Source organism: Vibrio genomosp. F10 str. ZF-129, assembly GCF_000287055.2.
GTDB lineage: Bacteria > Pseudomonadota > Gammaproteobacteria > Enterobacterales > Vibrionaceae > Vibrio.
Genome location: NZ_AJYQ02000137.1, coordinates 17875 through 60479 on the forward strand (window position 1 = coordinate 17875; position 42605 = coordinate 60479).

Here is a 42605-nt window from a genome sequence, read left to right on the forward strand (position 1 = left end):
AGCTTCCGTTTCCACTTCACTGGTTAACGGCCCAGATAACCAGCGCGAGACTAGGCTGGGGAGTTTGTGCTCTTGTTGCCAGCGTTCGACAACTTCATGATTGGAAAGCGCTTGTGCTTTGTCGCGATTGATATGCACCACCAGATGATAATGGTTACTCATAATTGCGTAAGCACAAATATCGATACAGTAGACTTGAGAAAGTGCGTATATTTTGTTCTTTATCCACTCGCGGCGATGCTCAAAGCTTTGCTGTGTTAGCGGGTCAATTCCACATAAGAAGCTGCGCCTAACACAACGTGAAACACAGTGATAATACGGTGTGGCGTCCACGGATATCTGTTGTTTTCTGGCTGTCGTCATCATCGACCTGAAGTGGTGGTTAACCCACTCAGAATATAAGACCAAACAACAACAGCAACACCAATCACCCAGACTTCCAACGAGTCTATCGCCAAACCATACTTTGCTTACTTAGAGTGTGTGTCCCTTTTAAATCGCAAGAACGAGTCATTAACTTGCCTGAGTCTGATGATGATGCCTTTCTCACCAGCTTCAAAGCTGAGTTAACGAAAGATGAGTTTATCGAGATCAATAACATGTTAGATAACTGGCTGTTTAACAAACTACGTGAAAGACAAGCGTTTGATGGTCGAAGTTACGATGAGGTGAAGCCCTATAGATTTGGTTTTATGGGAGCGCAGGGTGAGTTTCATGGGCAGATGCCACCAATATCGAATTTAGTCTAGCGGAATATTAGTGATGAAAGCGATTAAAGTCAGTGAAGTAGGGCAGCTGTAACCGTTCGATAGATAAAACAAGGCCTCGCGATTGCGAGGCCTTTTTGTGTTCCGACTAAAACTAGATATTAATCGAGCCTAGCGAAAGCTTGGGATAATCGCCGGAATCCCCGGTAGAAGGCCAACCAATGCCATCACACCACTTAGCACAATAAACATAATGCCAGGCAACACCCAACGGCTCATTTTACTCAGTTCACTGCTGCGTTCTTTACAACCGACTAACCCTAAGTTATCCAACAGCATGGTGAGAGCCCAGCCAAATGCAGGGTTAACGAGCGCTGAAGAAAATACGACAATCGCGGCAGACTGTGTGGTTTTCCCTTCACGCGTCATTTCCATGCCAGCTTCTAGTAATGGCACAAATACCCCAACAATGAGCGCAACACACAGTACCGGTTGCCAGATAGCTAAATCCATTGGGTAACCCCAAACTGCGGCGATGATACAAAACAGAGCCGTCAGCAAAGCGCCAGCAGGAATAGGGCGTTTAGCAATCGCCGCCGGTACGATATAAGTACCCCATGAAGACGTAAAGTTAGTACCACCGAGCAGAGAACCGAACGTTTGACGAATTGAAGCCGTGGTCATGGTGTCGTCAATGTTCATGTGTACTTTTTCGGTACGTTCTGGGTAGCTGATTTTTTGAAACACTTGGTGCCCTAAGAAATCTGGCGACCACATAGCCACGGCTAAAATAGCAAACGGCAATACCACCATGAAATGTTCAATTGTCGGTAAGCCTAGCATCCAGCCTGTGTTTTCTCCCCACCAATACATAGGGTTCATGTTGGGTAAACCTGGCTCGGTTTGAAAAGAAAACGGGGCACCCATGGCAAATGCTAACGTACCACCCAGCAGGCAACTAAGCGGTACGGCTAGCCAACGCTTACGAAAATGTTCCAATAAAGCGTATAAAATAATGGTGCAAAAGATCACGACAAAAGCAATATGGCTCATGCCTATTCCCTCGGCCCACGCGAACAGCTTCTTAACTTGTGAAGCGGTTCCAACAAAGCCGAGGTAGAGCAGTAAACCGCCACATACGCCTTTACTGGTGAGGTTGGCCAACATGCTGCCACCTTTACTGATGGCTAAAATTAAGCCAAAAGCGCCAATCAACAACCCAAAGGCCATAGGGTGTCCGCCTGCTGCAACGACAATCGGAATTAAAGGAATGAGTGGGCCGTGTGTACCTGCGAGGTTCGCGGTCGGCAATAAAAAGCCAGAGAAAAGAATGATGAAAACAGAGGCGATGAGTAGTTCATAACGGACATTTTCTAAAATGAAGCCTTCATTTAACCCTAGCGCCCCGGCAAAGGTGGCTGCAATGGCACCCACCATCACAATCTTACCAATGGTCGCCGCCATCGCTGGGATGGTATCTTCTATTTCGAATCGATAATCTTTAAACGGCAAATTGGGACGCCAGCGTTTAGGCGACATGATTTGTAATTCGTGTTCTAAATACTGTTCGCGGGAATCAAATTCCGATCTTGGTTTATGTTGCTGTTCATAAGTGAGTTCATCCTCATTGGCTTGAGGCTTATCTGTTTGTATATGTACGGACTCTAAAGTACTGCTCATTTTGATTCCTTTCGTTCACACTCTAAGGCGTGTTATTCCAACAAACGTTATTGACTCACGCAGAAGCGCAAACAATGCGTCAACTTATAATTAAAAATTCATTAACATTTAGTTGCTAGTACCTTATATCAAACCCAAAAAAACAAATAGTCTCAGGCAGTTAGACATTAGTCGTAGAGTACGATGACTGGCGATAAACAGGGGGGGAGGGCTTGCCTGTTACCTAGTAAAAAGGTGGTCTAGTTTTTAGCTAGGCCACATTTGTTTAGAGAGGTAAGGTGAACAGGTTGCTAATCAAATTTTGTGGCGAGTACGAAAAGGCAAGACTTCGTCTGCAGCATTAACTTGTGTATTGTTAATGTGGAATCAAATGATTCGTGTACAAATCAATTTCTGGCATTTTCGGTCTATTTAGTTCATTAAACACTCTAATGAGTTTAAATACTTATTAATATATTCGCTAAGGAAAATACTGTTTTGGGGTGTGTTTTATTCCACTTTAATTTAAGAGATTGATTTATTTCGCTTTTGTTTGGTGGCGAATATTTTTTTTGTTAGCTGCTTATGGATTATCTCTCTTTTTTACCGAACGCAAGCCCTTGATTTCCACCCGTTGATTGCTTAGAGTACTAACTGTTTTGGCTTAGGTGACCATTTGTAAGCGTAAATAATAGTTAGATAACTAAGAAAGGATTAGATTACATGGATCCCATACTAGAAGTTAAGGGACTGTACAAGGTGTTTGGTGAAGACACCGACCGTGCTTTTACAATGATTAATGAAGGCGCGGACAAAGATAAAGTTTTCGAAGAAACAGGTCTAACGATCGGCGTTAACGATGTTTCTCTTAGCATCAAAGAAGGCGAGATTTTCGTCATAATGGGACTGTCAGGATCTGGCAAATCAACCCTAGTACGCCTTCTTAACCGCTTGATTGAACCTACCCAAGGTAATGTGCTTCTTCGAGGAAAAGACATTGCCCACATCTCAGAAGAGGAACTCCGCGAAGTTCGCCGCAACAACATCTCCATGGTTTTTCAAAACTTCGCTTTAATGCCACACATGACGGTTATCGAGAACGCAGCGTTCGGTCTTGAGCTCGCCGGTGTCGAAGTTGAAGAACGGAAGCAATCAGCGTTTGAAGCGTTGGAGCGAGTCGGTCTTGGCCCGTATGCAGAATCTTACCCTGATGAACTGTCTGGTGGTATGAAGCAACGTGTTGGTTTGGCTCGTGCTCTAGCTTGTGACCCAGATATATTGCTGATGGATGAAGCCTTTTCTGCGCTTGATCCTTTGATTCGTACTGAAATGCAAGACGAACTCATTCGTCTTCAAAATGACGACAAACGAACGGTTGTTTTTATCTCACATGATTTGGATGAAGCGATGAGAATCGGTGACCGTATTGCCATCATGCAAAATGGTGAAGTGGTTCAAGTCGGTACCCCAGACGAAATTCTTAACAACCCAGCGAACGATTATGTCGAAGCTTTCTTCCGCAGTGTTAATGTAGCCAGTGTTCTTACTGTGAAAGACATTGCGCGTAAGAAACCCGCTGCGGTATTTAAAAAATCAGAACACGACGGCCCAGCGTCTGCTCTACAAATTTTGATGGATAACGACCGTGAATACGGCATCGTTGTTGATAAGAGCAGTCTTTATTCCGGCATTGTTTCTATCGACTCCCTTCGCAAAGCTCACAAAGAGAACAAATCACTCGTCAGCGCGCAGCTCGATGATGGATTGACTCTCAACCCTGATTTACCAATCAATGATGTGCTTGGTTTAGTTGGTGGTGTTCCTTACTCAGTTCCTGTTGTGGATGAGCAAGGTAATTACTTTGGCGTGGTAACTAAGTCACGACTGTTACAAACATTGGATAAGGGGTAGATCATGTCGTCTGAACAAACAAACAATGATCCATGGTCGCAGTCTGCACCTGCCGCTCAGCCATCAAGTGATCCTTGGGGGCAAGCGGCTGATACCTCTTCATCAGCGGGTTGGCTAAGCAGTGAAACGGTAGAAGCTACACCTTTCGATCCACTTAACCCTTTTGCTGAAGCAGTGCTGCCCGTCGACACATGGGTTGAATCTGGTTTGAATTGGTTAGTTGAACACGGGCGACCGTTGTTTCAGGCAATTCGCATCCCTATAGATTTAATTTTAAGTTCATTTGAAACTGCCTTAGTGTCTACGCCAGCCCCGTTCATGTTGATCATTTTATTTTTGGTCGCATGGCAGTTTTCAAACCTCAAGTTGGGTGTGGTTACAGCCGTTTCCATGACTTTCATCGGCTTAATTGGCGCTTGGTCTGAAGCGATGACCACACTTTCGCTGGTTATGACATCGGTATTCTTCTGTTTATTGATAGGTTTACCTATGGGGATCTGGCTCGCCCGAAGTCATACTGCCGCCAAATTTGTGCGTCCAATTCTGGATGCCATGCAAACTACGCCTGCTTTTGTTTATCTCGTACCAATCGTTATGTTGTTTGGTATTGGTAACGTACCGGGTGTGGTAGTTACCATCATATTCGCACTTCCGCCAGTGGTACGTTTAACCATCTTAGGTATTCAGCAAGTCCCGGAAGAGTTGATCGAAGCGGGTCATTCATTCGGTGCAAACAAAAAGCAGATGCTATACCGAATCCAGTTACCACTTGCACTACCAACCATAATGGCAGGTGTGAATCAAACACTGATGTTGTCGCTGTCTATGGTGGTTATCGCATCAATGATCGCAGTGGGTGGTTTAGGTCAAATGGTCCTGAGAGGTATCGGCCGTTTAGATATGGGACTGGCCGCTGTGGGTGGTTTAGGTATCGTTATTCTAGCAATCTTGCTTGACCGCATTACCCAAGTGCTAGGGGTAAATGCAGGTAATACAAAATTACGGTGGTATCGCATGGGGCCTGTTTCTCTTGTGCTTAATGCGATTAATCGCGGTAAAAAATCAGAACTACAATTGAGGAAAAACACCAATGAATAATTCATGGAAGAGCAAACTTGCAGTTAGCATCGTTTCTACATTAGCAGTATCGACTAACGTGTGGGCAGCAAGCTTACCGGGTGAAGGTGTATCTGTTCAGCCCGTTCAATCGTCTGTAGCGGAAGAAACATTCCAAACGTTGATTGTCAATCGTGCTCTAGAGGCGCTAGGCTACGATGTGAAATCAACCCAAGAAGTGGACTATAACGTAGGTTACACCTCTATCGCAAAAGGTGACGCGACCTTCCTAACAGTAGGTTGGTTCCCGCTTCATGCTGATAAATACACAATGGCGGGCGGCGATGACAAATTCTACCGTGAAGGCCAATATGTCAGTGGTGCCGCTCAAGGTTACCTTATCGATAAGAAAACGGCTGAAAAATACAACATCACTAACATTGGTCAACTGACTGATCCAAAAATCGCTAAGCTGTTTGATGCTGACGGCGATGGCAAAGCAGATCTGACGGGCTGTAACCCTGGTTGGGGTTGTGAGATGGTCATCGAACACCAAATTTCGGCATTCAAATTGGACGATACGGTGACTCATAATCAAGGTAATTATGCAGCGATCATCGCAGATACTATTTCACGTTATAAGAAGGGTGAATCAATCCTTTACTACACTTGGACGCCTTACTGGGTGAGTGGTGTCTTGGTTCCTAACGAAGATGTAGTATGGCTAGAAGTGCCATTTTCTTCACTTCCAGGTGAGCGTTCGGACGTAGATACTACTTTGTCTAATGGTAAAAACTACGGCTTTGAAATGAACTCAATGCGTATTATTGCCAACAAAGAGTTTGCTAAGAACAATCCTGCAGCAGCTAAGCTTTTCGAAATCATCAAACTTAACATCAACGATGTTAGTGCTCAGAACATGATGATGAGCAAAGGGAAAAACAGCTCTGCTGATATCGAAGCACACGTTAATGGTTGGATTAAAGCAAACCAAAACACGTTTGATGCTTGGATTGCAGAAGCGAAGAAAGCCGCACTGTAGGTTTGATTTTTTCAGGCCTAGCTAACACTCTAATTGGAAATGATGAGCATGTTTAGCGGAGTTACTGAATCACCTTTAAATCAAGTGACATAGCGGTAACAATACTCATAAAAAAGCCAGTAGTCCTAATTGGGTTACTGGCTTAATGTATTCCTTTCCTTTCCTTTACTTTCTTTGTACCTCTCATAAATATCCCAGTCATCAGCGTTACACTCTTTTCTTGGATGAACACTTTTCTTGGATAAACAGGAGCAGATCTTGCTTTGCCAAACACTATTTTTGTCATGCAAACGAGAAGTGATAATTTCAATTCAGATTTTGGGGCGTACGCATTTTAGGATAAAAAATGTTTCAAGTTGAGCGAGTAACTGTTTGGAAATGGCACAGAACTACCGCCTTTAGCCACTCAATTTCTGCTACGTTCAGCCTCCTGATAGTGTTAGAATCTGCGCATCAGAATTATCGAGAAACTAGGTATTTATAAACAATGTTTATCCATCACGTTAACGGCATCGACTGGCTGGTGATTACCGCTTTTGAAGAACTGAAAACGATGTTTATCGAAGATGCTGGTCCAATCCCATCTTACTTCTCTACCGCCAGCGAATTGAGCCTGATTGATCAAGCCAAGCGCAGCTATGGATTTTTGCCTACATTCCGCGGTGTGATCACTGATACCGGCACGTATCAAAGTAAAGATCTTGAAGAAGATTTGAACCCACAGCTTGCGTGTATCGTTGAAGGGCGTGGTCGGGTGTTTATCTATCATGGCGACTATGTGGCTTTTGTGGATGACGATCACACCGTTATTACCCGAATGGACTGAACTATTCAGTAAGTTGAAATTGGCGTAAGAATGAACAGGGCCTCGCGTTTGCGGGGCTTTTTGTATGTGGGAGAAAGTGATGGGCAGTGTTGTGGCTATAGGAGATTTGCGCGGTAAAAACGGACAATTGGGTACCTGACTCACCCTAAGTTTATCGCGGTGCTGCACGAATGGCTTTCTACGTAATTTCCAGATAAAAGCTCAATAATCCCCAACTAATCTCCGCTTGATTTAGGCCAATGATGACAATGATCCCTGTATATTCACGGAGCGTTGAAGCTTTTTTATCGCGTCTGTATCAGCGACGTGCTGGTGGCGGCATCCACAGTCAGTATGAAAGTGATTTGACGATGGTAATGAGCAAGTCGGGTTCAACATTGCTGATCCAGCAAATACTGATTAGCCAAACGCTATTGGCGATTGGAGTGAGATGGGCGAACGAACGGTTATAGGTGAAGGCGCATCTGTTGCGGATGCGGAAACGGTCTTAACTTTCGCCTTAGTTTTACGCATTGTGCTGTAGATGTTTTTCATTGCTTTCCAAGATACCTTGTCGCTCCCTCCACTCTATAGTTTTTGCTGAAAGTGCTATTTCTCTAATCTGTAAATCTAATTTTTCACACTATAGTTATTGGCATATGCCAATAATAAGGAATATACTGAATGCCTGATCACCAATAACACGGAGTTACCATGTTATACGCAGTACCTTGTCTTAATCTTCATGTCGGCAACCATTTTGCTCGTTCACCACAAATAGCGATTGTGGATGACCAACGACAAATAAAGCAGGTTGTTCCTTTGGTTGAATCCGACTCGTCTTGTAATAAAAAGAAGCAATGGATTTCAGTGATCCACTCTTACGGCGTGCAAACCGTTGTCGTCCGCCACATAGGAAAAAGGATGCTGGCGCACTTGTTTAAAAACGATATTAAAGTGTTAGCCTCGACAGGAAAGGTTGAAATTGGAGCATTAGATTTTGATCACCTACAAGAAGTGACCGATTTGGATTACGGTCGAGAGCCTCGCAATCATGGGTGCGGTAAGAAAGAGCGTAGGAGAGACGGCGCGATTTTCATGTCACAGCCCAATAAGTTAGGGGCTATTCGAGGGTTCCGTAAATGACATTCCTACTAACATTATTGGGCTTTGTTGGAATCGTTGCGTTGATGGCGATCGGTGTGATTTTTTCACGCCAGCCAATCATAGGCAGCTGCGGCGGGCTAGCGCAGATAGATATTGAGCGTGAATGCAATTGCAAAGATGTGTGTGAGGAACATAGCCGTAAGCTGTATCAGATCTCAGAACCCTCAAGCTAGAGATCTCAAACAAGCCGCCATATAGCGAAGTGAATAGCTAAATAACTAAATAACTAACTAAATAAATAACTAAGTAGATAAATAGCTAAATCAGATAGTTCAATCTCTCAATGGCTAGCTCGGTATCTAGCAGTGAGAGTGATCTCTAGAGTTAAGGCTAGGGTGTCAGTTAAGAGTTTTGAATGACTAACGCGTGGCCGTTGACGATGCATTTAGCAACCTTGGCTCGTGCACGTTTAATGATGTTACCGAACGTTTGGCGAGACACCTGCATCTGCTCGGCGGCTTCAAGCTGGCTTAGGCCTTCTTGATCAGCCAAGCGCAGAGCTTCCAACTCTTCTAATAGCAGATCTTCTTGATGAAGCTCGTCCATAGGAACGCCATTAGGCTTGAAACAAGAGTAAGCAGCACGGGTACACAACTGTCGGTGTTTTTTAGGTCGAGCCATATCAATCTCTAGGAATCTAAGGGTAAAAGGGATAAGGGTAAGTATGAAAGTTTTCATTCCTCACAACCATAGGCGCTGCAAAGTATGCAGCCAAGGCTTCTTTTCAGACAGCCCGATTTGTTTTGAAGCTGTTAGCGAGCACGAGACCTTAGTCAAGCATGAAGCCTTAACTAAGCATGAAGCCTTAGCTAAGATTGTACCAACAGATAAAGCTGAGGGCTATGATGGCATTATGCAGGGCGGCATTGTTACCGCGTTACATGATGCAACCATGCTGCATTGTTTGTTCCAAAATAATATCACTGCCATGACGGTCAGCATAACGTCTCGTTTCCACCATCCAATTTTGATCGGTCAAGAGTTAGAGATCCGTGCTCAATGGGTCAAAAGCAGCCGTAACATTTACTTCTTAGAAAGCCAAATTACTCAATGCGGTAAGTTATGTTCATCGGCAAAAAGTCAGTTTATGTCATCGCACTGATTCTTCAATCTAAAGAAATCGTCCTACTTCATTTGAGTGGGATCTAGAGAAGGAGGCTGAACGGTTCAACTCAAGCAGTTAAGCCCGTTAAGTAGGGGGGGGCTCAGTAGAAGGCGAATTTCTAAAGACACAAAACTCTCGACAACTCTGGTTAAAGCGTTGCAGAAGGTGAGATAGGTTTGTGTAGCATTGGGGGGCTTTTTACAATCTGAAACTTGTTGATTATTAAAGGGTTAGTAATGAAATAAGTGCCCTAGTGTTTGGGTTGTTTTGTCCTTAATTTGAGAATTCTCTGAACAAACTTCAAAAAAATCCCACCCAAACATAATGGTCATTAATGTTCTTGTTTATCCATATTTTGGTTGTTTCTGCTTTAAAGTTTGTTTTTGTTTTATTTTTTGGGTTTTTATTTTGAATGATGTGTTTATTGATTCTATTTATATTTATTGATAGTTCCATACACTTAGAAAAAAGTTGGCGAAAATCAGAAGCTTGGCATACACTTTCCAAGGTAAAGCCGATATGTTGTTGATTGGCTAGGCAAAATGCTTTGGCGCTGCCATCTGGCAGTAATGTTAAACATAGCTTTAAGGGGAGTTTTATGGCGCTCACAAAGGCCGATCTGGCTGAGAACCTGTTTGAAAAACTTGGATACAGTAAACGGGATGCCAAGGAAACGGTTGAAGTATTTTTCGAAGAAATTCGAAAATCACTTGAAAGTGGCGAGCAGGTAAAGCTGTCTGGTTTTGGTAACTTTGACCTTCGAGAGAAAAGCGAACGCCCAGGTCGAAACCCTAAAACTGGCGAAGACATTCCTATCTCTGCTCGACGTGTTGTTACATTCCGCCCGGGACAAAAACTAAAAGCCCGCGTAGAGAATATCAAAGTTGACAAATAGCTGATCGATTGAGACCACGCCTAGCGTGGTCTTTTTATATCTGGCTTACGGCAACGAACAAAGATCCTTTAGGCTCCATCAATCGATGAAGTTGCAAGCACTCATGCTCGTTGAACTTTCAAGTCTTTTGGCTTTTTCTCTCTTCTTATCTTCTTATCTTCTTTTTTTCGCTTATAGCATCATTCAAGCGTGAACGTTTATACATTGTGATTCTTTAAATCGATTAGCGGAAAAGGTACGGGAACAGTTGCTGTTTTTCTTCCTGCGATAAAGACTCAACACGAGCAATATTGTTATCGGGTATGGCTTCAGGATCTGGATAGTGTTTGAGCACCTTTTCCATCGACTCTTCACGGATTAAATGAATGGTTGGGTAAGGAGAGCGATTAGTCAGATTCTCGGTATCGTCGGGTTGGGTCCCGTGAAAGTAATAGTCTGGATGAAATGTCGCGACTTGGTAAATTCCTTCATAGTCTTGCTGTTTGATTAGCCCATCAACCCAGTCGAGAAAAAAGTTGTAATCCATGAAATCCTGAAGCATATCTGGAATTACAACCAAGGTTGTTTCAAGCTCTTTGGCATCTTTACTGTCGAGAATCTGAAATTCTTCCAAGATACATTCTAGCAGTGCTTCTTCCGTCGTGGCGTCGGTGACTGCAATTTTAATCTGCTTATTCTTGTTCGGCTTGTGTGCGAAAGGACACAGGTTAAGACCAACGATGACGTCTTCTAACCATTGCTGAGTCTGTTTTTCTGCGAGTTGATAGTTGTCCATAGGGTTATCTTTACTTAAACCGTTTCTGCGGGAGTCAGCACAGTGCCTCTCCAGATAATAGAACGAGTAGAATACCAGAAATGACGCTTTGAATGAGTAAAATTGGTGATTGTTTTATTTCTCAAAATCGCTTCTTCCATTACTCATTTAACGGCTGTTCGACTGGCAGATTAAGTAGCGTTTATCTGTGAGTTGGGTGAGGGTCAGCTAACGTCCGAGACGGTACCGTTTGTCGATAGAGTGCATAGCAAAGAGCAAACAAACCAATATAGAGAACCATGCCACCCATGGTGACACTCAACCATCCCCCGTGTTGCCAGCAATAGATTAGAAAGAAACCCCCTAGACTTCCACCCACATAGTAGTGAACAAGGTACAGTGCGGTTGCCGTTGCTTTCGCGCGTACGGCCTTTTGGCTAATCCATGAATACGCTAAGGTATGGGTAAAAAAAGCACCAAAACTCACCAGCAATAACCCAATGACCATCATGGGTAAGCGATCAACCAGTGCCACCCACATCCCCAGCATGCTGATGATGCTTCCTGTTACCATCCCAGAAATAGGCTGTTTATGTTGAGCCCATTTCCCGGTTAATTTCGAGCTAAGAGTTCCGGCCAAGTAACACAGAAAAATCAAAGAGGCAGCGCCAATCGGTAGGTAATGTGGGGCACTGACTAAGCGAAAGCCCATGACGGAATACAGATTCACAAAAAGCGCGAAATTAATGCCACCAATGAGCATGGCAAACCACAACGTCTTGTTTTTGATATGTTTAACCAACGCTCGATTATGGTGGAAAAAAAGACCACGCTGGGGCGTAAAGTTGTCCTGGTTTGGTAGAAGCAACCCAACAATCACAGCGCCTATGAACGTCAAGATGGCCATGGTTGCAACGGCAGCTTGCCAGCTGAACATTTCGGTAAGCGTACCGCCGAGTATGCGGCCACTAATGCCACCGAGAGAATTGGCGGCAATGTATCCCCCAATCGCCTGGCCGAATGCCTTAGGGCTTAGCTCTTCAACCATGTAGGCAACGGCCACGGAAGCAAACGCGGCCAACGCCACCCCCATTAATCCTCGGGTCAGGAGCAGCAGCCAAAAGCTGTCGCTAAGAAGCATCAATAAGCCAATCAAAGGCATAGAAAAAATGCCTCCTAGCATGACTTTTTTGCGGCCAAAGGATTCCGAGCAAATGGCCCAAGGTACGAGGAAAATAGAAAGCGCAAACGTCGACGCAGCAAACAGACCGTTAATCTGAGTTTCTGATACCGCAAATTCTTTGGCGAGCAATGGAAGGATTGGCTGAAATAGGTAAAGGTTGCAGAACACCAAAAATGAGCCCAGTGCCAAGCTTAACGTGATTTTTTTATAACGGGTGCTGCCAAACTCAGCCATTTTGTTGTCCTGAACGTCAATAAATTGCGAGGTAATGTGATGAAATTAGCAGTGAAATTGTGATTAATAAAATATATTAAAACTATCAACTCGATATATTAAGTTAATGCCATGGAAACTCGTCATCTAAAACACTTCGTCAAAGTCGCTGAGCTTGGTCATTTTACTATGGCAGCGAAGGCGTTACATATTGCTCAACCCGCCTTAAGTATCTCGATAAAAAAATTTGAACAGCAACTTGGCGTGGTGCTCTTTAAAAGGCAAGACAGAAAAGTAGAGCTAACCCATGAAGGGAAAGTGTTACTCGAACATGCAAAACGTATTTTGCAACAGTTAGATGATGCCAAGCTTGCCATGGATGAACTGATTGGATTGGAAAAAGGAGAAGTCCGCTTAGGGGCTCCTAGTATGATGGGGTCTTACTTTTTTCCTGAAATCTTGATGGCTTTTAAATCCCATTACCCAAATTTGAAACTGACACTGGTCGATGCGGGAACGCAGTCGATTCGGAAAATGCTATTGGATGGAGAACTGGATATTGGCGTTATTGTGAATAACGATATACCGGAAGATCTTGATACCGATTACCTAGTGACCGGCGAGATGGTTGCCGTGGTGTCTGAAACTCATCCTTTGGCACAAAATAGATCAGTAAAATATTCCGAGTTTTTTGAACATGAATTGGTGATGTTTAAGCCGGGCTATTTTCACCGAGAGTTTATTGATCGTGTGTCTATCGAAAATCAGTTTACTCCGCAGTTCTCTTTTGAAACCAACTTGATCCCAATGATACTGACGATTGTAAAACGAGAATTTGCCATTACTGCGTTATTGAAGCTCGTCACCGATAATGAACAGGGTGTGGTGGGGATTCCATTTGAGGAGCCGGTAAAGCTAGATCTGGCTTTGGCATGGCGAAAAGACGGGTATCAGTCTAAAGCCGATAGAACATTCATCGACTTTGTTAAGCAGTATGTCTAGAGAAAGACGTGTATTTGATTACGAGCGGTACATTCTATCAAACGTTTTTTGGTCCCAACCTACCATCACCTGATCACCAATTTTAAGCACAGGGATCGAGCGCGCTCCCATCGCCTGTAGCTCTTTTCTGCCTCTTTGCATTTTGGCATTGGTGAGGCGATATTTGAGACCTTTTGAATCAAGATAACGTTGAGCATCTTTGCAATGAGGGCATTTATCGGCGACATACAGGACTAAACGTTTCATATAAGACTCTTAATTAGTGACCACTAAGGGCGAAAATTCAAGCGCGGAGTTTAGCTGAAATTACACACTGAGAAAAGTCACACTGACAAAATCAATGAATCGTTAAGCCAAATCCGATAAACTTAGCGGCCAACAGCCACGGTCGTTATCTTAACTATGCATCCATCACTTCGTTATGTTCAGGGCTATCCAGATCATATAGTTTCCCAGGTCGAACAATTGGTTTCAGCCAATAAACTGGTCACTTGGTTTGAATCACGCTACCCACAAAACCATACGATTAAGAGCGAGAAAGCCCTTTTTGATTATACGATGGCGATTAAAAATCGTTATATGAAGAAAACCGCGCCGCTGAGCAAAGTCATTTACGACAGTAAGATACACCTTATCAACAATGCACTTGGTCTTCATACCTATGTCAGTAAAGTGCATGGCAGCAAGATAAAGTCCAAGAATGAAATTCGAATTGCGAGTATTTTTAGAACGGCGCCAGAACCGTTACTGCGTATGTTAGTGGTTCATGAGCTTGCTCATATTAAAGAAAAGAACCACGATAAGGCCTTTTATCAGCTGTGCTGTCATATGGAAGCGGACTATCATCAGCTTGAACTGGATGCACGTCTATTTATGATTTATCAAGACCTTAAAGATAAGTAATGTCGATATGAAACCAAGCAAAAAAAACAATAGAGCGATCGGTCATTTAAAAACGATGGTTCAGTCAAAAACGATGGCTCAGTCATCAGCAATGAATGTGCACACCGTGACTAACCAAGCCGGTCTACATAACAAAAATAAGCACCATGGTCGCTATGATTTTGTAGCCTTGATGGTTGCTCTACCTGAATTGAAGCCATGCGTAATTAACAACCCACGTGGTGAGAAAAGCATTAATTTTTCAGATCCGTTGGCGGTCAAACTGTTGAATAAAGCGTTACTAGCGCATCACTATAAAGTGACAGAGTGGGACATTCCTAAAGGGTATCTTTGCCCACCGATTCCCGGCCGAGCGGACTACATTCATCGCGCTGCCGAGCTGTTATCGAACGAGAGTAAATCAATCAAGCACACGTTGGTCAGAGCGCTTGATATTGGTGTTGGGGCAAATTGTATCTACCCAATTATTGGCGTGTGCGACTACGGCTGGCAATATGTGGCGAGTGACATTGATGAAGTGTCTGTGGAAAACGCTAATAAGATCGCAGCGAATAATGAACGGCTACAGCGTCATATCGAGTGTCGTCTTCAACACAATGGTCGGCACTTTTTTGAAGGGGTAATAAAGGCCGGAGAATTTTATGACATTACCACCTGTAACCCGCCTTTTCATAAGTCGTTGCAAGAGGCAGAGCAGGGCAGTCAGCGAAAAATCAACAACCTGAATGCAAATAAAGCGAAAAAGGGTACGTTAAAAAATACGTTAAATCGAGCAGCAGAACCGTCAAAAACCAGCGCTCCAACCCTCAATTTTGGTGGCCAAAAAGCGGAACTTTGGTGTGACGGTGGCGAAGCTGAATTTATCAAAAACATGGCCCTTGAAAGCAAACAGTTTGGCAATCAGGTGTTATGGTTTACCACGCTGATCTCTAAAAAAGAGAACGTTAAGTGGATGCAAAAAACGTTAGAAAAGATAGGCGCAGTGGAAATGAAAATCGTAGAAATGAGCCAAGGGCAAAAGATCAGCCGTTTTGTCGCATGGACGTTTAAAACGGCACCACAGCGACAAAAGTGGCTAAAGCTGAAAAGTTAGTTCACTTAAGACTGTTGCGCTATCAGGTCATTAAGTTGGCGCTGGTATTTTTTTTCTAACGCGGTATTGCCAGCTTGTTTTTCTAGCTCGACCAACAAGGTTAACGATGATGCCCGCAGTCCAAAACGTTGATGGAAATGCATTAGACGTATTCTTGCATCGGTAAACTCTTGCTGTTCTATTTCGATTTTCGCTAATTGTAAGATTGAACGGGCGCGATTAGGGTCATGATCCAATGCTCGTTTGAAATACGTTTTTGCCTGAACGGTATTGCCAGCTTTTAAGGCACATAAAGCCGCGTTCTCGTAGCTGCCTGAAATGAGATAGTAATAGGGTTGATTGACTGCGCGATTGAAGAAATCATCCGCTTGCTTGACGTTTCCTTGCTTACACAGAAATGTACCGTAGTTGTTGAGCACATTGCCGTTTTTAGGGTGTTGACGAAGCGCCGTCTTGTAGATGTTTTCAGCCGATTTAGGCTCGCCTACCGCCTCATAATAATGGGCCATGCTAAGCTGAGTTCGATAGTAGTTAGGGGCATGTTTGAGTGCTTTTTCCAAATTCTCTCTTGCTCTGATCATGTTGCCTTTTTCAAGGTACCCAAGCCCTAGTGCTAAACGAGTTTCCGCCATATCGATGGACGATGCTTTTGTTGGTGTCTCGTCGCCGTCTGTTACCGTCACACAACCTGTTATGCTCATTACTGTGCTGATCACTACGCTCATAGCGATGTTTATCGCTATAGTCTTTGATGGCATAACTGAGATCGGTGACGACATAGCAAAAAGTGTCTTTTTCATAAGGGCTCCTTGTTAGCAGATTCATCATATTCTGAATGTTACGGTTAGAGATACCGAGCAAGGAACAATGCGAGCAAGTTAGCAATCATAAAAAAACGGTCATATTAATGACCGTTTTTCTTGTTTATTATTAACTAAAGAGTAAATAAGGTGTTGATTATTAATCATCTTTCGTAAAGTGGGCTTCACTGAACTTATCAAGGTCGTAAGGGGTTTGTTGATAAACGCAGTAATTGAGCCAGTTAGAGAACAGCAAGTGTCCGTGACTACGCCAACTGGCACACGGTTTGTTATCCGCGTTGTTATTTGGGTAGTAATTAATCGGCATTGCTGGCTCCATGCCTTCGCCTAAATCACGAATGTATTCATGATGCAATGTGAGCGCGTCGTACTCAGGGTGGCCTGTTACAAAAACGTTTCGTTTGTCTTTCGTTGCTGCTAGGTAAACGCCAGCGACATCTGAACTGGCTAAAATATCCAGCTCAGTATGCGCTTCTAGGAATTCAGTAGAAAAATCTGCATAGCGAGAATGGGGGGCCAAAAACGTATCGTCAAAACCTCGTAAAACGGGGTGGAACGGTTGGTGAATTTTATGATGGTACACGCCAGAGAGCTTTTCTTTTCGAGTGCGTTTTGGCAGGTCGTAAAGGAGTTTCAACCCCGCCTGAGCCGCCCAGCATACGTACAATGTCGATGTCACATGACTTTTGGCCCAGTTCATGATGCTTTGTAGATGATCCCAGTAAATCACATCTTCAAACTGCACAAGACCAAGAGGGGCGCCGGTAATAATCAAGCCATCGAAGTTGCGGTTTTTCACCATTTCAAATTGACGATAAAAATTATCAAGATGCTCTGTAGGGGTATTCTTACTTGGGCGATCATCAATGCGCAGCAATTCAACATCCACCTGTAGTGGGCTGTTAGAAAGCAATCGTAAGAATTGAGTTTCCGTCTCAATTTTTTTTGGCATAAGATTTAAGATCAACACCTTGAGCGGACGAATCTCCTGAGTTGAGGCGCGAGACTCGGGCATGATAAATATGTTTTCTTCGCGCAACACATCGGATGCAGGCAGTTGATCGGGGATCTTAATTGGCACAGCTCTTCTCCCTAAGCTATTTATTTTGGACGTCTATACATCCAAACTTAACGTAATCAGTATAAGATGTCGATAGGAAAATGAATCTAAATCGCGTTACTATGCAACTTCTATAATGACTTCTATAAGTAATCCTATAGTAATGAACAAAGTATGAGCAAACCGTTATGACACAAACGTTCACCTTGATTCGTGGCCTGCCTGGGTCAGGAAAATCGACACTTGCACAGACGATGAATGCGGCTCATTTTGAAGCCGATATGTATTTTATTACTGCTCAAGGGGAATACCATTACGATGCTGGCTTAATCCAGTGTGCCCATGAGTGGTGTTATAAGCAGACGGAACAGGCACTCTTTAACGGTGAGAGTGTTGTTGTGTCCAATACCTTTGTGCGTCGTTGGGAGATCCTGCCGTATTACCATCTTGCGCGTCAGTTTGGCTTAACACTGGACGTCATAGAGTGCACGGGCAGTTATGCCAATATTCATGACGTTGACAAAAAAACAATCACTAAAATGAAGAAACGGTGGCAGCAATGGCAAAACGATCGCCAGTCATAGATATATCGTCATACGGTATATACACAACATGGGATTCACGAGCGAAAGACTTACCCAAAATTCAAGAGTTTACGACTAATGTTCCGGCAGAGGTCGATGTAGAGTTTGGTCTTATCATCAACATTAAAAAAGCCAAAGGCGAGAAGTTTACTTTTTGCATTGACCATCCTGGTATATTGAGTAAAAAAGGTGAGCCCTTAGAACCATTCACCGGTGAAGAGTATATAAACAGTAACGACTTTGATTTCTACTTAGGTGACACAGTGTGGGAGCCGGTAGAAGATAAGTTGGGTAAATGGACAATGACCATTGAGTTACAGGGTCGCGTTGTCGCTGAAAAAACCTTCCATTTAATTGGAAAGAATGAGCAGCAATTTTGGAAGCACCGAGGCTTTTAACCGTTACGTTGACGTCTCCGGTGTTTTTCAAGGTAACTGTTTATCAAAAAGACAAAAAACAGGAGCCGTAAAGGCGCCTGTTTTTATTGATGTAAACAATGCGTTATGAATTACTGAACAGCCGCGTCGGGTTTGGTTCTTAACTTATTAATGAATCCAATCACTATTGGGCTAATCAATACCAAGGCCGCGATGACAGTAAAGGTCAGCGTAATCGGACGTTCCCATAAGAAGCTCAGTTCTCCATCACTGATCATCAATGCTCGGCGTAAGTTCTCTTCCATTAATCCACCAAGGATGAACCCAAGCAAGAGTGGGGCTAGTGGGAAGTTAGCAAGCCGCAAAGCTATCGCAGCCATGGCCACAATCAACATGATGAACACATCCATGGTGTTAAATGAAACGAGATACACCCCCGTAATTGAGAAGAACAAAATCATCGGAAGAAGTACTGTCCTTGGCACGGCCAATAACTTTGAAATGTAAGGGATTAATGGGAGGTTAAGAATAACCAGTACGATGTTACCAAAGTACATAGAAATGATGACCGACCAAAATACATCTGGGTGCTCTACAAACAAACGTGGACCAGGTTGAATACCGTAAGCTATCAAAGCACCAAGCATGATGGCTGTTGTACCCGAACCGGGGATTCCCAATGTCAAAAGAGGAACAAAGGATCCGCTTGATGCTGCGTTGTTTGCTGATTCTGGGGCAACCAAACCACGAATGCTGCCCTTACCAAACTCTTTTTTCTTGTCTTTTGGCGCCAGGCTTCGTTCCATTCCGTAGCTAAGAAACGCGGCAATAGTTGCGCCAGCGCCAGGAAGAACGCCAGTAAAGAAACCAAGAATAGACGATCGAATCGAGACCGGAGCCACTTCTTTGAATTCTTCCTTTGTGACCTTCATGCTACCAATATTGGCCATAATTTGATTTTCTTCGCCACTGGTGTCTTTCTCTGGCTTCAATATTCCCATCAGCGTTTCGCCAAGCGCAAATGTCGCCATAGCAAGCAGTAAGAAGCTAAAGCCATCCATAAGGTCAGTTAGGCCAAAAGTAAAACGTTCAACACCGACACCTTTGTCTATTCCCACGGTAGACAGCATTAAGCCTAGAATCGTCATCATCCATGCTTTCACGACTTGCCCTGGGCCGGCAAAGGCCGCAACGGCTGATAGGCCTAAGATCATGAGCGCAAAGTAGTCAGAAGATTGGAAGCTCAACGAAACGCTAGCAAGTGCGGGCGCTGCGATAAGTAGCATAATTGCAGATAAGGTACCGCCAGTGAACGATGAGTAGGCCGCCAGCGCAAGGGCTTTACCCGCTTGGCCTTTTTGTGCCATTGGGTAACCATCAAATGCTGTCACCACCGTCGAAGAACAGCCTGGTGCGTTAATCAAAATTGACGAGGTCGAACCGCCAAATACCGCGCCGTAATAAACACCCGCCATCAAGATAAGGCCAGAAGAAGGGTCTAATCCATAAGTGATTGGGATCATCAAAGCAATCGCTGAAATTGGCCCTAGGCCAGGCAGCATGCCGATAAAAGTCCCCACAAAACAACCAACAACTACCATCATGATGTTCATTGGCATCACTGCGGTAGAGAGTCCTTGTAAAATTCCGTCTAACATATTGTGAGTCCTAATTACCAGAGAGTGAAGATCAGACCAGGCTCAAGATAAATATCTAAACCTTGTGTCAGGAGCAAATAAAAAATGATAACAAAAGGGAATGACGCGCCCAGCAGTACGGATCTTCTGCGTTCTCCGAGTAAGTAGAAGCCAGCAAGAAGAAACAGACTGGTTGCTATCACGAAACCTAAGTAGGTTAATCCAAGTCCGTACAATGCCATCAAGCACAAAAATGCGATAAGCAACTTCCAGTCAAAGTCAGTAACGGCACCACTGTCTACATCTTTTTTGCCAGTCACTAATAAAAGAAGGGAAAGGCCGATACCAGCAAAGGTGAGTAGGGTAGGCAAGGTTCTTGCCGTAAACGGTTCATATTCATCGCCAGGGAACAAAGGAATAAGAGTGCTTTGGTAGCCATAACATAAACAGACTAAAAGGAAGATAAACGCCCCGACTCTATCGCGACACAGTAAGTTTTCTTTAGTGAAAAAATTGGTTGGCGAATCCGACATATCCAACTCCAATTGCTGAGGAAATAAAAGGCCGTATACGAGCGAGTTAATGAGCCGCTATCTTCTATTGTGAAGAGCTAAGCGCTAACCAAAAAGTAAGCTAAATTACTGCTAGTCAATTGGGCTTACCTGCTTAAGTACATAAAATATGCAATAAACAAAGGAGTTTTGAGGGTAAACTCGTATACGGCAAAACGGTTTATATCTAGGGCTTCAACGGCATATAACTGCCCAGAAGCCCTATATTGATGTGTTACTAATGGTGTTACTTAAGGAAACCAAGCTCACGCATTAGATCGCCCATTTGCTTTTCTTGATCTTCAAGGAATGAATAGAAGTCTTTGTCTGCTTTGTAGTTGTCGATCCAACCGTTACGGTCACGAACCACTTCCCACTGCTCTGTTTTGTACATCTTCGTCAGTGCTTGGTTCCATGAGTCCACTTTTTCTTGGCTAACGCCTGGTGCTGCAAAGAAACCGCGCCAGTTAGCAAAGACGGTCTCATTGCCATACTCAACCAGTGTTGGAATGTTTGGAGCCGCTTCAAGACGCTCAGGTGCCGTGATGGCAATAACTTTTACTTGACCTGATTTAGACATTTCTAACACTTCGCCTAAACCCGTTGATAGAAGTTGTGTTTCGCCTGATAGCAATGCTGCCATTGCTTTACCACCCGCATCGTAGGCAATATAGCGAACTTTCTTCGCATCAAACCCTTCACCTTTAAACGCTGCCGCAACAACAAGGTGGTCCATACTGCCACGCGCCGATCCGCCAGCAATTTTTACTTTACGAGGGTTCGATTCGAACTCTTTAACCACGTCTTCCCATGTATTGTAAGGAGAATCAGCAGAGGCAACGATTGCACCGTAGTCCGCGATAGTTGCTGCAACAGGCGTTAAATCACGGAAAGATTGAGGGAAAATACCGGTTAGTGAGCGAACAACAATCGGTGTTGAGTTTACCATTAGGGTGTCTTCTTGACGCTCAGCCGTTTCTATAAGGTGTGCAATGGCTTTACCGCCGCCGCCACCAGAAAGGTTTTGGAATGACACATTTTCAACAATATCAGATTTAACCAGAACATCCCCTGTACCACGAGCGGTCATATCCCAACCACCACCAGCGCCACCTGGAATAATAAAGTGGATTTTCTCTAGATCCGCTGCAAAAGCGCTGAAAGAAAATGATGCTGCGATAATAGACGCTGCAAGTGTTGGTTTTAATACCTTAAACATGTTTCACGTTCCTTATGTAGGTGCACGATCTGAATAGACGAGTGCTTATCATTATGTTTGTCTGCATAGACAAGCGAACCGACTATGCAGAGTCATTTGAGGTTACGTGGATGTTAATTTTTTGTCTTTAATGTGTGGATAAAAAGAATATTGGTCATTTAGGAGATTTAGTTCATAAAGTTCACGGTATGAACATCAAGGTGCCAGTTAGCTTGCTATGCTGACAATTGAATAAAAAATTGAGTTAAATAGAGCGTAAAAACGCCAATGTCATTCGGTCACACTATGGAGGGTGGGAATGAAAGATTCAAAAAGGAAGACTAGAAAGTACTCGATCCGTTTTACTGTCGGGAGTTTATTCATCCTCGCTACAATGCTCACTTCTCTTTTTACCATTTCTATCCAATATCACTTTTCAAGAGAGATGTCAGAAGATTTGGTGCTGTCTAAACTGTCGTTTACCTCAACTAAAGTCAGTGAGCATATAGAGGATATAGAGGCCAATGCTTCGAATGTTGCAAGGTTATTGAAGCATATTTCTGTGGTAACCGAGTATCAATTTAGTCAACGTGAAGTGAAGACTATTTTTACTCAGACACTGTTAGATAACCCCATGTTTTATAGTATTTATTGGGGCAATAACAATGAAGATTTTTACCAAATAATTAACCTTGATTCATCGCCGATTGTCCGAGAGAAACTTAACGCTGCGGTTAATGATCGATGGGTCGTGATACAGGTTAATGGGCCTAAAGAGAACAGGGTAAGAGAGACACACTATTATACCGAAAATTATACGCTGACCAAAAAAACGACGGAAGAGAGTAACTTCTACCCAACTCAGCGGCCTTGGTATGCTCAAGCAACAAAAGAACACGTGCTCAAAACGGACCCCTATTTATTTCAACATCTTAAAATAACTGGGCAAACGTACGCAGTGAGAACCAATCATGAAGTGATAGGGATAGATATTGTCCTGTCTTCAGTCAGCTCTCTGATCTCGCCAAAAGCTTTGGGGTTAGGTGGGGAGTTAGGCGTTGAGTCTTTCATTTTTAATAACAGAGGCGAAATTATTGCGTCTAGCCATAGCCAACAAAAAGAGATCCAACGAACAATTATTCCTCCATCTAACGTGCTGACCTTTAATGCAGAGCAAAAACGGTTTTTAGAAGACTCAAGATCATTACTGGTTTCTAACCAAAATGATTGGGGCCCTTTAGACTATTCATTGGCAGGCGAACCAAGAGGTTATTCCGTCGATCTTCTTTCCATCGTGAGTGAAATGACGGGGTTAAAGTTTGAGTTTGTTAATGGATTCACCTGGCAAGAGCTGTCCGATAAATTCAATCGAGGTGAATTAGATCTCTTGCAATCCAGCGTAGGCCCTGAATCGTCTAGTGAGGTAGACACGGTCGATAGTGTCGCTTTGTATTCTATGCCCCTCGGCATCGCAACACACTTGAGCGATGCTGACAAAACGCAAGACCAGCTGATGTCCCTTCCTATTGCTTTAGTTAAAGGCCGTTTAACGGAGACGCTGCTAGAAAAAGGAAAAGAAAGAACGCTCCTATTTGCAAACAGCATTGATGAAGCGATGCAATGGCTCAGTACTGGGAAAGTCACGTCGGTGGTTGATGCATTACCAGTATTAAACAGTTATAGAGATACCACCTATTCCAGTGACCTTAATATTAGCCCCTTACAGCGCAATAAACCCGTCGAATATTACTTATCAATGAAGACGGATGACCAAAGGTTAATGGATGCGATAGCTTTAGCGATAGCTAACGTGACTGATAAGCAATGGCAAGCACTGAATAAAAAATGGCTAAACCAAAAGTTGAAGCACGAAGCCTTGGTACCGTATGCAGAACTGATGGCGTTAACTGAACAGCCGGCTCTTCAAAATCAAATGATAGAGCAAGACATCAACGGATCAGCCCATTATCTCTACCTAGCACCGATGGGCGATCCTACGAGTGCAACCGAGTACTTTGCCGTTATTGTCCCTCATCAAGTTGTGATTGATAAGGTGATCCCCAAGGTACTAACATCGATGGGATTGAGCTTCATGATTTTGTTTCTCTTGTTGCCTGTTGCCTGGGTATTTGGTAACCCGATCGTCAGACCCGTGGATCTACTGACAAAAGAAACGTATAAAATTTCTCTGCGTCAGTTTGACGATGTTCATCATGTTCAATCACGTATTAAAGAAGTGTCTGAGCTGTCTGATTCTATGATGGATATGGTGGAAGAGATTAAGCGCTATCAAAAGTCGCAAGAAGAATTTGTCGAGTCGTTTATTCGTTTAATTGCTCAAGCGATCGATGAAAAATCCCCTTATACTGCTGGGCATTGTAACCGAGTGCCTGAAATAGGGATGTTGCTGGCGGATGCTGTGGAAAGTGTGCAAGAGGGTAAGTTTAAAGATTTTAAGTTTGCTAATGATAAAGAGAGAAAGGAGTTTCAGATCGCAGCTTGGCTTCACGATTGTGGAAAGATAACGACCCCAGAGCACATCGTAGACAAGGGCAGTAAACTGGAAGCCAATTATAATCGAATCCATGAAATTAGAACACGCTTTGAAGTGCTATGGCGTGATGCTGAAATTCACTACCTCAAGCAATTACGCGATGGAGAGGACAACAAGCAAACTACAAATAGCGAGCAAACCGACAAACAGACAGAACAAGCATTGATGGAAGAATGGCTGGCTCGCCAGGAGCAGTTAAAAAGTGATTTCGAATTTATCTCGACATCCAATGTAGGCAGTGAATTCATGGGCGAAGAGCAAGTGAAACGAATCCATCAGATAGGGCAACAAACCTGGCAACGCTATTTTGATGATGCTTTGGGGCTTTCACCGTTTGAAGAACTCTCCAAAAAACGCAGTGACCAACCATTGCCGGTGACTGAAACGCTGCTGAGCAATAAACCAGAGCATATTATTAAAAGAATACGGCCGTTAGAGTTTGATCCTAAATTTGGTATTAATATTGAGGTACCGGAACATCAATACAATCTGGGTGAACTTTATAATCTATCCATTAGAAGTGGAACGTTAACCAAAGAAGACCGTTTTAAAATCAATGAGCATATGATCAGCGGAATTAAAATGCTCAATAATCTGCCATTCCCGCCAGAGCTAAGTCGTGTGCCTCGTTACGCTTCAACGCATCATGAAACATTAAAAGGAACGGGTTACCCTCGTAAACTTACTCGTGATGATCTTTCGATTCCAGAGCGAATACTCGTGATTGCTGACATTTTTGAAGCATTAACTGCCGCCGACAGACCTTACAAGAAGGCCAAACCCGTCAGTGTCGCTATTGATATCATGCATAAAATGGCGTTGGATGATCATTTAGATATCGACTTGTTTATGCTTTTCTTAGAAAGCGGTGTGTACAAAGAATACGCGACTCGCTTTTTACCTGAAGCCCAGGTCGATGAAGTCGATATTGAAAAGTTTCGCTCGTAAAGCTAGCCGTTTTTGAGTGAAAATCACGCAATAGAGAGTCAAACACTCTCTGTTGCGCCTCTTCCCCTAAATAGAGAATATTGTCGACACAATGTCATCGGTCTCACATCTCTTATCATTCTTGTCGTTATCTGTATTTTAATCTTAATTCATTGAAAATCAGGCTTAATGTTCAATATTTCGAACCAATATCTCGCATCTTATCTAAAATCAAACACCTATACCTTAGTCTAAAGTGTCGACAATTTACTTGATTGTCGACACTTTAATGGTCTATTTTATAAACACAGCAGCAGATTGTTGACACGAATCGGGTTAGCTCAAGTAACTTATTAACCCCAGTAATTTATTCATCCCAGTAACTTATTCATCCCAGTAACAGGTCAACCAAGATAATGTGAGTGCATGAACATGAACAGTACCATTTCAGAATTGAGTCTCTCTTACGAAGCCAAAACTCGTGCGCCTGAAAAAGAAAACACCAAATCAGAAAGCTTAACGGAATATCTGATTGAGGCGATTGTTGGCGGTGATATCCCACCGGGAAGCAAAATATCTGAGCCTGAACTGGCGAAACGATTTGAAGTCAGTCGTGGGCCGCTTAGAGAAGCGATTATGCGCGTTGAAGGGCTGGGTTTAATCGAGCGCATCCCACATGTTGGCGCAAGGGTGATTACCTTTTCCCAAGAAAAACTCATAGAGCTGTATTCCGTTAGGGAAGCGTTAGAAGGGATGGCCGCCCGACTTGCGGCAAGACACATTACACCAGACGAGTTAATCAAGTTAGAACAAGTATTGGCAACCCATTCTAAACATATCGATCAAGTTGAGGGGGCGTCTTACTTTCATCAACATGGCGATTTTGATTTCCATTATCGAATCATTAAAGCCAGCCGAAATAGCAAATTGGTCTCCCTATTATGTGGAGAGCTTTACCACTTGCTGCGTATGTATCGTTATCAATCGCCTCGGGCGCAATCAAGGCCAACAGAAGCGCTGGAGGAGCACAAATTTATTCTACAAGCGATACGCAATCGTGATGAAGAGTTGGCTGAAATGCTCATGAGACGACATATTTCTGGTAGCCGAAGACTCATAGAAAAACAGATTCAACAAGATGACACCTAGTTGTTTTCTTGGTCTGGTCAGCGACGTTCTAGCCACTGTAGGTCTAGCAAGTAATACAAGACAGAACAATGAAAATGAATAGTAATAAAAATGCATAGTAATAAAAATGAATAACAACTATCGACTGAGTTAAAGGGAGTTTAACCATGAAAATATCACCGGGGGCCAAATTTAGGCTTGCTGTCGAACACAATAATCCACTGCAAATTGTTGGTACGGTCAACCCATACTGCGCAATGATGGCGAAAAACATCGGCCACCAAGCAATTTATTTATCGGGCGGGGGCATCGCGAATGCGTCGTATGGGCTACCCGATTTAGGGATTACAACACTCAATGATGTGCTCGTGGATGTTGAGCGAGTCACCAACGCTTGCGATTTACCATTGTTGGTGGACATCGACACAGGATTTGGTGGTGCGTTTAACATTGCCAGAACGATCAAGTCGATTGAAAAAGCAGGCGCGGCGGCGGTGCATATGGAAGATCAGGTTGCACAAAAACGGTGTGGTCATCGACCAAACAAGGCCATTGTCAGTGCGCAAGAAATGGTTGACCGAATCAAAGCCGCAGTGGATGCACGAAACGATGAAAACTTTGTCATCATGGCGCGAACCGATGCATTGGCGGTAGAAGGGATTGATAGCGCGATTGAACGAGCGATCGCCTGTGTTGAAGCTGGGGCGGATATGATTTTCCCAGAAGCGATGAATCAACTGGATCAGTATGTGAAATTCTCGGCCGCCTTACAATCTGCGACGGGTAAGCATGTCCCGATTCTTGCCAATATCACCGAATTTGGTCAAACCCCTCTCTATAGCTGTGAAGATTTAGCCAAATCGAGTGTGGATATGGTGCTTTATCCATTGAGTGCATTTAGAGCGATGAATAAAGCCGCTGAAAATGTCTATCGACACTTGCTGGTGGAAGGCAATCAGGAAGCGGTAGTTGAATCGATGCAAACGCGCAAAGAGCTCTATGAACACCTCAATTACCATGATTACGAAGATAAGCTGGATCAGCTATTTTCTGGAAAATAGACCACATTAACTTAATCCAATAACGTGAAATCGTTAACTTATAAAAGTGCCGAAGAGCAACGACGAAGAATACAGTCACATAAGTTAGCACAGAAAAGGAGTTCATTATGTCTTCATCAGTTTCATCAGAAAGCGAAAAGGTAGCAAAGAAAAACGTAATTGGCGGCGCGGGCTTACGCGGACAAAGTGCTGGCACAACCTCACTGTGCACTGTAGGCCAAACAGGAACGGGCCTGACTTACCGAGGTTATGACATTACCGACTTAGCGAACAACGCCGAGTTTGAAGAAGTCGCTTATTTGCTGTTACAGGGGCATCTTCCCAACCGGGCTCAATTGGATGAATACAAAACGCGGTTGATCGGATTGCGAGGCCTACCATCCGCGCTTAAGCAAGCACTAGAATTAATACCCTCAACAGCTCATCCAATGGATGTCATGAGAACGGGCTGTTCTGTTCTGGGCAATCTAGAGCAAGAAATGGATTTTGCACAGCAACAGCAAGCAACAGAGCGAATGTTGGCACTCTTTCCTGCGATCATTTGTTACTGGTATCGGTTTAGCCACGATGGCGTGCGAATCGATACTCAAGACACGTCAGAGTCATGCATCGGTGGGTATTTTCTGAAAATGCTGACGGACAAATCTCCCAGTGAACTGCATAAAAAAGTCATGCATTGCTCGCTTATCTTATACGCCGAGCACGAGTTTAATGCATCCACATTTGCAGGCCGAGTGTGCGCTTCAACGTTGTCAGACATTCATTCTTGTATCACTGCTGCGATTGGCACATTACGTGGGCCTTTGCATGGCGGTGCAAACGAAGCTGCGATGGACATGATCCAAGATTGGCAAACCGCTGATGAAGCAGAAGAGAACATCATGGCAATGCTGGCAAACAAAGACAAAATCATGGGCTTTGGTCATGCGGTATACCGAGAAAGCGATCCTCGTAATGCATTGATAAAACGCTGGTCAAAAGAGTTGTCACTAGCGGTAGGGGACACACAATTGTATGCCGTTTCGGAGCGAGTGGAATCGGTGATGAAGCGTGAAAAAGACCTATTCTGTAACGCCGATTTCTTCCATGCATCCGCGTATCACTTTATGGATATCCCAACCAAACTGTTTACGCCTATCTTCGTTATGAGCCGTTTAACGGGGTGGGCGGCGCATATTTATGAGCAGCGTGCCAACAATCGAATTATCCGTCCAAGTGCTGACTACGATGGGCCTGAGCATCAAGATTGGTTACCGATTGATAAAAGGCAATAGGCCAACGAAATAGTCAAACAAACGAGTCAAAGACATTGCCTTTCAATAGCGCAACAAAACCAAGCAAACTGTGCAGATCAAGCAGAACAAGCCGATCCAGTACAGTAGGTAATGATTTAAAAAGCAGGGCGAACGATGCCTTGCTTGACCAAGATGAACCGATTCATGGACGGATGCTATGCCAAATTTCAGCGTAAATCAGCGATACCGAAAATCGCTGCCAGAGACACAATTAGACTATTTTGATGCGCGTGAAGCGATCAACCGTATTTCACCGGGTTCGTATGAAACACTGCCCTATACGTCAAGAATATTGGCAGAGCAGCTTGTTAGGCGATGTGACCCTAGCCAGCTGACCGATAGCCTAAAACAAATTATCGATAGAAAAAGCGACCTTGATTTTCCATGGTATCCAGCTCGTGTGGTCTGTCACGATATCCTTGGCCAAACCGCTCTGGTTGACCTAGCCGGGCTTCGAGATGCCATAGCAAAAGAAGGCGGCGACCCTGCCAGTGTGAATCCTGTTGTTGAAACACAGCTGATCGTTGACCACTCATTAGCTGTTGAACATGCAGGTTTTCAAAAGGACGCGTTTGATAAAAATAGAGCGATTGAAGAACGCCGAAATGAAGATCGCTTTCATTTTATTGAGTGGTGTAAAACCGCGTTTAAAAACGTCAGCGTGATTCCCGCTGGTAATGGGATCATGCACCAGATTAATCTGGAAAAAATGTCTCCAGTCGTTCAATCGCAGAACGGAATTGCCTTTCCTGATACGTGTGTGGGCACCGACAGCCATACGCCCCATGTTGATGCTCTGGGCGTGTTAGCCATTGGAGTGGGAGGATTGGAAGCAGAGACGGTGATGCTCGGTCGTCCATCAATGATGCGCTTGCCAGATATTGTCGGTGTTAAGCTTGTAGGAAAGCGCCAAGCCGGTATTACAGCAACCGATATTGTTTTAGCCATTACAGAGCTTTTGAGAAACGAACGAGTCGTTTCCAGCTACTTAGAATTCTTTGGGGAGGGGGTACGAGACCTGACGATAGGTGATCGTGCCACCATCGCCAATATGACACCAGAGTACGGCGCAACCGCTGGGATGTTTTACATCGATGAGCAGACCATCAATTACCTTACACTCACAGGCAGAGAAGCTGACCAAGTTGAGCTGGTTGAACGCTATGCGAAGCAAACCGGTTTGTGGGCCGATGACCTAGAGAGTGCGGTTTATGAACGTGTCATCGAGTTTGATTTATCGACGGTGCAACGGAACCTTGCTGGTCCTTCTAACCCGCACCGACGTTTACCGACAGCGGAACTTACCGAGCGAGGCATCGCCGGAAAATGGACTGATAATGGCAATCAAATGCCTGATGGCGCAGTGATCATTGCAGCTATAACCTCGTGCACTAACACCAGTAATCCAAGAAATGTCGTGGCGGCAGCGCTGGTTGCGAAAAAAGCCAATGAGCTTGGCTTAGTGCGTAAACCATGGGTGAAGACGTCGTTTGCTCCTGGTTCTAAAGTCGCCAAATTGTATCTGGAAGAGGCTGGGTTATTGCCAGAAATGGAAAAACTCGGTTTTGGTATCGTGGGATATGCTTGCACAACGTGTAACGGCATGAGTGGCGCGCTTTCACCAGACATTCAAAATGAAATCATTGAGCGTGACCTCTACACCACCGCAGTTCTGTCGGGTAATCGTAATTTTGATGGTCGAATTCACCCTTACGCAAAACAGGCATTTTTGGCATCGCCACCGCTTGTTGTTGTTTACGCCATAGCAGGAACCATTCGTTTTGATATCGAAAAGGACAGCTTAGGATTCGACAGCAGTGGCAATCCTATCTACCTCAATGACTTATGGCCGAGTGACGAGGAAATTGATTCTGTCGTAAATCGCCATGTTAAACCAGAGCAGTTCAATCAAATTTACATAAAAATGTTCAAACTGGATGAAAGCGAAACCAACCTCAACCCTTTGTACGATTGGCGTGAAAAAAGCACTTATATTCGCAAACCACCTTATTGGGAAGGAGCGCTTGCGGGTGAACGAAGCCTCAAAAATATGCGCCCGTTGGCGTTGCTTGGTGACAACATCACCACCGATCACCTCTCGCCTTCAAACGCTATTTTGGCATCAAGTGCGGCGGGTGAATATCTCACTAAGATGGACGTTCCAGAAGAAGACTTTAATTCCTATGCGACCCATCGGGGCGATCACTTAACCGCTCAGCGTGCCACATTCGCAAACCCAAAGCTGTTTAATGAAATGGTGAAAGAGAATGGTGAAGTGGTGCAGGGATCGCTTGCACGAGTAGAGCCAGAAGGAAAGGTTATGCGAATGTGGGAAGCTATTGAAACCTATATGGACCGCAAACAACCACTGATCATCGTTGCTGGTGGGGATTATGGGCAAGGTTCGTCACGAGACTGGGCAGCAAAAGGCGTTCGATTAGCGGGGGTAGAAGTGATCGTCGCAGAAGGGTTTGAACGCATTCACCGAACTAATTTAGTGGGTATGGGTGTGCTGCCGCTTGAGTTTAAATCGGGTCAAAATCGTCATACCTTCAACCTTGATGGCTCGGAAATTTACGATGTGCTCGGTGATATAAGACCGGGGGGGGATTTAGTGCTATCGATAACTCGAACCGATGGTGAGCAGTTTAACGTAGACGTTACTTGCCGTTTAGATACTGAAGATGAGGTAAATGTGTATAACGCTGGCGGCGTGTTACAACGTTTTGCTCAAGACTTTTTGTCTCAGTCTCTGTCTCAGTTGCCTTTGCAGTCTCAATATAACTTTCATTCTCACTCTCAAGCGGGGCCGGTATGAAACAGAGTAAAATTGTTGCCACCTACATGCGCGGCGGCACCAGCAAAGGTGTTTTCTTCAAATTAGAGGATTTACCTGCATCGGCTCAAGTACCTGGAAAGTCGCGAGATGAATTGCTACTTCGAGTCATCGGCAGTCCTGATCCTTATGGCAAACAAACGGATGGCATGGGCGGGGCGACGTCAAGCACAAGTAAAGCCGTTATTGTATCGAAAAGTCACCAAGGTGATCACGACGTTGATTACCTCTTTGGACAAGTCGCGATAGACAAACCCTTTGTTGATTGGAGTGGCAATTGCGGAAACTTATCTGCCGCGGTAGGGCCATTTGCAGTGGAAAGAGGGCTCATTGATCCATCACGTATTCCTCAAAACGGTGTCGTGGAAGTCAAAATATGGCAGGTCAATATTGCTAAAACCATTGTTGCTCATGTACCGATTGTTGATGGAGAAGTGCAAGAATTTGGGGACTTCGAACTCGATGGGGTGACTTTCCCAGCCGCCGAAATTCGGGTGGATTTTTTGAATCCATCAGACGGGAGTGGATCGATGTTTCCAACCGGAAACCTAATTGATGAACTTGTCGTGCCCGACGTTGGGACATTTAATGCGACGTTCATAAACGCGGGTATCCCGACAATTTTTGTTGATGCAGAATCACTCGGTTACACCGGAACAGAAAGCCAAGAAGTGATCAATGGCGATGAAAAGGCATTGGCGATGTTTGAATCCATAAGAGCGCATGGTGCACTAAGAATGGGGTTGATTCACGATATTGAAGAAGCGAAATCAAGACAACACACTCCCAAAGTGGCGTTTGTCAGCCCAGCCAAAACCTACCTCAGTTCGAGCGGAAAAACCGTCGATTGCGATGATATTGATGTGGTTGTGCGTGCGCTTTCTATGGGAAAACTCCATCACGCTATGATGGGAACAGCAGCGGTGGCCATCGCTTCGGCTGCTTGTGTGCAAGGTACGTTGGTTAATCTTGCGGCTGGAGGAAACAAGAGAGAATCCGTTACATTTGGTCACCCATCTGGCGTATTAAAGGTAGGCGCGAAAGCAAGCCATGGGCGACAAGGGTGGAGGGTTGATAGGGCGACCATGAGTCGAAGTGCCCGCGTATTGATGGAAGGGAAAGTGTGTGTCCCTTTTAGCACCTCACATTAACACTGTTTTTCATGGAGGAAACAGGGCATGTCTAAGAATGATAAAACTCAACATATAAAATCGGCCTATCAAGAAGAGTATCAATGGTCACAAACGGACCCAACATCGTTTTGGGGAACTCAGGCGAAAAATATCGACTGGTTTGAGCCACCTAAAACGGTGCTTGAATCCGATGAAAATGGTATCGAACGATGGTTTCCTGATGGAATATTGAACACCTGCTGGCTAGCGCTTGATTATCACTGCGAGAATGGACGAGGCGAGAAAGCCGCGTTAATTTATGATTCCCCAGTGACGGGAACACAGCGAGAATATACGTATTTAGAAATGCGTAACCAAGTTGCAAAAGTTGCGGGCATGTTAGCTGAGCAAGGAGTGTCGAAGGGCGATCGTGTGGTTATTTATATGCCTATGATTCCAGAAGCAGCAATGGCAATGCTCGCCTGCGCAAGACTTGGGGCGATTCACTCGGTTGTGTTTGGCGGGTTTGCACCGAGCGAGTTAGCGGTTCGAATAGAAGATGCGGAACCTAAGGTGGTGATCACGGCTTCTTGCGGAATCGAGATCAACAAAGTGCTGCCTTATAAGCCTCTTGTAGACCGGGCGATTATGGACAGTCGCTGGAAACCTGAAAAAGTTGTGGTCGTTCAACGAGAGCAATGTCTCGCGGAATTGAACTCAGAACGAGACATTGATTGGGCCAACAGTGTAGATCAAGCGCTCCCTCAAGCGTGCGTGCCTGTTTTGGCAACCGATCCTCTTTACATTCTTTATACCTCAGGAACCACGGGCAAACCGAAAGGCGTTGTTCGCGATAACGGTGGGCACGCTGTCGCAATGAAGTATTCCATGAGTACGATTTATGACATGCCCCAAGATGGCGTTTTTTGGGCGGCCTCTGACGTAGGTTGGGTGGTTGGTCACTCATACATTGTGTATGCACCGCTTATTCACGGGTGTACCAGCATTCTATTTGAAGGGAAGCCGGTAAGAACCCCTGACCCCGGCGCGTTTTGGCGAGTGTGCGAACAATATAAAGTGGATGTATTGTTTTCAGCACCGACAGCGTTTCGTGCAATAAAAAAGGAAGATTCGGAAGGCGCATTACTGACACAGTTTGATCTCTCTAACTTGAAAGCGGTGTTTATGGCTGGTGAGCGTTTAGACCCGCCAACACTTGAGTGGGTGCAATCTAAAACAAATAAACCGGTGATCGATCACTGGTGGCAAACAGAAACTGGGTGGGCGATAGCGAGTAACCCGACAGGCATTGAAAGAATGCCGATTAAAGCAGGGTCTGCGACAAAAGCGGTGCCAGGCTATCAGGTAGAAATACTCAATGAAGTCGGCGAGTCACTACCAGAAAACCAGCAAGGCTTTGTCGCATTGAAGCGCCCATTACCACCAGGCTGTTTGCCGACGGTATGGCGCAACCATGATCGTTTTGAAAGTGGCTATTTGAGTCAGTTCCCTGGCTACTATGTGTCTGGTGACGGTGGCTATTTGGATGAAGAGGGCTACTTATACATTATGGGCCGGATAGATGATGTCATTAATGTCGCGGGGCATCGCCTATCAACCGGAGAAATGGAAGAGATTGTTGGAGGCCATCCAGCGATTGCTGAGTGTGCCGTTGTTGGCATTCATGATGAGCTTAAAGGTCAGTTACCCCTTGGTTTAGTGGTATTGAAAGACGGTGTGAAAATCGATGATCTCGCATTGGAAGGAGAGCTCGTTGGTAAAGTTCGTAACGAAATTGGTGCGGTTGCATGTTTCAAACACGCGTTAGTGGTTGAGCGATTACCAAAAACGCGTTCAGGTAAAATTTTACGTCGAGTCATTAGGCAGATTGCAGACGGAGAGCAATATACGGTGCCATCAACGATCGATGATCCGGGTAGCCTCGCTGAAATCGAACGAGTGCTGAGTGAAACTTAGATAAACTTAGATAAATACAGCTACTCTGAATTTTGTTTAAAGATCAGGTGTGTGATAAACACAGTAATCCAAATTAAGCCCCGATAATAAGGGGCTTTTTCGTGTAAGTTTCTATACAATCTCAATTATTCATACTTTATTTGTGTCGCGAAAATAACATGACTCCAATTTTGTTCTCTGCAGCCAAATCATCAGACCTAGAACAATTGAATCGGTTGATGTTTGGGCTACACCATGAACACCATCAATCGTGCCCTGATTTTTTTAAAACAGCCCGTGAAATCGAACAGGAAAAAAGCATAGCTCGCTACTTAGATGACCCAGAATGCCTGGTATTTGTGGCTAAAGATAAGCAGGATGTCGTCGGCTTTATTACCGGGCATTTTTGCGAACTGGTGTCGAGTGTCAGTAAACCTATTCAGATGGGCAGTGTGGATGAGCTTTATGTTCTGCCCCAATATAGGCAGAGAAAGATTGCTCATCAACTTTGTGAAACACTGAATCAACGCTTTAAAGAATATGGAGTGGTTCAGATATTTGTTGAAGTTTGGGATTTTAACGCGACGGCATTAGAGTTTTATAACAAGCTTGGGTTCGAGCACCATATTCATTGGTTACGTAAAGCAATATGAATGGTCTCACAATATTTTATATGGAAGGTTTTTAACGTGATTAAGCGGATACTGTTGCTTGTCTTAAGCAGTTTTGCACTATTTTTTTCAACGCTATTAATAGCTCAAGAGTCTTTTGCTCAAGAATCAATAATTCAGAAATCAGTGACTCAAGAAATGCCAGACTCAATTCGTGGTGCTCTTTGTATGGTCAAAGCGAACGAGAAGGTTGTTCTAGTTAATGAAATATTAACCCAACAGATTTCTTTACCTGGCGGAACCATCGATCCAGGAGAACCACCAAGCTTAACGGCTCAAAGAGAAACCTGGGAAGAAACAGGTCTGGTCGTAACGGTCGGTGATGTACTGGGTTATACCAATACAGCGGTTATTTATGATTGTATCTCAGATTCAGAAATCATCGCTTATGAATACAATAACGAGCTCGACGGTAATACGATGCCAATTTGGTTCGCACCACATTACGGGATTGAAGTATCAAGTGCCATGTTATTGCTACCAGAGTTGTTACCTAATGAAAGATACCGCTACCCAGAGCAATGGAATGACATCAAAGCGATGCACCAACATGCAACGGATCAATCCGTTACCTTTGTCAGTGAACTCATAAAGGCGGCACCTGAGCTGAACCAGTCTCAACTGCACTGGATTGTGAGTATGCAACAATCCGTCGCCTCATTGCCGAGCGTAATATTAGCTGCAATTGAACTGGGTAATGGGTTATTAAACCAACTAACCAAACCTTGGTTGCTACTGATCATTTTGCCTATTTTGTATTGGCGATTTGGAAAAGAATTTAACTACAAAGTTTTCTTTGCAATCACGGCCACTTCATTGCTGTGCTTGGTTGCACAGCAAGGCTTTGCGATTCCTAGACCACATGCCTATATTCCGGCTATCGATATGTACCATAGCTATGGCTTTGGTTTTCCGAGCTTACCGATTGCTATTTGGTTTTGTATTGCGGGGTTGGTGTACAAACAGATTGATGATGAGTTAAAACAACGCTTTGTTATTGGGTTCCTATCGTTGGTTCTGGTAGTGGGCTTATCTCAGTTCTACAGCGGAAGTGCGTTTATTTGGGACATGCTGATTGGAGCGCTACTGGGAATTCTTGTTGCGTGGCATATCATCCGATTGGAAAGCAAGCCAGATGTCGATTTAATGTCGGTGATCTGCTCTCGAGGGCTTTGGGTTGCGGTAAGCGTGGGGGCGGTTGCACTGACCGTCATTTGGCCATTACCGGTATTTACTTCCTGGATCGCCATTACGATCACAATGCTTGGTTTAGTGCTTTCACTTGAACGCGATAAGAAAACGATTTTGTTCAAGCAGCTTCTAATCATAATAGCATTTCTTCTTTCGGCGAATCAGTTACTTCTATTTATTGCATCTTTCGTTTCTTACAGCAGCATATTATCACTGATGATGGAATCAATCCGTTTTCCTATTTTGATCATATGTTATGCCGGACTGGTACGTAAATTCAGCCAATAGATGGTCAGCGATAGTCTTTTAGCTAGAGTCTTTCAATAATAGTCTTTTCGTAATGGTCTTTGTGTATTGAAGACCTTATGTTTCGAAAACAAAAAACGCCTGACACAGTGTTAGGCGTTTTTAATAAACTACGTGGGGTATATTTAATAAGCAGTCATCAAATCCCCGCTATTAACTGGACAGGATAAACTTTTCGATCACATCTGCTACGCCATCTTCATCGTTGCTGGGGGCAATATAATTAGCCAATGCTTTCGTTTCGGTCATTGCATTACCCATCGCTACCCCCATACCTGCGTAAGTTAGCATATGGTTGTCGTTTTCAGCATCACCCACACAAATAACCTCACTTGAATCTAGGCCTAGATAGTTGGCAATCGATTCGATCCCTAAGCCCTTGTTGCTGCCTAAGCTTAAGAATTCAAGAAAGAACGGGGCACTCTGAACGATGGTATAGCGTTGGTGCAACTCTTTTGGTAGCAGCGCAATCGCTTGAGTCAATTTACCCGGTTCACCAACAATCATTGCTTTGATGATCGGGTGTTCATCTTCTAATGTTGAAAAATCCATTTCTGTCAGGCTGAGCCCGTTAATGGTTGCCTCTAGCTGCGTGTACTCACTATTTTGGGGCGTGATTAGACCGTGCTCCTCGCTAAATGCATGGACATTTAGATCAAATTCCTTAGCCATTGCAGCCACTTCTTTTGCTGCCTTTCCGTCGATGATTTGCTTACGAATGATGCCTTGGTTTCCGAGTTCTTTGACCATAGACCCGTTATAGTATAAAACGAATTCGTTATCGCCATTGATGCCTAACTCGTCCAATTTATCGACCATACCGTCGAGTGGTCGACCTGAAGCCAAAACAACTTTTACGCCTTTTTTTCTGGCAGCCGAGATGGCGAGTTTAGTTTTGTCCGAAATTTGTTTGTTGCTATTGAGTAGCGTGCCATCCATATCGAGCGCGATGAGTTTGTACATAACTTACCTAAAATCTACAGCAAAAGGGCAGGATAATTAATTTTGACGATTTCAGCCAGTGTTAGTTATCTCACGCTCTATTCGTTCCTTTATCGATAGGCATTTTATTTGACCTTAACGTAAGACTCATTTAAGGTCTCGGACCTAATTTAGAGACACCTCGGGTTAAGTAAGTTGTATAAGATAAACGAAATGTTTGAAACGATTCAGGGCGAAGGCTATTTCACCGGTGTGCCTTCAGTTTTTGTTCGGCTTCAAGAGTGCCCAGTGGGATGCGCTTGGTGCGATACGAAACAAACATGGGACGCGCTTGAAAGCGATAAGCGCACAATCAATGAAATCTTAGTCAAAACTGAAGATAACCCATTATGGTGCGCGATTTCTGCTGAAGGCATTGTCGAGCAGTACCAGCATCAAGGCTATACTGCAAAGCATGTCGTGATTACTGGTGGTGAGCCCTGCATCTATGACTTACGCCCCTTAACCGAGGCGTTTGAACAAATAGGATGTCGCTGCCAGATTGAGACCAGCGGAACTTTTGAAGTAAAAGCAACCGGAAGCACCTGGGTGACAGTGTCACCAAAAGTGACAATGAAAGGGAAGCTTCCTATCATTGATTCTGCACTGGAACGTGCTGATGAAATTAAACACCCGGTTGGAACACAAAAAGATATTGATCACTTAGATGAACTGTTAAGTAGAGTGACAATCGATCAAAAGACGGTTATTGCTTTGCAGCCAATTAGCCAGAAAACACGATCAACCGAACTGTGTATAGAAACGTGCATAAAACGGAACTGGCGATTGTCGGTGCAAACGCACAAATATTTAAGTATTGCCTAGGGTTTATTGGAAGAGATGATGAAAAAAGCGGTAGTAGTATTCAGCGGAGGCCAAGACTCCACCACATGTCTGGTCAAAGCGTTACAAGAGTTTGATGAAGTCCATGCCATTACCTTTGACTATGGTCAAAGGCATCGGTTAGAGATCGATATTGCTCAAGACCTTGCTAAAGAGCTCGGCGCAACGGCACATAAAGTCATGGATGTGACTCTACTGAATGAACTCGCAATCAGTTCATTAACCCGAGACGATATTCCTGTCTCTCATGAGTTACAGGATAATGGTTTACCTAACTCATTTGTGCCTGGACGGAATATTTTGTTTCTCACCCTCGCTGGTATTTATGCGTATCAAATTGGCGCGGACACGGTGATTACAGGCGTCTGTGAAACCGACTTTTCTGGTTACCCGGATTGTCGTGATGAGTTCGTAAAATCAATGAATACTGCACTCGTTCTTGGCATGGACAGAACGTTTGAAATATCAACCCCCCTAATGTGGCTCAACAAGGCCGAAACCTGGGCGATGGCAGACCGATATGACGCCTTAGAATTGGTGCGAAATAAGACGCTAACGTGTTACAACGGGGTAATAGGTGATGGATGCGGTGATTGCCCATCTTGTGATTTGAGAAAATCAGGGCTTGATGAGTACCTACAAAACAAAGAAGAAGTAATGAAGCACTATCTAAGTAAGGCTTCGAGGTAATCTCTCTTCCCTGTTGTTAAGTTAAAAATAAAAACGTCGCAATGGCGACGTTTTTTGAAAATGGATTTAGTTGACGACTTTCTCTAAATAGAGTTTCGCTAAATCGGAAGGCTCTATTTCTTTACCTTCTAAAGATTCATTCCAGTTAGTGCCAATCAAAACGCCATCTTCAGCTAGAGTCAGTAGCCAATCTTCTACAAAAATATCGAGTGGGATTTCTAGTATTTCGAAGTCAGACCATTCTTCAACATTATGGTGTTCTGCATCTTCTTTTGAAGACCAAAAAGGCATTACTTCACTTTGCTCGAACTCACTAGAGTCACACGCTAACCAACCTTCTTCGTTTCGTAAGCCCCAAACCAATTTGTTTTGACAAGTTTCTGTTACAAATAGCTCTAGATTAGCTTGGATATCGGCGGTCAATTTAGTCATGTTAGTGCTCTCAATAGGTTAGACCGCGGTAGATTACCATTTTCATCAATGAAACTCATTAGAAAATAGGAACAAAATAAAAAAGGGCGCGTTAGCACCCTTCAAGTATTAAACCCGTAATATATCTTCGATTGTAACTACTTTTCGATCTTGTCGAAGATAGTCCACGCTTCCTTCACCGAGCCTTTGAAACCAATAACGGTGGCTTCTACTTTCCGGTTGAGTGCATGACTTTGTTCATCGTCACCATAAGCCGCTAAAGAGGTAGCCCCGTGACCGACAATATCTATACGAGTATGGCTTAATCCATTGGAAATAAGTTCCTTTCTAATCGTCTCAGCACGTTGTTCAGATAGCTTCAAATTGTATTCAGGGTTGCCTACTTTACTGGCGTAACCTTGAAGTTCGATCGAGGTTGATGGATAGCTGGTCATAAACTCGGTCATCACTCGTATTTGATTCAGAAAGACTGAATTCAATTCATAAGAGTCGTTGGCAAAAAGGATATTAAGTTTCATCTCTTGCTTGGAGTCGATGTAGGTTTCACACCCATCATTATCGATCTCAGAAGCAAGAGGTGTCTCTACACACAGATCTCTCGCATTAATAACGCCATCACGGTCGTCATCGAGTAAATCATCTAATTGCGTGGCGACTGGTGTGGCTATGTAGCTATATTCTTCTTCTGCGAGTGTATGTGTAGAGAAGAATGATGCCGTCACAAGTAAAGGGATAAGATGCTTGTTCATATTAGTAATCCACCTCTTGATGCCATTCGTCTGGCGTTGACACTCGTAGCGCTGATAACAAATTACCGGTTGCGTTCATCACTCGGTACTTGGCATATTGCTCATCATATTTGGCGTCAAGGTATCCTTTTCTCGCTTCGAAAAGCTCATTTTCGGTGTTCAATAAGTCAAGTAAGGTTCGCTGTCCAATGCGGTATTGCTTTTGGTAGGAAATAACGGTTTCAGAAGCCGAGTCAACATGGTCAGATAAAAAATCTTTTTGTTGTACCGTGAGATCTAAAGCGCTCCAAGAGAGTCTGAGCCCTTCTTCGACAGTACGGTAAGTGCGGTCTCGAAAGTCTTTAGACTTATTCAATTGATACGCAAAGCTGTCAATACGATCAGAATCTGAGCCACCATTAAATAGGTTGTAACGCAAACGAAGCATGGCTGAAAATTCATCACTGCTTCCTTCAGTACCGCCAGCGTCATCGTACCAAGTTTGAGTCGCTTCAATTGATAGGGTTGGGTAATTCACGCCCTTAGATTGTTTGTACTGAAACTTTGCCGCATCGACATCAGCTTGAGCCACTTTAATGACCGGGTGTTTTTCAAAAGCCGAGTTAAGCGCCTCGTCAATAGTAAATGGAATGGCTATTTGGTCGGCCATCGGGAAAATCAAACCCGCGGGAGCTTCACCAACAATACGCTTAAACTGAGTATGCACATCAAAGAGATTATTTTGCGCCGCAAGTAAATTACCGTGCGCTTTAGCTATACGAGCTTCTACTTGTGACATGTCAGCGGTTGAACCAATTCCTGACTCCACACGCTTTTTAATATCGATATAGATTTTCTTATGGGTTGCAAGGTTACTTTCAGACAGGCTTAGTACATCAAACGCTTTTGTTGCATCTAGGTAAATCTTTGTAACTTCAAGCGCGATATCTTGTGCGTCAGCAAGAAGTTGATAGCGGATAGATTCAGCATCGGCTGATGTCCTGTCCATATCATTCAAGGTCGCAGAGCCATCCCATAACAGCTGGGTCAATGTTAACGTTGCTTCTTTTCGGGTTAATTCGGTATCAGGGTTATTCTGCGCAGGATCGATCGCTTCGTACCCAATCCCCGCATCTAGATCGATACTCGGAAGATAGGCTCCGCCTGATGCATCGGCTAGATAGCGTTTACTGATGAATTCATTGTATGAAGCCGCTATCTCTGGGTTGGTTTTTAACGTATTAGCAACCGCTTGCTCTAATGTTTGGCTATAGCCCGGAAAACTTGCGGCGATTAGAACACTAACAGCACTAATTCTATTCCAGTTCACGATGTTTCTCCTTGGACAACTCTGTCTTTGTTATTTGACGCGTCAATAAAATAACACGAATCGTTATAAAGCCTAATGTTTTTGTCCATATATGTAATCAATTTGTAAAGTTAAGACGTTTTGCAACATTGTAACGTGTCATTGTTGCATTGAATATATTGAACTAAGATCAAATCAATATAGTGATATCGATTCATTATCAATATGAGAGGTGGGTCGTATTATGCGTTCGACTGGGTTACTGAAATGTTAGTTTATTGGTTTTGTTTACAACCTATTAATGTTAAATTATAGCAATAATGAATGTAATTCCATGGGTCATTATTTTGACTTATTGGATTGGCAGTTTGAAATAGCAGAGGCGTCATATGGGTATCGGTACTTTTATTAATGGTAGCAATTTAGCTGCTGGGCAAATAGTGGTTATTGACATTAATGGAAATCTAAAGGTATTGAACGAAGGAGATCAAGTACTTCCGGGTGAAGTCATCGTAAAAAGTGATGGCTCGTTAGATACCCAAGCAGAACAGCCTCTGCAGGTTGAGATTGTTGGAGAAGACGGAGATAACCAAGATATCACGGCTGAAATTGAAGATATCTTTGCAGCCTTAGAAGAAGGTCAAGATCCTACTCAGCTTGGTGAAGAATTTGCGACTGCCGCAGGTGGAACATCGGGCTCAAGTTTGACGGCATCTGGAAGTATTTCTAGAGATGGCCGTGCGATTATCGCATCAACACAATTGGATACCGAAGGGTTGGAGTCATTAGGTCTTTCTGAGACACAAAGCTTAACCCTGCTTCAGCAATTTCGTCAATATTCCCCAACTTTTGTTGATTCCAC

General features: G+C 43.9%; 41 protein-coding genes and 2 pseudogenes. 27 read left to right on the plus strand and 16 right to left on the minus strand.

Annotated elements, in window-relative coordinates:
• Positions 1-363: pseudogene (locus tag A1QO_RS20670) on the minus strand (transposase); the annotation flags it as partial.
• Between the two features lie 155 nt (positions 364-518).
• Between A1QO_RS20670 and A1QO_RS18485 the strand changes: the two are divergent.
• Positions 519-749: a hypothetical protein gene (locus A1QO_RS18485; RefSeq protein ID WP_241790488.1), complete on the plus strand. Its 231-nt coding sequence runs from the start codon at positions 519-521 to the stop codon at positions 747-749.
• Between the two features lie 129 nt (positions 750-878).
• Here A1QO_RS18485 and A1QO_RS18490 read toward each other — a convergent pair whose 3' ends face one another.
• Positions 879-2387, minus strand: a complete 1509-nt coding sequence (locus tag A1QO_RS18490) for a DUF3360 domain-containing protein (RefSeq protein ID WP_017034122.1) — start codon at positions 2385-2387, stop codon at positions 879-881.
• 702 nt (positions 2388-3089) lie between these two features.
• Between A1QO_RS18490 and proV the strand changes: the two genes are divergently transcribed.
• The 7 genes from proV (at position 3090) to nqrM (ending at position 8520) form a co-directional block, all read left to right on the plus strand.
• Positions 3090-4277: a glycine betaine/L-proline ABC transporter ATP-binding protein ProV gene (gene proV, locus A1QO_RS18495; protein ID WP_017039514.1), complete on the plus strand. Its 1188-nt coding sequence runs from the start codon at positions 3090-3092 to the stop codon at positions 4275-4277.
• Positions 4278-4280: 3 nt separating this feature from the next.
• On the plus strand, positions 4281-5375 hold the full coding sequence (gene proW / locus A1QO_RS18500) for a glycine betaine/L-proline ABC transporter permease ProW (protein WP_017039515.1): 1095 nt from the start codon (positions 4281-4283) through the stop codon (positions 5373-5375).
• Positions 5368-6375 carry a glycine betaine/L-proline ABC transporter substrate-binding protein ProX gene (gene proX, locus A1QO_RS18505; RefSeq protein ID WP_017034119.1) on the plus strand — a complete coding sequence of 336 codons (1008 nt, stop codon included), beginning with the start codon at positions 5368-5370 and terminating at the stop codon, positions 6373-6375. Before proW ends, proX begins: the two co-directional genes overlap by 8 nt.
• Positions 6376-6862: 487 nt before the next feature.
• A complete protein-coding gene (locus tag A1QO_RS18510; protein WP_017034117.1) occupies positions 6863-7201 on the plus strand; it encodes a hypothetical protein in 339 nt (112 codons plus the stop codon).
• Positions 7202-7440: 239 nt separating this feature from the next.
• Positions 7441-7653, plus strand: coding sequence for a hypothetical protein (locus A1QO_RS20360; protein WP_139073969.1), 213 nt, complete (start codon positions 7441-7443; stop codon positions 7651-7653).
• Between the two features lie 241 nt (positions 7654-7894).
• A complete protein-coding gene (locus A1QO_RS18515; RefSeq protein ID WP_017041860.1) occupies positions 7895-8326 on the plus strand; it encodes a NifB/NifX family molybdenum-iron cluster-binding protein in 432 nt (143 codons plus the stop codon).
• Entirely contained in the window at positions 8323-8520 is a 198-nt protein-coding gene (nqrM, locus tag A1QO_RS18520; protein WP_017038424.1) for a (Na+)-NQR maturation NqrM, read from the plus strand. The genes A1QO_RS18515 and nqrM overlap by 4 nt, the downstream gene beginning before the upstream one ends.
• A 169-nt stretch (positions 8521-8689) precedes the next feature.
• Here the strand turns inward: nqrM and A1QO_RS18525 are convergent, their stop codons facing one another.
• Entirely contained in the window at positions 8690-8968 is a 279-nt protein-coding gene (locus A1QO_RS18525) for a DUF134 domain-containing protein (protein WP_017039518.1), read from the minus strand.
• Between the two features lie 43 nt (positions 8969-9011).
• Here A1QO_RS18525 and A1QO_RS18530 point away from each other — a divergent pair, with 43 nt between their 5' ends.
• Complete coding sequence (locus A1QO_RS18530; protein WP_017034112.1) at positions 9012-9449, plus strand: PaaI family thioesterase; 438 nt, start codon at positions 9012-9014, stop codon at positions 9447-9449.
• Positions 9450-9752: 303 nt separating this feature from the next.
• Here A1QO_RS18530 and A1QO_RS20365 read toward each other — a convergent pair whose 3' ends face one another.
• Positions 9753-10061, minus strand: coding sequence for a hypothetical protein (locus tag A1QO_RS20365; RefSeq protein ID WP_141707139.1), 309 nt, complete (start codon positions 10059-10061; stop codon positions 9753-9755).
• Between A1QO_RS20365 and ihfA the strand changes: the two genes are divergently transcribed.
• Positions 10051-10347: an integration host factor subunit alpha gene (ihfA, locus tag A1QO_RS18535; RefSeq protein WP_017034111.1), complete on the plus strand. Its 297-nt coding sequence runs from the start codon at positions 10051-10053 to the stop codon at positions 10345-10347. The genes A1QO_RS20365 and ihfA overlap by 11 nt on opposite strands.
• A gap of 223 nt (positions 10348-10570) precedes the next feature.
• On the opposite strand, the gene A1QO_RS18540 is transcribed toward ihfA, so the two are convergent.
• Together A1QO_RS18540 and A1QO_RS18545 are read right to left on the minus strand one after the other, a co-directional pair.
• Positions 10571-11122: a DUF1415 domain-containing protein gene (locus A1QO_RS18540; protein WP_017034110.1), complete on the minus strand. Its 552-nt coding sequence runs from the start codon at positions 11120-11122 to the stop codon at positions 10571-10573.
• Positions 11123-11303: 181 nt separating this feature from the next.
• Complete coding sequence (locus tag A1QO_RS18545) at positions 11304-12518, minus strand: MFS transporter (RefSeq protein ID WP_017041862.1); 1215 nt, start codon at positions 12516-12518, stop codon at positions 11304-11306.
• A gap of 111 nt (positions 12519-12629) precedes the next feature.
• Between A1QO_RS18545 and A1QO_RS18550 the strand changes: the two genes are divergently transcribed.
• Positions 12630-13499, plus strand: a complete 870-nt coding sequence (locus A1QO_RS18550; RefSeq protein ID WP_017034108.1) for a LysR family transcriptional regulator — start codon at positions 12630-12632, stop codon at positions 13497-13499.
• Positions 13500-13517: 18 nt separating this feature from the next.
• On the opposite strand, the gene A1QO_RS18555 is transcribed toward A1QO_RS18550, so the two are convergent.
• A complete protein-coding gene (locus tag A1QO_RS18555) occupies positions 13518-13745 on the minus strand; it encodes a glutaredoxin family protein (RefSeq protein ID WP_017034107.1) in 228 nt (75 codons plus the stop codon).
• 156 nt (positions 13746-13901) lie between these two features.
• On the opposite strand from A1QO_RS18555, the gene A1QO_RS18560 reads away from it, so the two are divergent.
• Together A1QO_RS18560 and rlmF are read left to right on the plus strand one after the other, a co-directional pair.
• Positions 13902-14402 carry a M48 family metallopeptidase gene (locus A1QO_RS18560; protein WP_017034106.1) on the plus strand — a complete coding sequence of 167 codons (501 nt, stop codon included), beginning with the start codon at positions 13902-13904 and terminating at the stop codon, positions 14400-14402.
• 7 nt (positions 14403-14409) lie between these two features.
• Entirely contained in the window at positions 14410-15495 is a 1086-nt protein-coding gene (gene rlmF / locus A1QO_RS18565; protein WP_017041863.1) for a 23S rRNA (adenine(1618)-N(6))-methyltransferase RlmF, read from the plus strand.
• Positions 15496-15500: 5 nt separating this feature from the next.
• Here the strand turns inward: rlmF and pilW are convergent, their stop codons facing one another.
• The gene (gene pilW / locus A1QO_RS18570) at positions 15501-16220 is read right to left on the minus strand and encodes a type IV pilus biogenesis/stability protein PilW (RefSeq protein WP_026027102.1); all 720 of its coding nucleotides are present in this window, start codon (positions 16218-16220) and stop codon (positions 15501-15503) included.
• A gap of 235 nt (positions 16221-16455) precedes the next feature.
• Positions 16456-17397, minus strand: coding sequence for a homoserine O-acetyltransferase MetA (metA, locus tag A1QO_RS18575; protein WP_017034103.1), 942 nt, complete (start codon positions 17395-17397; stop codon positions 16456-16458).
• 167 nt (positions 17398-17564) lie between these two features.
• Here metA and A1QO_RS18580 point away from each other — a divergent pair, with 167 nt between their 5' ends.
• Together A1QO_RS18580 and A1QO_RS18585 are read left to right on the plus strand one after the other, a co-directional pair.
• The gene (locus A1QO_RS18580; RefSeq protein WP_017034102.1) at positions 17565-17960 is read left to right on the plus strand and encodes an AAA family ATPase; all 396 of its coding nucleotides are present in this window, start codon (positions 17565-17567) and stop codon (positions 17958-17960) included.
• On the plus strand, positions 17936-18358 hold the full coding sequence (locus A1QO_RS18585) for a DUF3859 domain-containing protein (protein ID WP_017034101.1): 423 nt from the start codon (positions 17936-17938) through the stop codon (positions 18356-18358). Before A1QO_RS18580 ends, A1QO_RS18585 begins: the two co-directional genes overlap by 25 nt.
• Positions 18359-18468: 110 nt before the next feature.
• Here the strand turns inward: A1QO_RS18585 and A1QO_RS18590 are convergent, their stop codons facing one another.
• From A1QO_RS18590 to A1QO_RS18600, 3 genes are all read right to left on the minus strand, one after another.
• Positions 18469-19995 (minus strand): tripartite tricarboxylate transporter permease, encoded by a 1527-nt coding sequence (locus A1QO_RS18590; protein WP_017034100.1) that lies wholly within the window; start codon positions 19993-19995, stop codon positions 18469-18471.
• A gap of 14 nt (positions 19996-20009) precedes the next feature.
• A complete protein-coding gene (locus A1QO_RS18595) occupies positions 20010-20507 on the minus strand; it encodes a tripartite tricarboxylate transporter TctB family protein (protein WP_017034099.1) in 498 nt (165 codons plus the stop codon).
• 265 nt (positions 20508-20772) lie between these two features.
• Positions 20773-21744 (minus strand): tripartite tricarboxylate transporter substrate binding protein, encoded by a 972-nt coding sequence (locus tag A1QO_RS18600; RefSeq protein ID WP_017034098.1) that lies wholly within the window; start codon positions 21742-21744, stop codon positions 20773-20775.
• Positions 21745-22042: 298 nt separating this feature from the next.
• Here A1QO_RS18600 and A1QO_RS18605 point away from each other — a divergent pair, with 298 nt between their 5' ends.
• From A1QO_RS18605 to A1QO_RS18645, 9 genes are all read left to right on the plus strand, one after another.
• The gene (locus A1QO_RS18605; protein ID WP_017041865.1) at positions 22043-25225 is read left to right on the plus strand and encodes an HD domain-containing phosphohydrolase; all 3183 of its coding nucleotides are present in this window, start codon (positions 22043-22045) and stop codon (positions 25223-25225) included.
• A gap of 405 nt (positions 25226-25630) precedes the next feature.
• Positions 25631-26353 carry a GntR family transcriptional regulator gene (locus tag A1QO_RS18610; protein ID WP_017038415.1) on the plus strand — a complete coding sequence of 241 codons (723 nt, stop codon included), beginning with the start codon at positions 25631-25633 and terminating at the stop codon, positions 26351-26353.
• A 146-nt stretch (positions 26354-26499) separates the two neighbouring features.
• Positions 26500-27393 carry a methylisocitrate lyase gene (prpB, locus tag A1QO_RS18615; protein ID WP_017041866.1) on the plus strand — a complete coding sequence of 298 codons (894 nt, stop codon included), beginning with the start codon at positions 26500-26502 and terminating at the stop codon, positions 27391-27393.
• 107 nt (positions 27394-27500) lie between these two features.
• Complete coding sequence (gene prpC, locus A1QO_RS18620) at positions 27501-28667, plus strand: bifunctional 2-methylcitrate synthase/citrate synthase (RefSeq protein ID WP_017034094.1); 1167 nt, start codon at positions 27501-27503, stop codon at positions 28665-28667.
• A 178-nt stretch (positions 28668-28845) separates the two neighbouring features.
• The gene (acnD, locus tag A1QO_RS18625; protein ID WP_017041867.1) at positions 28846-31506 is read left to right on the plus strand and encodes a Fe/S-dependent 2-methylisocitrate dehydratase AcnD; all 2661 of its coding nucleotides are present in this window, start codon (positions 28846-28848) and stop codon (positions 31504-31506) included.
• Positions 31503-32675 (plus strand): 2-methylaconitate cis-trans isomerase PrpF, encoded by a 1173-nt coding sequence (prpF, locus tag A1QO_RS18630; RefSeq protein WP_017041868.1) that lies wholly within the window; start codon positions 31503-31505, stop codon positions 32673-32675. Before acnD ends, prpF begins: the two co-directional genes overlap by 4 nt.
• Positions 32676-32702: 27 nt before the next feature.
• Positions 32703-34613, plus strand: a complete 1911-nt coding sequence (locus A1QO_RS18635; protein ID WP_017038410.1) for a propionyl-CoA synthetase — start codon at positions 32703-32705, stop codon at positions 34611-34613.
• A gap of 158 nt (positions 34614-34771) precedes the next feature.
• Positions 34772-35245, plus strand: a complete 474-nt coding sequence (locus A1QO_RS18640) for a GNAT family N-acetyltransferase (RefSeq protein WP_026026682.1) — start codon at positions 34772-34774, stop codon at positions 35243-35245.
• Entirely contained in the window at positions 35246-36742 is a 1497-nt protein-coding gene (locus A1QO_RS18645) for a bifunctional NUDIX hydrolase/phosphatase PAP2 family protein (RefSeq protein ID WP_017038409.1), read from the plus strand.
• A 171-nt stretch (positions 36743-36913) separates the two neighbouring features.
• Here A1QO_RS18645 and A1QO_RS18650 read toward each other — a convergent pair whose 3' ends face one another.
• Entirely contained in the window at positions 36914-37723 is an 810-nt protein-coding gene (locus A1QO_RS18650; protein ID WP_017039529.1) for a Cof-type HAD-IIB family hydrolase, read from the minus strand.
• A gap of 174 nt (positions 37724-37897) precedes the next feature.
• Here A1QO_RS18650 and queE point away from each other — a divergent pair, with 174 nt between their 5' ends.
• Together queE and queC are read left to right on the plus strand one after the other, a co-directional pair.
• Positions 37898-38566 carry a 7-carboxy-7-deazaguanine synthase QueE gene (gene queE / locus A1QO_RS18655; RefSeq protein WP_139152155.1) on the plus strand — a complete coding sequence of 223 codons (669 nt, stop codon included), beginning with the start codon at positions 37898-37900 and terminating at the stop codon, positions 38564-38566.
• 18 nt (positions 38567-38584) lie between these two features.
• Positions 38585-39274 carry a 7-cyano-7-deazaguanine synthase QueC gene (queC, locus tag A1QO_RS18660; RefSeq protein ID WP_017034967.1) on the plus strand — a complete coding sequence of 230 codons (690 nt, stop codon included), beginning with the start codon at positions 38585-38587 and terminating at the stop codon, positions 39272-39274.
• 66 nt (positions 39275-39340) lie between these two features.
• Here the strand turns inward: queC and A1QO_RS18665 are convergent, their stop codons facing one another.
• From A1QO_RS18665 to A1QO_RS18675, 3 genes are all read right to left on the minus strand, one after another.
• Positions 39341-39706: a DUF2750 domain-containing protein gene (locus tag A1QO_RS18665; RefSeq protein WP_017034966.1), complete on the minus strand. Its 366-nt coding sequence runs from the start codon at positions 39704-39706 to the stop codon at positions 39341-39343.
• Positions 39707-39843: 137 nt separating this feature from the next.
• Positions 39844-40455, minus strand: a complete 612-nt coding sequence (locus A1QO_RS18670; protein WP_017039531.1) for an OmpA family protein — start codon at positions 40453-40455, stop codon at positions 39844-39846.
• Position 40456: 1 nt separating this feature from the next.
• A complete protein-coding gene (locus A1QO_RS18675; RefSeq protein WP_017034964.1) occupies positions 40457-41764 on the minus strand; it encodes a TolC family outer membrane protein in 1308 nt (435 codons plus the stop codon).
• A gap of 368 nt (positions 41765-42132) precedes the next feature.
• Here A1QO_RS18675 and A1QO_RS18680 point away from each other — a divergent pair.
• A pseudogene (locus tag A1QO_RS18680) lies at positions 42133-42605 on the plus strand (adhesin); the annotation flags it as partial.

Excerpts from the sequence above, each read along its gene's own strand:
- A1QO_RS18670 (WP_017039531.1), bottom strand. The coding sequence starts at position 40,455 with ATGAACAAGCATCTTATCCCTTTACTTGTGACGGCATCATTCTTCTCT.
- A1QO_RS18555 (WP_017034107.1), bottom strand. The coding sequence starts at position 13,745 with ATGAAACGTTTAGTCCTGTATGTCGCCGATAAATGCCCTCATTGCAAA.
- A1QO_RS18665 (WP_017034966.1), bottom strand. The coding sequence starts at position 39,706 with ATGACTAAATTGACCGCCGATATCCAAGCTAATCTAGAGCTATTTGTA.
- A1QO_RS18595 (WP_017034099.1), bottom strand. The coding sequence starts at position 20,507 with ATGTCGGATTCGCCAACCAATTTTTTCACTAAAGAAAACTTACTGTGT.
- A1QO_RS18585 (WP_017034101.1), top strand. The coding sequence starts at position 17,936 with ATGGCAAAACGATCGCCAGTCATAGATATATCGTCATACGGTATATAC.
- rlmF (WP_017041863.1), top strand. The coding sequence starts at position 14,410 with ATGAAACCAAGCAAAAAAAACAATAGAGCGATCGGTCATTTAAAAACG.
- A1QO_RS18610 (WP_017038415.1), top strand. The coding sequence starts at position 25,631 with ATGAACATGAACAGTACCATTTCAGAATTGAGTCTCTCTTACGAAGCC.
- A1QO_RS18605 (WP_017041865.1), top strand. The coding sequence starts at position 22,043 with ATGAAAGATTCAAAAAGGAAGACTAGAAAGTACTCGATCCGTTTTACT.
- prpC (WP_017034094.1), top strand. The coding sequence starts at position 27,501 with ATGTCTTCATCAGTTTCATCAGAAAGCGAAAAGGTAGCAAAGAAAAAC.
- A1QO_RS20360 (WP_139073969.1), top strand. The coding sequence starts at position 7,441 with ATGATGACAATGATCCCTGTATATTCACGGAGCGTTGAAGCTTTTTTA.
- A1QO_RS18590 (WP_017034100.1), bottom strand. The coding sequence starts at position 19,995 with ATGTTAGACGGAATTTTACAAGGACTCTCTACCGCAGTGATGCCAATG.
- A1QO_RS18490 (WP_017034122.1), bottom strand. The coding sequence starts at position 2,387 with ATGAGCAGTACTTTAGAGTCCGTACATATACAAACAGATAAGCCTCAA.
- ihfA (WP_017034111.1), top strand. The coding sequence starts at position 10,051 with ATGGCGCTCACAAAGGCCGATCTGGCTGAGAACCTGTTTGAAAAACTT.
- A1QO_RS18645 (WP_017038409.1), top strand. The coding sequence starts at position 35,246 with ATGGTCTCACAATATTTTATATGGAAGGTTTTTAACGTGATTAAGCGG.
- A1QO_RS18530 (WP_017034112.1), top strand. The coding sequence starts at position 9,012 with ATGAAAGTTTTCATTCCTCACAACCATAGGCGCTGCAAAGTATGCAGC.
- pilW (WP_026027102.1), bottom strand. The coding sequence starts at position 16,220 with ATGAGCGTAGTGATCAGCACAGTAATGAGCATAACAGGTTGTGTGACG.
- A1QO_RS18560 (WP_017034106.1), top strand. The coding sequence starts at position 13,902 with ATGCATCCATCACTTCGTTATGTTCAGGGCTATCCAGATCATATAGTT.
- proX (WP_017034119.1), top strand. The coding sequence starts at position 5,368 with ATGAATAATTCATGGAAGAGCAAACTTGCAGTTAGCATCGTTTCTACA.
- A1QO_RS18600 (WP_017034098.1), bottom strand. The coding sequence starts at position 21,744 with ATGTTTAAGGTATTAAAACCAACACTTGCAGCGTCTATTATCGCAGCA.
- A1QO_RS18525 (WP_017039518.1), bottom strand. The coding sequence starts at position 8,968 with ATGGCTCGACCTAAAAAACACCGACAGTTGTGTACCCGTGCTGCTTAC.
- A1QO_RS18640 (WP_026026682.1), top strand. The coding sequence starts at position 34,772 with ATGACTCCAATTTTGTTCTCTGCAGCCAAATCATCAGACCTAGAACAA.
- A1QO_RS18550 (WP_017034108.1), top strand. The coding sequence starts at position 12,630 with ATGGAAACTCGTCATCTAAAACACTTCGTCAAAGTCGCTGAGCTTGGT.
- proW (WP_017039515.1), top strand. The coding sequence starts at position 4,281 with ATGTCGTCTGAACAAACAAACAATGATCCATGGTCGCAGTCTGCACCT.
- acnD (WP_017041867.1), top strand. The coding sequence starts at position 28,846 with ATGCCAAATTTCAGCGTAAATCAGCGATACCGAAAATCGCTGCCAGAG.
- A1QO_RS18650 (WP_017039529.1), bottom strand. The coding sequence starts at position 37,723 with ATGTACAAACTCATCGCGCTCGATATGGATGGCACGCTACTCAATAGC.
- A1QO_RS18515 (WP_017041860.1), top strand. The coding sequence starts at position 7,895 with ATGTTATACGCAGTACCTTGTCTTAATCTTCATGTCGGCAACCATTTT.
- A1QO_RS18580 (WP_017034102.1), top strand. The coding sequence starts at position 17,565 with ATGACACAAACGTTCACCTTGATTCGTGGCCTGCCTGGGTCAGGAAAA.
- A1QO_RS18635 (WP_017038410.1), top strand. The coding sequence starts at position 32,703 with ATGTCTAAGAATGATAAAACTCAACATATAAAATCGGCCTATCAAGAA.
- A1QO_RS18545 (WP_017041862.1), bottom strand. The coding sequence starts at position 12,518 with ATGGCTGAGTTTGGCAGCACCCGTTATAAAAAAATCACGTTAAGCTTG.
- A1QO_RS18540 (WP_017034110.1), bottom strand. The coding sequence starts at position 11,122 with ATGGACAACTATCAACTCGCAGAAAAACAGACTCAGCAATGGTTAGAA.
- prpB (WP_017041866.1), top strand. The coding sequence starts at position 26,500 with ATGAAAATATCACCGGGGGCCAAATTTAGGCTTGCTGTCGAACACAAT.
- queC (WP_017034967.1), top strand. The coding sequence starts at position 38,585 with ATGAAAAAAGCGGTAGTAGTATTCAGCGGAGGCCAAGACTCCACCACA.
- proV (WP_017039514.1), top strand. The coding sequence starts at position 3,090 with ATGGATCCCATACTAGAAGTTAAGGGACTGTACAAGGTGTTTGGTGAA.
- A1QO_RS18510 (WP_017034117.1), top strand. The coding sequence starts at position 6,863 with ATGTTTATCCATCACGTTAACGGCATCGACTGGCTGGTGATTACCGCT.
- nqrM (WP_017038424.1), top strand. The coding sequence starts at position 8,323 with ATGACATTCCTACTAACATTATTGGGCTTTGTTGGAATCGTTGCGTTG.
- prpF (WP_017041868.1), top strand. The coding sequence starts at position 31,503 with ATGAAACAGAGTAAAATTGTTGCCACCTACATGCGCGGCGGCACCAGC.